At 75.3% G+C, this 51,183-nt stretch carries 26 protein-coding genes and 2 pseudogenes; 14 read left to right on the top strand and 14 right to left on the bottom strand.

The window, feature by feature from the left end:
* The 3 genes and pseudogenes from ADL34_RS25125 to ADL34_RS25115 all read right to left on the bottom strand — a co-directional run.
* Positions 1-297, bottom strand: a pseudogene (locus ADL34_RS25125) (hypothetical protein); the annotation flags it as partial.
* Positions 298-381: 84 nt separating this feature from the next.
* Complete coding sequence (locus ADL34_RS37065; RefSeq protein ID WP_062671797.1) at positions 382-13,905, bottom strand: type I polyketide synthase; 13,524 nt, start codon at positions 13,903-13,905, stop codon at positions 382-384.
* A gap of 121 nt (positions 13,906-14,026) precedes the next feature.
* Positions 14,027-15,754: a fatty acyl-AMP ligase gene (locus tag ADL34_RS25115; RefSeq protein WP_062671796.1), complete on the bottom strand. Its 1,728-nt coding sequence runs from the start codon at positions 15,752-15,754 to the stop codon at positions 14,027-14,029.
* A gap of 510 nt (positions 15,755-16,264) precedes the next feature.
* On the opposite strand from ADL34_RS25115, the pseudogene ADL34_RS25110 reads away from it, so the two are divergent.
* Positions 16,265-16,435: pseudogene (locus tag ADL34_RS25110) on the top strand (cytochrome P450); the annotation flags it as partial.
* Positions 16,436-16,581: 146 nt separating this feature from the next.
* Here the strand turns inward: ADL34_RS25110 and ADL34_RS25105 are convergent.
* Positions 16,582-18,093 carry a helix-turn-helix domain-containing protein gene (locus ADL34_RS25105; RefSeq protein WP_062671802.1) on the bottom strand — a complete coding sequence of 504 codons (1,512 nt, stop codon included), beginning with the start codon at positions 18,091-18,093 and terminating at the stop codon, positions 16,582-16,584.
* Positions 18,094-18,219: 126 nt separating this feature from the next.
* Here ADL34_RS25105 and ADL34_RS25100 point away from each other — a divergent pair, with 126 nt between their 5' ends.
* The 4 genes from ADL34_RS25100 (at position 18,220) to ADL34_RS25085 (ending at position 22,432) form a co-directional block, all read left to right on the top strand.
* Positions 18,220-18,840, top strand: coding sequence for an L-threonylcarbamoyladenylate synthase (locus tag ADL34_RS25100; protein ID WP_062671794.1), 621 nt, complete (start codon positions 18,220-18,222; stop codon positions 18,838-18,840).
* A 125-nt stretch (positions 18,841-18,965) separates the two neighbouring features.
* Complete coding sequence (locus tag ADL34_RS25095; RefSeq protein WP_062671793.1) at positions 18,966-19,721, top strand: dienelactone hydrolase family protein; 756 nt, start codon at positions 18,966-18,968, stop codon at positions 19,719-19,721.
* A gap of 65 nt (positions 19,722-19,786) precedes the next feature.
* Positions 19,787-21,298 (top strand): metallophosphoesterase family protein, encoded by a 1,512-nt coding sequence (locus ADL34_RS25090; protein ID WP_062671792.1) that lies wholly within the window; start codon positions 19,787-19,789, stop codon positions 21,296-21,298.
* Positions 21,299-21,403: 105 nt separating this feature from the next.
* Complete coding sequence (locus ADL34_RS25085; protein WP_062671791.1) at positions 21,404-22,432, top strand: LLM class flavin-dependent oxidoreductase; 1,029 nt, start codon at positions 21,404-21,406, stop codon at positions 22,430-22,432.
* Here the strand turns inward: ADL34_RS25085 and ADL34_RS25080 are convergent.
* Entirely contained in the window at positions 22,380-34,151 is an 11,772-nt protein-coding gene (locus ADL34_RS25080) for a hybrid non-ribosomal peptide synthetase/type I polyketide synthase (protein ID WP_063892363.1), read from the bottom strand. The genes ADL34_RS25085 and ADL34_RS25080 overlap by 53 nt on opposite strands.
* 111 nt (positions 34,152-34,262) lie before the next feature.
* Complete coding sequence (locus tag ADL34_RS25075; RefSeq protein WP_062671790.1) at positions 34,263-36,236, bottom strand: AfsR/SARP family transcriptional regulator; 1,974 nt, start codon at positions 36,234-36,236, stop codon at positions 34,263-34,265.
* Positions 36,237-36,421: 185 nt separating this feature from the next.
* Here ADL34_RS25075 and ADL34_RS25070 point away from each other — a divergent pair, with 185 nt between their 5' ends.
* On the top strand, positions 36,422-37,300 hold the full coding sequence (locus tag ADL34_RS25070) for an alpha/beta fold hydrolase (RefSeq protein WP_062671801.1): 879 nt from the start codon (positions 36,422-36,424) through the stop codon (positions 37,298-37,300).
* A gap of 4 nt (positions 37,301-37,304) precedes the next feature.
* On the opposite strand, the gene ADL34_RS25065 is transcribed toward ADL34_RS25070, so the two are convergent.
* On the bottom strand, positions 37,305-38,276 hold the full coding sequence (locus ADL34_RS25065) for a TauD/TfdA dioxygenase family protein (RefSeq protein WP_062671788.1): 972 nt from the start codon (positions 38,274-38,276) through the stop codon (positions 37,305-37,307).
* 156 nt (positions 38,277-38,432) lie between these two features.
* On the opposite strand from ADL34_RS25065, the gene ADL34_RS25060 reads away from it, so the two are divergent.
* Positions 38,433-39,038: a DNA polymerase ligase N-terminal domain-containing protein gene (locus ADL34_RS25060; protein ID WP_062671787.1), complete on the top strand. Its 606-nt coding sequence runs from the start codon at positions 38,433-38,435 to the stop codon at positions 39,036-39,038.
* 45 nt (positions 39,039-39,083) lie between these two features.
* Here the strand turns inward: ADL34_RS25060 and ADL34_RS25055 are convergent, their stop codons facing one another.
* The 3 genes from ADL34_RS25055 to ADL34_RS25045 form a co-directional block, all read right to left on the bottom strand.
* Positions 39,084-39,545 carry a peroxiredoxin gene (locus ADL34_RS25055; protein ID WP_062671785.1) on the bottom strand — a complete coding sequence of 154 codons (462 nt, stop codon included), beginning with the start codon at positions 39,543-39,545 and terminating at the stop codon, positions 39,084-39,086.
* A 111-nt stretch (positions 39,546-39,656) separates the two neighbouring features.
* Complete coding sequence (locus tag ADL34_RS25050) at positions 39,657-40,190, bottom strand: MarR family winged helix-turn-helix transcriptional regulator (RefSeq protein WP_062671783.1); 534 nt, start codon at positions 40,188-40,190, stop codon at positions 39,657-39,659.
* Positions 40,191-40,220: 30 nt separating this feature from the next.
* Positions 40,221-40,895 carry a TetR/AcrR family transcriptional regulator gene (locus tag ADL34_RS25045; RefSeq protein WP_062671800.1) on the bottom strand — a complete coding sequence of 225 codons (675 nt, stop codon included), beginning with the start codon at positions 40,893-40,895 and terminating at the stop codon, positions 40,221-40,223.
* Positions 40,896-41,175: 280 nt separating this feature from the next.
* On the opposite strand from ADL34_RS25045, the gene ligD reads away from it, so the two are divergent.
* The 3 genes from ligD (at position 41,176) to hemC (ending at position 44,067) form a co-directional block, all read left to right on the top strand.
* The gene (ligD, locus tag ADL34_RS25040; RefSeq protein ID WP_062671781.1) at positions 41,176-42,156 is read left to right on the top strand and encodes a non-homologous end-joining DNA ligase; all 981 of its coding nucleotides are present in this window, start codon (positions 41,176-41,178) and stop codon (positions 42,154-42,156) included.
* 135 nt (positions 42,157-42,291) lie between these two features.
* A complete protein-coding gene (locus ADL34_RS25035) occupies positions 42,292-43,068 on the top strand; it encodes an NPP1 family protein (RefSeq protein ID WP_062671778.1) in 777 nt (258 codons plus the stop codon).
* Positions 43,069-43,131: 63 nt separating this feature from the next.
* Entirely contained in the window at positions 43,132-44,067 is a 936-nt protein-coding gene (hemC, locus tag ADL34_RS25030; RefSeq protein ID WP_062671776.1) for a hydroxymethylbilane synthase, read from the top strand.
* Between the two features lie 21 nt (positions 44,068-44,088).
* Here the strand turns inward: hemC and ADL34_RS25025 are convergent, their stop codons facing one another.
* Positions 44,089-44,607: a hypothetical protein gene (locus tag ADL34_RS25025; RefSeq protein WP_062671774.1), complete on the bottom strand. Its 519-nt coding sequence runs from the start codon at positions 44,605-44,607 to the stop codon at positions 44,089-44,091.
* Positions 44,608-45,024: 417 nt separating this feature from the next.
* Here ADL34_RS25025 and ADL34_RS25020 point away from each other — a divergent pair, with 417 nt between their 5' ends.
* Positions 45,025-45,834 carry a SigB/SigF/SigG family RNA polymerase sigma factor gene (locus ADL34_RS25020; protein WP_062671772.1) on the top strand — a complete coding sequence of 270 codons (810 nt, stop codon included), beginning with the start codon at positions 45,025-45,027 and terminating at the stop codon, positions 45,832-45,834.
* A 1-nt stretch (position 45,835) separates the two neighbouring features.
* On the opposite strand, the gene ADL34_RS25015 is transcribed toward ADL34_RS25020, so the two are convergent.
* On the bottom strand, positions 45,836-46,168 hold the full coding sequence (locus ADL34_RS25015; protein WP_062671770.1) for an ANTAR domain-containing protein: 333 nt from the start codon (positions 46,166-46,168) through the stop codon (positions 45,836-45,838).
* Positions 46,169-46,336: 168 nt separating this feature from the next.
* Between ADL34_RS25015 and ADL34_RS25010 the strand changes: the two genes are divergently transcribed.
* The gene (locus tag ADL34_RS25010; protein ID WP_062671768.1) at positions 46,337-47,137 is read left to right on the top strand and encodes a VOC family protein; all 801 of its coding nucleotides are present in this window, start codon (positions 46,337-46,339) and stop codon (positions 47,135-47,137) included.
* A 31-nt stretch (positions 47,138-47,168) separates the two neighbouring features.
* Here the strand turns inward: ADL34_RS25010 and glgX are convergent, their stop codons facing one another.
* Positions 47,169-49,343, bottom strand: a complete 2,175-nt coding sequence (glgX, locus tag ADL34_RS25005) for a glycogen debranching protein GlgX (protein ID WP_199835631.1) — start codon at positions 49,341-49,343, stop codon at positions 47,169-47,171.
* Positions 49,340-49,852, bottom strand: coding sequence for a hypothetical protein (locus ADL34_RS25000; protein WP_062671766.1), 513 nt, complete (start codon positions 49,850-49,852; stop codon positions 49,340-49,342). Before ADL34_RS25000 ends, glgX begins: the two co-directional genes overlap by 4 nt.
* Positions 49,853-50,162: 310 nt before the next feature.
* Between ADL34_RS25000 and ADL34_RS24995 the strand changes: the two genes are divergently transcribed.
* Both ADL34_RS24995 and ADL34_RS24990 read left to right on the top strand, forming a co-directional pair.
* On the top strand, positions 50,163-50,465 hold the full coding sequence (locus tag ADL34_RS24995) for a DUF5133 domain-containing protein (RefSeq protein WP_062671798.1): 303 nt from the start codon (positions 50,163-50,165) through the stop codon (positions 50,463-50,465).
* 70 nt (positions 50,466-50,535) lie between these two features.
* Positions 50,536-51,183: maltotransferase domain-containing protein (locus ADL34_RS24990; RefSeq protein WP_159038975.1), on the top strand; the 648-nt coding region annotated here is incomplete at its 3' end.

Raw genomic sequence — 51,183 nt, 5'->3', positions numbered from 1 at the left:
GGGCGCGGGGGCGGGCTCGGGGTGGGGCACGGTCGCAGGCTCGGGGTGGGCGGACGCGAGCGGATGCGAGGGCTGCGCCGCGTCAGGCGCCACCGGATGCGCGGGTTCCGCCTCGTCACGTGCCACCGGCTGCGACAGCTCCGCCTCGTCACGTGCCACCGGTTGCGCGCCCTCGGCGCCCGGCGCGACCCTGGCCAGCAGGTCGGTCACCGAGAGGCCGATGCCGCCGCGCTCGATCGCCTCGGCGGTCGCCCGCTGGTCGGCGGGTGCCGGCCCGGTCTCGTTCACCTCAGGCACCGCAGATCACCTCACGCATGGAAGCCCTTCTCAAGTCGCCTTGTCCGTTTGTCGATCGCGCCGCAACAGTGGCGCCCGCCGCGGTCACGCCCGCCGCCAGGAGCGGAACTCCCGGAGCCGGTCCGGGGTGACGACGGCCTCCAGGAGGTCGTCGTCCAGGCCGCCCCCGCCCAGCGCCGCGAGCAGCCGGCGCGCCGGTGTGTTGCGGGGAGTGCGCTCCGCCGTCAGCCGGACCTCGGCGCACCCCAGTTCCTCGGCGCGCCCGGCCAGCCAGGCCAGGAGGCGTTCCTCGACGCCCCGCCCGAGGGCGCGGCAGCTCAGCAGCCAGCCCGTGACGTCGAGCCGGCCGTCCCCGGCGCGCAGGGCGAGGAGGCCGATCTGGCCGTAGTCGCCGAAGCGGTCGCGGGCGGACGCCGTCCACACCTCGCCCCGCTCGCGCCAGCGGCGGACGTCGCCGCCGTCGGCGGAGCGGGCGCGCAGGGTGAACTGGTTCGTGCGGCGGACGAGTTGCTCGGCGCGGCCGACGTCGGCGTCCGTCAGGGCCCGGACGTCGACCTCCAGCCGCAGTCGCTCCAGGAACTCCTCGAACCCGGTCTCCTCGCGCACGGCGTCCCGTTGCCGTTCCTGGGCGTAGAAGCGTGCGCGCAGCGCGTCCTCGGCCGTGGCCGCCACCGGGACCACCGGCCACAACCGGTCCAGGAACGCGGGCAGTTCACCGACGTGCGGGCAGGTCACGGAGAGTACCTGGGGTGCGGCGGCGCGCATCCGGGCGATCTCCGCCGGGTTGTCGTCGAGGAACAGGAAGCCGTCCAGCCCCAGACCGAGGATGCGGGCCGCGTCGGCCAGCCGGTCCGGCTTCGGTTCCCAGGCGGCCGAGATCACGCTGAAGTGCTCCGCCTTCAGCAGGCTGTCGGGGCGGTCCAGCACCGCGCGGACGGTGTCCTCGTCGTTGTTGCTGACGAGGGCGAGCAGCGCGCCCGCCGCCCGCCACTGGAGGAGCCGGCGGGCCAACAGGGCCCGTGAGCCGCCCAGTTCGACGCCTTCGGGACCGGCCTCACCGGCCACACCGCCCCACAGGGTCTCGTCGCCGTCGACCGCGATCACCTTGGGTGCCGGGCGGTGCGCGGCCCGGACGGCCTCGGCCAGGCGCAGCGCCACCGCCGCCTGGAACCGGGCGGTGAACGGCAGATGGGCCAGCTGCTCGGTGCGTTCGTCGAACGGCTGGTCCACGCCGTGGTCCCGGGTCCACGCGTCGGGCCCGAGGACGGCGACGCCGGGAACCTCGGTCAGGTCGGCGGCGACCTCCCGCTCCCACCGGGCGAGGCGTTCACCGGCGTGGGCGGAGGGCAGGACGCCGACGACGAGCGGCCCGCGCCGGCGTTCGACGGCGGCGCGCACGGCCGCCGTACAGGCCGTGCGCAGCTCGGCGAGCCCGTCGTCGTCGACCGGGCCGAAGCGCTCCAGGTCGCCGGCCCGCAGGAGGACGGCGCCCGTGGTCGTGTCCGGGTCGGCGAAGACGCCCGACGGGTCCCGCAGGGCGGCCGCGACCTGGTGGTACGGGGCTTCGGCGACGGTGACCGGGGCGCCGGGGGCGGCGGCGCCGAGGGCGGCCTCGCACATCCGCGGCAGGTCGCCCAGGGCGAACGTGGCGGCGAGGGCGAGCCGGTGACCGGGCCGCGCGGCCGGTGCCGGGGCGCGGACCGGGCCGGACGGGTCGTCCGCCGTGTCCGCGAGGAGCAGCAGCAGCTCCTCGCCGAGCCCGGTCGCGGCGCCGGCGTCCAGGATGTCGAGGTTGTGGTCGAGCCGGATCCGGCCGGCGTCCGGCGTCATGGTGACCATCAGGTCGAGGTCGGAGTAGCCGGTCCCCGCCGGCAGCACCTCCAGGGCCTTCAGGCCGCCGCCGGAGCGGACGTAGTTGAAGTACACCTCGACCAGCGGCGCGTCGGCCCGGTACAGGCCCTCCTCGGCCAGCACCGGAAGCACGTCGGAGAACATCGCGCCCTTCGTCAGCACCTTCTCCAGGCGTCCGTCGGTGCGGCGCAGCACCTCCTCGATCCGCTCCCCGGCCCGCGCCTCGGCGGGGAAGGGCACCGGCACCCCGAAGAACCCGACCGCGTCGTAGGCGTCGGCGTGGATGCGGGTGTCGACGGGCACGGCGAGGACGAAACGCTCCCGCTCGCGCCTGCGGCCCAGCAGGACGGTGAGGACGCCCAGGCAGAACGCGGCCGGGGTGACGGCGAGTGTGCTCGCGGCGGCCGCGATCCGTTCGGCCAGCCCGTCGGGGATCGGCAGGGTGACGCTCCCGGCCCGGTAGGTGCGGGTCTGCGGGCGGGGCCGGCTCAGGGTGAGGTCGAGGCGCGCGCTGCCCCGGAAGGTCTCGTGCCACCCGTCCGTCCCGCCGGACCCGTCGGCGCGCTGCGCCTCGATCAGCTGGTGCGCCTCGCGGTTGGTGACGGTGTCGCCGAGCGGTCCCGAGGTCAGCTCGGCGTCGATCTCGCCCGCCACGAGCAGCAGCGACTGCAGGTCGCTGACGGCGTGGTGGGCGCCGTAGACGAGGATCTGGCCGCGCTCGCCGCCGTCCAGCAGCTCGAAGCGCCACAGGGGTGCCGTGGCCAGGTCGAAGGGCGGTTCGAGGAGGGCGCGCAGCCGGGCGGCGGCGTCCGGTTCCGTGTCGTCGGGGACGACCGTCCAGCGCAGCGGTGTCGCCGTGAGGTCCCGGCGGACGCGCAGGACGCGTCCGCCGCCGTCCGCGTCCGTCACGGCGGTGCGCAGCGCGGCGTGCCGTGCGACGAGACGGTCGAGGACGCCGGTCAGGGTGGCCCGGGTGACGGGTGTGGTGAGGCGTACGGCGAGACCGACGGCGTGGGCGGCGTCGGGCATGCCGGGCCGGGCGCTGCGCAGCAGCCGCACGACGTCGCGGGTCGCCGGGAGGCGTTCCTCGTCGGGGATCTGGGCCGTGCCGGCCGGCTCGTCGGGTGCCGTGGCCGTCCGCCCGGGCAGGGCGGCGCGCAGCTCCTCGGCGAGGCCGCGCAGGTCGGCGGCGGAGAAGACGGTGGCGGCGGGCAGTTCGACGCCGAGGTCGCGGGCGAAGGCGTTGCGCAGCCGCACCAGCATGAGGGAGTCGAGGCCGAGTTCCTTCAGGGCGGTCGTCGCCGGGACCTGGGCGGTGCCGCCGGAGACCTCGGCGATCCGGGCGCGGACGTACGCCTCCAGCCGGACGGCCCGTTCGGCGTCGTCGGCCGCCGCGAGCACCTTCTCGACGAGTTCGTCGGTGCCCGTGGCCGGGGCGGGCTGGGTCACCAGCTCGGCGAGGATCGGGCGGGTGCGGACGGCGTCGGGGTCGAGGGACAGCAGCTCCCAGTCCAGGGCGAGGGGCGCGAGCTGCCGGCGGGACGTGGTCAGCACCCGTTCGAACAACTCGCCGCCGTCCCCGGTGGAGAGGGCGAGAAGTCCGGACCGGGCGGTCTGCGCGGCGCGGGCGTCGGAGCCCTCGACCATGCCCACCCCGGCCCAGGCGCCCCAGTCGAGGCTGAGGGCCCGGCGTCCGCGCAGGGCGAGGTGGTGGGCCCACGCGTCGAGGAAGGCGTTCGCGGCGGAGTACGCGCTCTGCCCGGCGGAGCCGAGCAGCCCGGCCGCGGACGCGAACAGCACGAACTCCTCCGCCTCCGGTACGAGTTCGGTCAGCAGGGCGGTGCCGAGGACCTTGGGGGCGAGGACGGCCTCGACGCGGTCGGCACCGAGGTGGGCGAGGGTGGCGTCGTCGAGGACACCGGCCGCGTGCACCACCCCGGTGATCGGGCCGAGCGCCTCGCGCACGCCGTCCAGTGCGGCCGCGAGGGCGGGGCGGTCGCTGACGTCGGCGCGGGCCACGTGCACGGTGACCCCGCGTTCGCGGAGTCCGTCGATCCAGGTGAGGGCGGACTCCGCGGGGGCGCTGCGGGCCAGCAGGGCCAGCCGGCGGGCGCCCCGCGCGGCCAGCCGTTCGGCGACGACCCGGCCGAGGCCGCCCAGGCCGCCGGTGATCAGGTGGGTGCCGGACGGGGTGGGGCGTCCGGAGTCGTCGGGGCGGGTCCGGGCGAGCCGGGGGACGCGGCGTCCGTCGGGGCGCAGGGCGACGAGGCGTTCGTCGTCGGCGTGGCGCACTTGGGTCCACAGGTCGTCGGCGCCGCCGGTGGGCGGCAGGTCGACCAGGGTGGTCCGCAGCTCGGGGTGCTCCTGGGCGACGGCGAGGCCGAAGCCCCAGGCGAGCGCCTGCTCGGGGTGGGTGACGTGGGTGCTGTCGCCGGCGGCCTGGCTGCCGCGTACGACGATGTGGAGCCGGGGCGCCCAGGCCCGGTCCGCGAGGGCACGCACCAGGTGCAGGGTGCTCAGGCAGCCCAGCCGGGCCGCCTCACCGGCCGTGGGGGCGTCCTCGATCGCGGGGGCGTCGAGCGCGGTCAACTGGACGACGTGCCGCGGGGGGGCGTGCGGGAACGCCTCGTCGAGCAGCCGGGCCAGCTGGTCCGGGTCGGCGAGGTCGAGCACGTACCGCCCCGGCTCCTCCTCGGCGAACTCCCCGCCGTCGCGGGCGATGACGTGGGGCGCGGAGCCGTCCAGGCGCCGGGCCAGGTCGGCGGCGACGCCGGCCGTGTCGGCGAGGAGGAGCCAGGTGCCCGGTGCCGGGGGTTCCGCGGCGGCCGGGCGGGGCCGCCAGCGCGTCTCGAACAGGGCCCCGTCGAGCGGGGACAGGGCGGCGAGCCGGAACTCACGCGCCTCCAGCAGGAGTCGGTCCTCCTCGTCGTACAGGCGCAGGTCCAGGGTGGCGGTGTCGCCGGAGACGGACCGCAGGACGCTGGTCGCCCAGGCGGGCGTGGTGCGCAGCCCGGTGTGGCGGAGGTCGCCGACGCCGGACGGCACGAACGCGCGGCCCTGCGAGGCGTCGGCGGGCAGGGCGGCGGTGTGGAAGGCGGCGTCGAGGACGGCCGGGTGGAGCAGGTGCCCGGCGGCGGGCCGGTCGGTGAGGCGGGCGACGGCGGCGGTGGAGGAGCGGCGGCCCGACTCCAGGCCCTGGAAGGCGGGGCCGTACTCGATGCCGAGGGTGGCCAGGGTGGCGTGCAGGGCCGTGACGTCGGCGGGTTCGTCGCAGCGGGCGCGCAGGGCGGCCGGGTCGTCCTCGCCGGGGGCGGCGGATGCGGTGGTGACGCGGCCGGTCACATGCCGTTCCCAGCGGGCGTCCGGGCCACCGGCCGGGGCGGCGAGGACGGTGAAGTCCCGGACGCCGTCGACGGCGGGCCGCAGCACGAGTTGCAGCCGGACCGGCCGGGACGCGTCCAGGCGCAGCGGCTGGAGGAACGTGACGTCGGTGAGCCGTACGTCGCCACCGTCCTGGACGGTGCGGGCGGCCTCCAGTGCCATGGTCAGGAAGGCCGCGCCGGGCAGCCACACCTCGCCGGTCACGCGGTGGTCGGTGAGGTAGGCGAAGCGGCTGTCGTGCAGGTCCACTTCGGTCTGGAAGAGGTGCCGGCCGGGTTCGTCGCCGGCCTCGACGTGCGTGCCCAGCAGCGGTGAGGCGCCCGGCGCGGTCGCCGGGGCCGGGGCGAGCCAGTGGCGTTCGCGGGCGAAGGCGTAGGTCGGCAGGTCGGCGCGGCGGTCTCCTGGGAACAGCGCGGTCCAGTCGGGGGCGTGGCCGGCCGTGTGGAGCGCGCCGAGGGAGCGCAGCAGCGTGTCGCGCCGGCCCGCGCCGCGGCGCAGGGTGCCGACGGTGACCGCGTCGACGCCGGTCTCGGCCGCCACCGCTTCGACGGCCGCGCCGAGCGACGGGTGCGGGCTGAGTTCGACGAAGTAGCGGTGCCCGTCGTCGAGGAGGCGCCGGACGGTGTCGGCGAAGCGGACGGGTTCGCTGAGGTTGGCGTACCAGTACGCCGCGTCCAGGTTCTCGCCGGGCACGGGCTCCGCCAGGACCGTCGAGTACAGCGGGGTCGCGGCAGGCGTGCCCCGGACCCTGGTGAGCCGGGCGAGCAGGTCGTCGCGGACCGGGGCCATCAGCGGGGTGTGCGAGGCGAACGGCGTCGACAGCGGCCTCGCCCGGACGCCCTGCGCGTCCAGGCTCCGGCGCAGGTCGGCGAGGGCGCCGGCGTCGCCGGACACCGCCGTGGCGTGCGGGCCGTTGACGGCGGCGACGAACAGCAGCCCGGCGTAGGGGGCGAGCAGCTCCTCGGCTCGCTCGCGCGGCACGTCCAGGGAGAGCATGCCGCCGTGTCCGGCGAGGGGGACGACGGCCCGGGCGCGGCCGGTGACGACCGCCACGGCGTCGTCCAGGGAGAGGGCGCCCGCGCTGTGGGCGGCGGCGATCTCGCCGAGGCTGTGCCCGGCCACGGCGTCCGGGGTGACGCCGACCGAGCGCCAGGCGGCGGTGAGCGCGGCGTTGACGGCGAAGAGCACCGGCTGGAGGTACTCGGTGCGCTCCAGCGGGGAGAACTCCTCGGGCGCCCGCAGCGCGGTGAGCACGGACCAGCCGGCGTGCCGCTGAACGGCCCCGTCGATCCGGGTCAGTTCGGCGGCGAACTCCTCCGAGTCGGTCATCAGGTCCAGGGCCATGCCGGGCCACTGGCCGCCGTGCCCGGCGTAGAGGAAGGCGACCTTGCCGGTGGTGTCCTCACGGCGGCGGGGCGGGGTGAGCCGGCCGGCCGCGAGGTCGGTCAGGGCGGTCCTCAGCTCGTCGCGGCCGTCGGCGACGAGGACGGCGCGGTGCTCGAAGTGGCTGCGGTGGCGGGCCAGGGTGTGGGCGACGTCGTGCAGGTCGGTGCCGGTGTCGGCCAGGTGCCGGGCGAGGGCGGCGGCCTGCCCGCGCAGCGCGTCCTCGCCCCGGCCGGACAACACGAACAGCCGTGGGCCCGTGGAGGGTTCCGGCGTGGGGGCGAGGGCGGGCGGCGCCTCCTCCACGATGACGTGAGCGTTGGTGCCGCTGATCCCGAAGGCGCTGACGCCCGCGCGCCGCACCCGGTCCGCCGAGGCGGGCCAGGCTGTCTCCTCGTGCAGGAGGCGCAGCCCGCTGTCCGCCCAGTCGACGTGCCGGCTGGGCTGATCGGCGTGCAGGGTGCGCGGCAGGGTGCCGTGGCGCAGGGACTGCACGACCTTGATCAGGCCGAGGACGCCCGAGGCGGCCTGGGTGTGCCCGACGTTGGACTTCAGCGAACCGACGTACAGCGGACGCCCTTCGGGGCGGGAGGCGCCGAACACCTCGGCGAGCGCGCCCGCCTCGATGGGGTCGCCGAGGGTGGTGCCGGTGCCGTGCGCCTCGACGTGGTCGACGTCGGCGGGGCGCAGCCCGGACTGCGCCAGGGCCCGGCGGATCACCCGTTCCTGGGCGGGGCCGTTGGGCGCGGACAGGCCCTGGCTGCGGCCGTCCTGGTTGACGGCGGTGCCGCGCAGCACGGCCAGCACCCGGTCGCCGTCGCGTCGCGCGTCGCCGAGGCGTTTGAGGACGAGCATGCCGGCGCCCTCCGCCCAGACGGCGCCGTCGGCGGCGTCGGAGAACGAGCGGCAGCGGCCCGTCGGCGACAGCCCGCGCAGCCGGCTGAACTCGACGAAGGTCCCGGGGGTGACCATCAGGGTGACGCCGCCGGCGAGCGCGAGGTCGCACTCGCCGGACCGCAGGGCCTGGGCCGCCAGGTGGACGGCCACCAGGGAGGACGAGCACGCGGTGTCGACGGTGAGGGCGGGGCCGTTCAGCCCGAGCGTGTACGCGAGCCGCCCGGAGGCCACGCTGAGGGCGGAGCCGGTGCCGACGTAGCCGTCGAGCTGGTCGAGCCGGGTGCCGGAGAGGTAGTCGCTGCCGAACATGCCGACGTAGACGCCGGTGCTGCTGCCGGCGAGGTCGGCGGGGACGATGCCGGCGCGTTCCAGCGACTCCCAGGCGGTCTCCAGGAGCAGGCGCTGCTGCGGGTCCATGGCCGCGGCCTCCTTCGGGGTGATGCCGAAGAACGCGGCGTCGAAGGAGTCGATGTCGTCGAGGAACCCGCCCTCGCGGGCGTAGGACTTGCCGGGCGCGTCAGGGTCCGGGTCGTACAGCGCCTCGACGTCCCACCGGGCGTCCGGGAACGGCCCGACGGCGTCGCGGCCCTCGGCGAGAAGCCGCCACAGGCCCTCGGGGTCGCGGGCGCCGCCGGGCAGCCGGCAGGCCATGGCGACGAGGGCCACCGGCTCCTGCGCGGAGGGAGCGTGCACGGGCCGGGCGGCCGTCGCCGGGCGCGGGCGGCCGAGGACGGTGGTCAGCAGGTGGTCGGTGAGCCGGGCCGGGGTGGGGTGGTCGAAGAGGAGGGTGGCCGGCAGCCGGGCCCCGATGCGGGTGCCGACGCGGTTGCGCAGGTCGACGGCGGTCACCGAGTCCATGCCGAGGTCGCGCAGCGGCTGGTCGGGGCCGACCGCCTCGGCCGAGCGCAGACCGAGGGTCTGGGCGGCCTCCTCCCGGACCAGGGCGAGGACCCGGGCGGCGCGTTCGGTCTCGGGCAGCCGGGACAGCCGGTCGGCGAGCGTGGGTCCGCCCGCCGGGGCGGCAGGCCGGGCGGGCAGCAGGGACCGCCACAGGGCTCCGGCGGGCGCGGCGGCACGCAGCCGGGGCAGGTCGAGGGACCAGGCGACCAGGTGCGCGCTGTCGTGCCGCAGGGCGAGTGCGGTCAGGGCGGCGCCCTGTTCGGGGGTGAGGGCGCGGTGACCGAGGCGGGCCATGCGCTCCAGGTCGGCGTGCTCGGCGGCCAGCCCTTCCCCCGCCCAGGCGCCGTAGGAGAGGGAGAGGGCGGGCAGGCCGCAGGCGCGCCGGTGGTGGGCGAGCTGGTCGAGGAAGGTGTTGGCGGCCGCGTAGTTGGCCTGCCCCGGGGTTCCGACGACGCCCGCGGCGGAGGAGACGAGGAGGAACAGGCCGAGGTCGAGGTTCGCGGTGAGGCGGTGCAGATGGGCGGCGCCGTCGGCCTTCGGGCGCAGTACCTCGGCCAGCCGCTCCGGGGTCGTCTCGGCGAGGACGCCGTCGGCCAGGACGCCGGCGCAGTGCACGACCCCGCGCAGGGGTGCCTCGTCGCCGACGCGGGCGAGGACTGCGGCGAGGGCGGCTTCGTCGGCGACGTCGCAGGCGGCGATGTCCACCCGGGCGCCGAGCGCGGTCAGTTCGTCCGTCACCTCTCCGGAACGCGGGTTTCCGGGCCCTTGACCTGACGTCAGCAGAAGGCGGGGCACGCCGTGTTCGGCGAGGAGGCGGGCGATCCGGCGGCCCACGGCACCCAGGCCGCCGGTGATCAGCACGGTGCCGTCGGTGGGGATCGCGGGTCCGGCGCCGGGAGGGGCGGGACGGGCCCGGACGAGCCGGGGTGCGAGGAACCGGTCGCCGCGCAGGGCGACTTCGGGTTCGCCGGTGTCCACGACGGCGGAGAGCGGCAGCTCCCGGGCGTCCGTGTCGACGTCGACCAGGGTCAGTCCCAGGTCGGGGTGTTCGGCGCGCGCGGCGCGGGCGAGGCCCCACAGAACGGACCGCGCGTATCCGGCGGCGGTGTCCGTGGCCGTGGCCGCGACGGCTCCCGTGGTGACCCAGACGGTACGGGCGGGGGCCTCGTCCGGCGGCAGGGCGATCAGTGCCCTCAGCTCGTCCAGCGCGGCCGCCGCCGTCGCGTGGGCCGTGGCGGCCGGGTCGGCGCCGGGTTCCGGCGCGGGCCAGCGACGCACCACGGTGCCGGCGGGCGTCTCCGCCGGTTCGGGTCCGGCGGTGCCCACCGGGGTCCAGGCGACCTCGTACAGGTGGCGGCCGTGCTCCGGGCCGGCGGTCGGCTCGGCCCGGTGCGCGGCCCGCAGGCGCACACCCTCCAGCCGGCCGGCCGGGAAGCCGTCGGTGTCCCACAGGGTGACGTCGAGGACGACGTCCTCGCCGGGCTCCGGCGTCCGGCGGACGACGGCGAGCAGGTCCGTCGCCCCGCCGGGCGACAGGACGCAGCGGGCCATCGCGACCGGCAGCAGCACCCGCCCGCCGGTGAGCGGTTCGAGGACGGCGGCCACCTGCAAGGCGGCGTCGAGCAGGGCGGGGTGGACCGGGTACGGGTCGGCGCTGTCCCGGGCCGCCGCCGGGAGGGAGAGCCGGGCCAGGACGGTCCCGGCGCCGGTCGTGGTGGCCTCCCGCACGCCCTGGAAGGCGGGCCCGTAGCCGAGGCCGAGGGCGGCCAGGCGGGCGTAGGTGTCCTCGTCCCAGGCCGGTGCGGACTCCTCGGGCCAGGTGGGAGGTTCACCGGCGGGCGGTTCGGACGGCTCGGCGGCGGACGCCGTGGCGTGCGGCGTCCAGTCGGTGGATTCCGGGCCGCGCGGCCGGCTGTGGACGGTCACCTCGGCCGTGGGCCCGGCCGTGCTCACCTCGACGGACACCTCGGTGGTGCCGTGCGCGGGCAGCGTGAGCGGGGTGAGGAGCAGCAGCCCGGCGACGTCGGCGGGGCGGTCCGGGCGGGCCACCGCGAGGGCGGCACGGCACAGTTCGAGCAGGGTGGTGCCGGAGACGACGGTGCGGCCGTGGACGGTGTGGTCGGCGAGCCAGTCGGCGGTCGCCGCCGACCACTCGTTGCGGAAGGTCCAGCGGGTCTCGTCGGCCGACCGGAGCTGGATGCCGAGCAGCGGGTGCGCGGCCCGGTCGAACAGGCCCGGCGCGTCCGCGCGGGAGGCGGCCTCGATCCAGTGGCGCTGCTCGTCCCAGGCGTAGGTGGGCAGGTCGACGGGGGCGGTGGGCGGCACGAGCCGGCGCCAGTCGACGTCGTGGCCGTGGACGTGGAGCCTGGCGGCGGCGCGGTCGAGGCAGGCGGGGCCGTCCTCGTCGCGGCGCAGCGAGCCGACCGTCACCAGGTCCTCGTCGATGGTGTTCAGGGCTGTCAGCAGGGAGGGGTGCGGGGCGAGTTCGAGGAAGCAGCGGTGGCCGTCCGCGATCATGCGTTCGACGGTGGGCGCGAAGCGGACGGGCTCGCGCAGGTTGCGGTACCAGTGATCGGCTTCGAGCTCGTCGGTGACGGGCGCTGCGGTGACCGTGGAGTACCAGGTGACGGCGGTGGGCTGGGTGAGCACGCCGTCGAGTTCGTCGAGGACGGTGTCGCGCACCGGCTCGACGCGATCGCTGTGGGAGGCGTAGTCGACGTCGAGGACGCGGGCGAAGACCTGCTCCCGCTCAAGGCCCTCGACCAGGGCGCGTACGGCGTCCACGGCTCCCGACACCACGGTGGAACGGCCGCTGTTGACGGCCGCGACGGTGATCGCGCCGTCGCCGGTCCGGCGCTCCACCTCGGTGTGCGGCAGTGCGACGACGGCCATGGTGCCGGTGCCGGACAGGGTGGTCAGGGCGCGGCTGCGCAGGGCGACGACGGCGGCGGCGTCGTTGAGGCTGAGGGCACCGGCGACGCAGGCCGCGGCGACCTCGCCCTGGCTGTGCCCGACGACGGCGTCCGGGCGGACCCCGCGGGCCCGCCACACGGCGGCCAGCGACACCATCACGGCGAACAGGACGGGCTGGACGACGTCCACACGGTCCGGACCGGGGGCGGCGGGGTCGCCGCGCAGGACGGAGGTCACCGACCAGCCGGTGAAGGGGCGCAGGGCGGCGTCGCAGCGGTCGAGTTCGTCGGCGAACACCGGGTCGTGGTCGAGGAGGTCGCGTGCCATGCCGGGCCACTGGGAGCCCTGGCCGGGGAAGACGAACGCCACCTTGCCGGTACGGGCCGTCCGGGGCGGGCCGGTGACGAGGTCGTCGTCGGCCGCGCCCTCGGCGAGCGCGTGCAGGGCGCGCAGCAGGCCGTCCCGGTCGGCCGCCCGGACGACGGCCCGGTGCTCGAAGTGGGTGCGGTGGTGGGCGAGGGTGGCGGCGACGGCGGGCAGGGGCAGTTCGGGCCGGGCGTCGAGGTGGCCGAGCAACCGGGCCGCCTGGGCGCCGAGCGCCGGGAGGCTGCGCGCGGAGAGCGGGAGGAGGACGGGGCCGGGCGAGGCGGCGGGCGGGGGCGCCGGCACCTCGGGGGCCTCCTCCAGCACGACGTGGGCGTTGGTGCCGCTGATGCCGAACGCGCTCACTCCGGCGCGCCGGACCCGTCCGGCCTCCCGCGGCCAGGGGCGCGCCTCGTCGAGGACGCGCAGTCCGCCGTTCTCCCAGTCGATGTGCCGGGTCGGCGTCCCGGCGTGCGGGGACGCCGGTATCCGTTCGTGGTGAAGGGCCAGGACGGTCTTGATGACGCCGGCGATGCCCGCGGCGGCCTGCGTGTGCCCGATGTTGGACTTCAGGGACCCGATGCCGAGGGGCCGCCCGGCGGGGCGGTCCGGGCCGAACACGGCGGCGAGGGCGCGGCCCTCGATGGGGTCGCCGAGCGGGGTGCCGGTGCCGTGCGCCTCGACGTGGTCGATGTCGTGGGGCCGCAGCCCTGCCGTGTCGAGCGCGGCCCGCACCACGCGTTCCTGGGCGGGTCCGCTGGGGGCGCTCAGGCCCTGGCTGCGGCCGTCCTGGTTGAGGGCGGAGCCCTTGACGACGGCGAGGACCCGGTCGCCGTCACGGCGGGCGTCCGCGAGCCTCTTGAGGAGGACGACGCCGCAGCCCTCCGCCCAGACGACCCCGTCGGCGTCCGCGGAGAAGGGGCTGCACCGCCCGGACGGCGACAGCCCGCGCAGCCGGCTGAACTCGACGTGCCCGCGCGGGGTGAGCAGCAGCGTGGCGCCGCCGGCCAGCGCGAGGTCGCACTCGCCGCCCGCCAGCGCCCGGGCCGCCAGGTGCAGGGCGACCAGGGAGGAGGAGCAGGCGGTGTCGACGGTGACCGCGGGTCCGCGCAGGCCGAGGCTGTAGGCGATGCGGCCGGAGGCGACGCTGGGCGCGGTGCCGGTGCCGACGTGCCCGTCGAGCTCGCCGAGGCCGGCCGAGGCCAGGTAGCCGCTGTCGTACAGGCCGACGTAGACGCCGGTGGAGCTGCCGTTCAGGGTGGCGGGGACGATGCCGGCGCGTTCGACGGCCTCCCAGGCGGTCCGCAGCAGGAGCCGCTGCTGGGGGTCCATGGCCGCCGCCTCGCGGGGGGAGATCCCGAAGAACGCGGCGTCGAAGCGGTCGATGTCGCGGAGGTAGCCGCCCCGCAGGGAGTACGCCCTGCCCGTCGCCTCCGGGTCGGGGTCGTACAGGTCCTGGGTGTCCCAGCGGCCCGCGGGCACGTCGCCGACGGCTTCCCGGCCTTCGTCGAGGAGCCGCCACAGCGCGTCGGGGTCCTCGGCGCCGGGCAGCCGGCAGGCCATGGAGACGATGGCGATGTCGTCGTCGTGGCGGTGCGGGGCCGTGCCGTCGGGTTCCCGGGGTGTGGCGGGGGCGGCGGGCCGGTCGTCGAGGACCGCTTCGGCGAGCGCCGCGATCGTCGGGTGGTCGAAGACCAGGGACGGGTCGAGGGTCCGGCCGGTGAGGTCCGCCAGTTCGGCGGCGAGGGTCACCAACTGGCGTGAACCCAGGCCGAGTTCGGCGAGCGGCCGGTCGGGGTCGACGGTGTCCGGGTCGAGTCCCGTCGCCCGGGCGACGGCCGACTCCAGCCAGGCCCGGACGTCCCGCGGGGTGCGCGGGGGCGGATCGGGGAACTGCTTCGGGGACGCGTGCGCAGGCATGGAGACAGATGTCCTCGTGGGTCGCGGAGAGGAGGTCGCGGCGTACGGGGGCGTGGGTCCGCGTACGCCGCGGTGTGCGTCGTACGGCGCGTGCCGCGGCGTACGACGGGACGGGGCGGCGTCAGCCGAGGGCGGGTTCCTCGATCCGGGCGAGGGTGCCGCCCAGGTGGGCAGTCCTGCAGGCGTGGCGCTGGATCTTGCCGCTGGAGGTCTTGGGGATGGTGCCGGGCCGGACGAGGACCACCTCGCGCACCGCGATGCCGTGGGTCTCCGCGACGGCGCTGCGGACCACGTCGGTGATCTTCTCCGTCTCGCCCGCCATGTCGGGGGCGATCTCGGCGACGAGGACGGCCTGTTCGGTGCCCGTGGGGCCGGCGCCGGTGGCCGTGCCGTCCACTCCGAAGGCGGCGGTGCAGCCGGGACGCAGGGCCGGGTGGGCGGCCTCCGCGGTCAGTTCCAGGTCCTGCGGGTGGTGGTTGCGGCCGTCGACGACGATGAGGTCCTTGAGGCGTCCGGTGACGAACAGCTCGCCGTCGCGCAGGAATCCGAGGTCGCCGGTGCGCAGGAAGCGGCCCTCGTGCCCGGCGAGGCGGGCCCGGAAGGTCTCGCGGGTGGCGAGGGCGTTGCGCCAGTAGCCCTTGGCGACGCTCGCGCCGGACACCCAGATCTCGCCGGCCTCGCCGTCGGGGAGTTCCTCGCCGCGCTCGGGGTCGGCGACGACGACGGTGAGCCCGGTGCCGGGGCGGCCGGAGCCGACGGGGGCGGTGTCGGGCCGCCCGTCCGGGGGCGGGAGCAGGGTGGGCGCGGTGCCCGGGGTGCTGCCGCTGACCATCAGGGTGGCTTCGGCCAGGCCGTAGCAGGGGTACAGGGCGTCGCGGCGGAAGCCGGCCGGGGCGAAGGTGTCGGCGAAGCGCCGCAGGGTGGCGGCCCGCACCGGTTCGGCGCCGTTGAAGGCGACCTTCCACGCGCTCAGGTCGAGGCCGTCGAGGAGTTCGGGCGTGGCGTGCCTCAGGCTGAGCTCGTACGCGAAGTTGGGGCCGCCGCTGGTGTGCGGACGGTAGCGGCTGACGGCGGTGAGCCAGCGCTGCGGCTGCTGCAGGAAGTGCAGTGGGGAGAACAGGGTGGCGGTGACGCCGAGATAGACGGTGTTGAGGACGGGTCCTATGAGACCCATGTCGTGGTAGACGGGCAGCCAACTGACGAACATCTCGTGTCCGTGCTCGGTGACCGCGTCCGGGGTGTGCCCCATGCGCTCGGTGATGATCCGCTCGTTGTCGAGCAGATTGCCGTGGGTGACCATCACGCCGCGGGGCGCGGAGGTGGAGCCCGACGTGTACTGGAGGAAGGCCACCGAGTCGGCGGTCAGGGCGGGTTCGCGCCAGGCGCCGGCCGCGTCGTCCGGGATGTCCTCGGTGGCCACGCACGTCAGGTCGGCGAGTTCGGGCAGGTGCTCGGTCAGGCCGGTCAGCGCCTCGATCACCTCGCGGCCGCCGAGGATCACCTGGGCGTCGGCGTCGGCGATCAGCCGCCGCATCCGGGTCAGGGCGCGGTGGTTCTGCGCGCGGCCGCGCGGGGGGACGCCGGGGACGGCGACGACACCGGCGGCGAGGCAGCCGAGGTAGCCGCAGACGAACTCGAGGCCGGGCGGGTACAGGAGCATGGCCCGGCTGCCCGCCAGGCCCCGCTCCTGGAGCCAGGCGGCGATCGCACGGGAGCGCCGGGCAAGGCGGCCGTAGGAGATCTCCTGGATCTCGCCGTCACAGTCGCCGGTGACGAGGTATCGGTAGGCGGTGCGCTCGGGGTGGCGCACCGAGTGCTCGGTCAGAAGGTCGACCAGGGATCGCACCATGTCGCGAGTCTCACCTGTCTGGATCGGTGGGCGAAGAAGGGAGTTCGAGGGTCACGTGCCGGACACGTGCAGACGCCTCGGTCGCCCGGGCCCCCTTGCCCGGCCGTCCGTCTCGACGACCCGCCGAGGGGTCACGGCGCTGGTCCGCCGTCCCCTCGTGTCCCCCCGCATCAATTGGCTACCGGTGAGTAGCACCGTAGCAAGCCGGTCCGGTCCGATGGGCCGAACACAGGTAAACCCTACGTGTCGAACGGATGTTGGCGAGGCGGGGGCCTGTTCGACGCGTCCCGGATCGCCCCCGGGCGCTCCCTGCGGACCGCAACCGCGACAGTCCGCGACAGATGCGAGCAGACTCTCAGCACATTCGAACCCAAGTATTCGCCGACCGTGCGAGATCGATCGATGACGGTGTGTACTGTGCTCCGAGCGCCGCGCCTCAAGGTCTCGTGCGGAGGCCTGCCAGATTGCCCCCAATCGACCTTCTGGGAAACCGACTCGATGATCGAATCACACCGGTGCATCGGCGCCCCGCCGGCCCGGCTGGAGGCCCTGACCGCGCTGCCCGCGCTCTTCGACCGCTTCCCAGGGCTGCGGCTGGCGGCGGACGAGAAGGAGCTGCGCCAGGTGCCGTCGTTCATCGCGTTCGGCTGGCGGGAGATATCCGTGCGGCTGCGCGGCTGACGGAACACCCGCGCAGGGACGCGACCGGTCCCCCGTTCCGGTCGTGTCCCCGCGGTGCGTAGACCGTACGGCTCCGGCGCCGGCCATGTGTATCGCGTCGGTGCCCGCTGAGCGGCCGCCAGGACTCACCTGTGCACAGCCGCGTCCTAAACGCCCGCTTTCGTCGCGTGCAGGGCGGGGGGTTCCAGGTCACCGAGCGCGAGATGGGCCAGGACGACCTCGTAGAGATCGCTGCCGCCGGCCAGGAGGCGGCGCTCCAGGACGGGCTCGGCGCTGCGGACGTGCTCGCGCACGGTCTGGGCGTGGACGCCGAGGCGCTGCGCGGCCCGTTCGGCGTTGCCGCCTTCGGCGATCCAGGCGCGCAGGGTGCGGCGCAGGTCCCGGGTGTCCTGGTCGAGACGGGACAGCAGGTCCTGGGCCCAGGTGACCATCGCGGGCCCGGACAGCAGGTCGCGCAGCGAGACGGGGTCGTCGTGCGCGGGGATCTGGTCGGCGGGCGCTCCGGCCAGGCCCTCCTGGGTGTTGAGGGCGACGTGGACGACCGCCCGGGCGGTGAGGTCGGAGAATCGGGTGCTCAGCAGTGCCTCGACCCGCTCCATGCGGGCGCGCACGGTGTTGCGGCTGACGCCGAGCACCTTGGCGGCGTTCACCGCGGTGAACTCCAGGCCGAGCCGGGTGGTGGCGAGCAGTTCGGCGCGGGTGTGGTGCGGCAGGGCGTCGAGCGGGCCCAGCACCCGGGCCGTCCAGCAGCGCAGGGCCGCCGGGTCGACGAGGCGTTCGGGGTGGGTGCGCTCGGCGTAGACGGCGGCCTTGTCGGGCCGGAAGTGGGCGACGGCGAGCGCGCTCACGGCCTGCCCGTAGGCGGTCGCGGTGCGCACCAGGGACTGCCGGGCGCTGCCGCCGAGGAAGGTGCGCGGGCGCGGGCCGATCAGCGACCGCAGCTCGCGGGCCTCCGCCTCACCGGGGGTCACGACGATGACGTGCTCGTCGACGGCCGGGCACAGCACGACCAGCGCCCGCTCACCGGTCGCGTCGATGCACTCCTCGGCGAGCCGGTCGCGTTCCTCGGCGCTGCCCTCGACGACGTAGACGCACGCGCTGTCGGTGTCCAGCAGCCCGGGCCACAGGCCGGCCGCGACCCTGCGTGCGGACACGGTGTCCTCCACCATGAGCAGCTGGAGGATCGCCAGGCGCAGATCGGAGGTCGCCCGTTCCAGGCGGTGTCCCGCGGCGGTGGTCTCGCCGGCCTTCAGCAGGAGCTCCAGGACGTGGGCGGTGTGGCCGACGATGTCGGCGGCCCGCCGGTCGAAGGGCTCCGGGCGGGACACGGCGAGGACGCCCGCCGCCGCCGGGTTCGGGCCGGCGACCCGCACCAGCCGCAGATGACGGCCCCGGCCCTCCCAGGCGGCCGACGCGATCCGGCCGGCGGCGACGGCGCCGGCCAGCTGCTCGTCCAGGGGCGGCCGGGTGCCGGCGACGAGGGCGCCGGAGGCGTCCAGGAGGCAGGCGGTGCCCCGCAGGGCGTCCGCGAGCCAGGCCACGACCCGGCCGACGTCCCTGCCGTGCGGCCGCAGGTGCTCCAGCAGCTCCTGCGCCCACGCCGAGGGCCCGGCCTCGCTCACCCCTGCCTGCCCGGTTCCGTCCTCTCCGCCAGCCATGTCGGCCTTCACCTCGTCTTGCGGTCTTGCGCCTCGTTCACGTACCGGTCGGGGACGTTACCTCACGCCCGCGCGGCGAGCCGGTGCCGACGGGGTGCCGGCCCGCCCCGGCGATAGGCTCGGCCAATGGCGAAGTACTACGACGTGCACCCCGACAATCCGCAGCCGCGCACCATCGCGCAGATCGCCGAGAGCGTCCGTTCCGGTGCGCTCATCGCGTACCCGACGGACTCCTGCTACGCGCTGGGCTGCCGGCTGGGCAGCCGTGACGGCATCGACCGCATCCGGTCCATCCGCCGCCTGGACGACCGGCACCACTTCACCCTCGTCTGCCAGGACTTCGCGCAGCTCGGCCAGTTCGTACGGATCGACAACGACGTGTTCCGCACGATCAAGGCGTCGACGCCCGGCAGTTACACGTTCATCCTCCCGGCGACCCGGGAGGTGCCCCGCATGCTCCAGCACCCGAAGAAGAAGACCGTCGGCGTGCGCATCCCCGACCACGTCGTCACCCAGGCGCTGCTCGCCGAGCTGGGGGAGCCGCTGCTGTCCAGCACGCTGCTGCTGCCGGACGAGGAGGAGCCGATGACCCAGGGCTGGGAGATCAAGGACCGTCTCGACCACGTGCTGGACGGGGTCGTGGACTCCGGTGAGTGCGGCACCGAGCCGACGACGGTGATCGACTTCTCGTCCGGCGAGCTGGAGATCGTGCGCCACGGCGCGGGGGACACGTCCCGGTTCGAGTAAAGGCGTCCCCAAACGGCCGGGGGTGCCCGAGAGCGCCGGGCCGTGCGGTGAAAGCATGAACGCGGTCCGGCCCGCCGGGGCCGGTGACCTGTTCCGCCGTGCGATCGCAGAGAGGGCCCCCCGCAATGACCTCCGTCCAGGGCAACGTTGTCGACATCCCCACCGAGGACGGCGTCGCCGACGCCTACCTGGTCCATCCCGCCGAGGGCGGGCCCCGGCCCGCGGTCCTGCTCTACATGGACGCGTTCGGGCTGCGGCCCCGGCTGGAGGCGATGGCCGACCGGCTCGCCGCCGCCGGGTACACGGTGCTGGTGCCGAACCTGTTCTACCGCGCCCGCCGGGCCCCGGTGCTCGACCTGCCCGAGTTCATCGACACGGCGGCCCGGCCGGACATCTTCGAGGCCCTCGGGCCGATCATGGCGCAGCTGACCCCCGAGGCGGCGATGCGGGACGCCGGCGCCTATCTGCGGTGGCTTCAGGCGTGCCCGGCCGTGGCGGACGGTCCCGTCGCGCTGACCGGCTACTGCATGGGGGCGCGGCTGTCGCTGCTGACGGCCGGCACCTACCCGGACCGGGTCGCCGCCGCGGCCGGTTTCCACGGCGGCCGGCTCGCCACCGAGGCGCCGGACAGCCCGCACCTGGTGGCCGGACGCGTCACGGCGGAGCTGTACTTCGGGCACGCGGACGGCGACCCGTCGCTGCCGCCCGAGCAGATCGATCGCCTCGAGAAGGCCCTCACGGAGGCGGGTGTCCGGCACCGCTGCGAGGTGTACCCGGGCGCCGGCCACGGATTCACCCAGTCCGACACCGCCGCGTACGACCGCGCGGGGGACGAGCGGCACTGGGAGGCGCTGCTCGACCTGCTCGACCGCACGTTCTGAGCGGTGTGTTCGGGTGACGGGGGCGGGCCGCTCCCCCGTCTCCCGATCATTGTTACGGTGCACCGGTGTCTGTCTCCTCACGTGATACCGCGGAAGGCGCCGGCTGGGGCGCGGCCGAACCCGGCACCTACAAAGGGCTGATGCCGCCCGAGGTCCGGAAGATCTCCTGGCTCGACCCCCGGATGCTGTGGGCGGCCCGCAACGGCGTCCTGGCCTCCCTGTTCGGGGATCCCACGGGCCGTACCCGAAGCCGGTGGGTGGCCCAGCGGGAGGCCGCCGGCGCACCGGCCGACAAGGTGATCCGGCGCGACGATCCCGACCGGTTCTCCTTCCTCGTCATCGGGGACACCGGCGAGGGCGACGACCCCCAGTACGCGGTCGTGCCCGGGTTTCTGAAGGAGGGTCAGGACACCCGGTTCGCCGTCCTCACCAGCGATGTGATCTACCCGGTGGGCGGCGCCGACGACTACGGCCCCAAGTTCTTCCGGCCGTACCGGGACTACAAGGCGCCCATCTACGCGATACCCGGCAACCACGACTGGTACGAGGACCTGGCCGCGTTCATGCGGGTGTTCTGCGACGACGCCCCGCCGCTCCCGCCGGAGCCCGCGCCGCGCCCGCTCAGCCGGGCCCGGCTGCGGTCACTCCTGTGGCACCGCCCGCGCGAGGGGGACGGACAACAGCTGGACGAGGCGAGGAAGTTGCGGTCGGACCCGGCCCAACTGGCCGCCCAGCCCGGCCCGTACTGGGCGATCGACGCCGGGCCGATCCGGATCGTCGGCATCGACACGGGGCTGCTCGGGACGATCGACGCCGAACAGGGCGCCTGGCTGCGGGAGGTGTCGAAGGACCCCCGCCCGAAGATCCTCGTCACGGGTTCGCCGCTGTACGTGGACGGCGAGCACCACCCGTGCGCCATCGAGGGCGGCGGCACCGTGGACGAGATCGTCCGGGATCCGGCCCACCGCTATGTGGCGGCGATCGGCGGCGACATCCACAACTACCAGCGCTACCCGGTGCGGGTGGGCGACCGCACGATCCAGTACGTGGTCGCGGGCGGCGGCGGTGCCTTCATGCACGCCACGCACACCATCCCGAAGGTCGACGTGGCGGGCGTCGGCGAGGACGACTTCCGCTGCTATCCGCTGCGCGGCGACTCCCTGGCGTTCTACAGCACGCTGTACGGCCGGCGGCTGCGGCTGCGCCGCTTCTTCACCCTGACCGAGGCGGAGGCCGCGGTCGTCGTCGCGGAGCGTCTGGGCATGCGGCTGACCCGTGCCCAGCAGGCCACGGCCCGCGTGACCTGGCGGGTCCGGCTGGTGGCGGCCCTGCTCGGCGCGGGCCGCCGGCCCGACCGCAACGCCCGGCTACGGCTGCCGGTGCGCAAGCTCTACACCCAGCTGTTCTCGCCGAGTTCGGCGACGTACAGCCCGCCGTTCTTCAAGTGCTTCCTTCGGCTGGACGTCGGCCCGGAGGCGATCCGGCTGCGCTGCCACGCCGCGACCGGGAACCTCGCCCAGGAACTCGACCCGCCGGTGGAGGACGAGGTGACGATCCCGCTGGTCCGAGCGCGGTGACGATCCCGCTGGTCCGAGGCGCGGCGGCGGGAACATCGCCGCCCGGGAGCGCGTTGCCCGAGCCGTACGGATGCGATCACCCGGTCATCGGACGACGGAGGGCCTGTGGCACCCATCTCCCGCCCCTTGCGCAAGCTGGGCTTCCTCACCATCGGGCTGTTCGACGGGGCGGACCCGGCCCGCGGCCACGAGTCCACTCTGGAGCTCATCGAGCTGGGCGAGCGCCTCGGCTTCGACAGCGCGTGGGTCCGCCACCGGCACCTGCAGTACGGCATCTCCTCCCCCGTCGCCGTCCTGGCCGCCGCCTCGCAGCGCACCCGCCGCATCGAGCTGGGCACGGCCGTGATCCCGCTCGGCTGGGAGAATCCGCTGCGACTCGCCGAGGACCTCGCCACCGTCGACCTGCTGTCCGGCGGCCGGCTCAACCCCGGCGTGAGCGTGGGCCCGCCGATGCACTACGACCGGGTCAAGGAGGCCCTGTACCCGGACACCGCCGACGCCGAGGACTTCGGGTACGGGCGGGTGCGGCGGCTGCTGGACTTCGTGCGCGGCGAGCGGGTCACGGACTTCAGCGGCACGGAGGGCTTCGAGGTGTTCTCCGACCGGGTGCAGCCGCATGCCCCGGGGCTGGGCGGCCGCCTGTGGTACGGCGGCGGCAGTCTGCGGTCGGCGCGCTGGGCGGGCGAGCACGGGATGAACCTGCTGACCAGCAGCGTCGTCAAGGTGGAGGACGAGCGGGAGGGCGCACCCGACTTCGCGCGCATCCAGCTGTCCCACATCCGCGCCTTCCGGGAGCGCCACCCCGAGGGGGAGCGTGCCCGCGTCTCCCAGGGCCTCGTCGTCATCCCGACCGACTCGGCGACACCCGGCCAGCGGGCCCGGTACGAGAAGTACGTCGCCGGGCGCACGTCCCGCACCGCCTCCCCGCAGGGCCCGGCACGACTGCTGTTCGCGCCGGACCTCCTCGGCACCTCCGAGGAGATCGCCGAACGCCTCCACGCCCACGCCGCGTTCCGCGAGGTGGACGAGGTGGCGTTCGCGCTGCCGTTCACGTTCGGGCACGACGACTACGTGCAGATCCTCACGGACATCGCGACCCGGCTCGGTCCGGCGCTGGGGCGTCCGGCGCCCTGAGCGGGGCGGCCGGGACCTCGTGGTCGAGCAGGTGCAGCGGGGCGGCCGACACCCCGGCCGCCTCGACGGCGTCCCAGTGGGCGAGGGCGCCGGGCAGGCCGACCAGGCCGTGCGTCAGCGGCAGGCGGCCGGAGGCCCGGCCCGGTCGCGTCGTGCGGTGCGCGTGCAGCAGCGACTCCAGCCGGCAGGAGGCCAGGGTGCCCGGGACGCCGGAACGCCCGGCGAAGCCGGCGGTCGCGACCTCCGGAAGGTCCTCGGCGAGCCGGGGCCTGGCGGCGCCGGCGTCCAGCAGCCCACCGCCGACGACCAGCACGTCCCCGCGCTCGCGCATGCGCTCCAGCGCCCGCGCGGTGTCGAAGCAGTGCGGGAAGGAGTCGTCGACCAGGACCGTGCCGGGGCGCAGCCGGGCGACGTCCACGAGCGCCGACGCGTCACTGACGGCGGTCACGATCACCTCGCTCGCGTACACCTCCTCGGGCAGCCCGGGGCCCGACTCCACGATCCGCACGGGCAGGCCGGGGTGCCGGCCCGTCAGTTCCGCCGCGAGCCGTTCGAGCCGTGGCCCGCTGCCGGGCAGGTCGCAGAGCACGAGGTGGGCCGGCGGGCGGGGTGACCGGGCGAGCAGCAGCCGCAGGGCCGAGGTGCCGATCGAACCGCAGCCGACGACGGCGAGGGACAGCCGGTCGAGCCGGCCCCCTGTGGCGTCGAGGGCGGCGTGCACGGTCTTCACCACGGCGACGGTCGTCGTGGCGTGCCCGGTGGTGATCGCCGCGTCCGTCCGGGCCTCCCGCAGCACGTCGAAGCCGTAGCCCGTGAGGGACGGGATCGTCCCGGCGAGGGAGACGCAGCGGGCGCCGAGCCCGGCCGCGTGCTCGACGGCCCGCGCGGTACGGGCCGCGAGGTCGCCGGCGGCGGCGAGTTCGTCGGCGAACAGCGGCAGGGCGACGAAGCCGGACAGGCCCAGCGGGGTGCCGGTCCGCTCCAGCAGCCGGGCGCGCCCGTCCGGGAACAGCAGCTCGCGGATCTCCTCACGGCCGGGGCGCGGCGTGCCGGGCGGCAGTCCGGCGAGGGCGGCGAGGTGTCCGGGGGCGGGCAGACAGCCGACGAGCGCCGCGTCCAGCGCTGGGGCCCGGCGGGGGTGGTCCGTGCCGGTCCGCAGCTCCTGGTGGATCCGCTCGGCCAGCTCGGCGGCCCGGCCGGCCGTGAGCGCCGCCGCTGAGGCGCGGACGGTGACCCGCAGCCGCTGCCCGCCGGACAGCGGCCGTACGGCGAGGAACACGTCGGTGCCGGGCGGGGGCGGGGCGAGGAGGGTGTCGGACGCGTCGGCGCTCAGCGACAGCGTGCCGCCGGGCGGCGCGCCCAGCGAGGTGAAGTCGAGGAAGGTGAAGAAGAACTGGGCGTGCCGGGGCAGCCCGGTGCCGGTGTCGGTGGGGCCCTCGGCGCGCGCGAGTTCCGTCTCGGCGGCGATCCGGCGCAGGTCGTCGGTGAAGGGGGGCCGCCGGCCGGGGCCGGCCGGCGGCTCCGGGCGCACCGCGACGGCCTGCGCGAACGGCCCGAACACCCGGCGCGCGTCCGCCGGCGAGTCCTCGCGTCCGGTGACGGCGAGGCCGATCACCAGGTCGGACTGTCCGGTGAGGGCGGTGAGGGCCCGGTGGTAGGCGGTGAGCAGCGGGGCGTGGAGGGTGCTGCGCGCCGCACCGGCCAGCCGGCGCAGCCGGCGCGTGGTGGCGGCGTCGACGGTGAACGCGGCGGTGTGGAACTCTCCGGCGCTCTCGCCGTCGGAGGGACGCAACACGGGTGCGGTGTAGGGGGCCTTCAGCCGGGCCCGGTACGCCTCGGCCCGGGCGCCGGACGGGCGGGGCCGCTCGGCGGACCGGACGGCATGGTCGCGGAAGGTGCTCTCCAGCGGGGGCAGGCCGGGGGGCAGACCCCGGTCGAGACGGTCGTACACGGTGAGGAGTTCCCCGGCGAGCAGGGCGGCGCTGTAGCCGTCGCCGATGAGGTGGTGGGCGTGCACGAGGAGGACGTGCTCGTCGGGTGCCGTGGTGAACAGGGTGGCCCGCAGCAACGGCCAGGCCCAGGGCTCCGGTCGGCGCCGCCCTTCTTCGGCGATCCGTTCCTCCAGCAGGTCGGGGTGGACGGTCTCCCGCGGCACGGGAAGCCGCAGGGAGTCCGGCAGTTCCTGCTGCACGGGCGGGCGAGCACCGGCCGGGAACACCGTGCGCAGCATGGGGTGCCGGGCCACCAGCACGTCGACGGCCCGTTGGAACACGTCCGGGCGAAGGCGGCCGGTGAGCCGGAACCGGGCGAGCCAGGCGGACCCGGCGGCGGGGTCGAGGGTGTCGGCGAGGAGGAAGCCCCGCTGGGACGGTGTGAGGGGGTACGGGCCGGTCCCGGCGGCGGGCGGGGCGGCCTCCGGGGCCGGTTCGGCGGCGTCGACGGCCTTCGCGAGCGCGCGCAGGGTGCGGTGGGTGTAGAGGACCGTCGGCCGTGGTACGGCGGGGAGTTCGGCCCGCATCCTGGCGAACAGCTCCAGCACCATGATCGAGTCGCCGCCCAGCTCGAAGAAGTCGTCGTCGGCCGTGACGTCCGGGGCGTCCAGCAGGGCCGCCCAGATCCGGGCGAGGGTGCGCTCGGTCGGGGTGGCGGGCGCCGGTGCGGTGGGCGTCGAGGTTCGCGGCGCTGGCAGGACGGCCGTGGACGAGGCGCCCGCCTCGCGGGCCAGCCGCTCGCGGTCGATCTTGCCGGTGCCGGTGAGGGGCATCGCGGAGACACCGTGCACCCGCCCGGGCAGCATGTACGGGGGCAGGGTGCGGGACAGGAACGCGCGCACGGCCCGGGTGTCCGGGACGGGAGCGCCGGGCCGGGGTTCCAGGTGGGCCACCAGGCGTCCCTCCGCGGGCAGGACGGCGGCGCGGGCGATGTCCGGGTGGGACAGCAGGACGGCCTCGATCTCGCCGGGCTCGACCCGGTGCCCGTGCACCTTGACCTGGTCGTCCAGCCGGCCGAGGAACGCGAGGACGCCGTCCGGGGTGCGCCGGACCCGGTCACCGCTGCGGTACCAGCGCCGTCCGTCCCGCTCGACGAACGCCGCCGCCGTGAGCCCGGGTTCGCCCAGGTACCCGGGCGTCAGTCCCGCTCCTGCGATGAGGAGTTCGCCCGCCTCACCCGGTGCGCAGGGGCGCAGGTCGGGCGTGACGACGTCCACGAGGGTGCCGGCGACGGGGCGGCCGATGGGCACGTGACGCAGATCGTCGGCCGGCCGGGCGTCGAGGATGTGGCAGGTGGCGTTGATGGTGGCCTCGGTGGGCCCGTACAGGTTGGCGACCCGGTGCCCCGGTGCGCCGCCGCACGCGTCGAGCAGGTCGAACCAGCGGCGGACCTGCGCGGCGGGCAGGGCCTCGCCGCCGACGTGCACCCAGCGCAGCGCCGACAGGACGGGCGGTGTCCGGTCCCGCTCGGCGCGGGCCTCGGCGGTGCTGAGGAGCCGTTCCCACAGGGTCGGCACCGAACTCCACACCGTGATGCGGTCGTTCACGACGCGGTCCAGGAGGGCGTCGGGGTCGCGGAGCACGTCACGGGAGAGCGTATGGACGCTGGCCCCGGCCAGCAGCGGTGCCAGCACCTGCCGCACGGAGGCGTCGAAGCAGACGGACGCCGTCTGCAACAGACGGTCCCCTGGCTCGTAGCCGAAGGTGGCCAGCGCCCAGTCGAGGTAGGTGAGCATCGACCGGTGGGTGATCGGGACGGCTTTGGGGCGGCCGGTGGAGCCCGAGGTGAGGATCACGTAGGCGACGGCGTCGGGGCCGGCGTGCCGGTCCGGGCCGGGGTCGGGCGGGGCGGCGTCGAAGCCGGGGCGGTCGGCGGACACCGCCTGCACGCCGTCGAGTCCGGCGGCCGCCTCGCGGGTCGCGGCGTGGCAGACCACGGTGGTGACGCCGGTCCGCAGCAGGTGCTCGCGTCGGCGTGCCGGCGGGTGCTCGGGGTCCAACGGCACCCAGCCCGCGCCCGTGCGGAGGATGCCCACGATGCCGGTCACGACGTCCGGGCCCTGCTCGACGAGGAGGCCGACCAGGTCGCCGGGGCCCACGCCCCCCGCGCGCAGCCGGGCCGCGAGGGCGGCGGAGGCCGCGTCGAGGGCCGCGTAGGTGAGCGTGGTCCGGCCGGTGTCGATCGCCACGGCGTCCGGCGTCGCGCGGAACCGGGCGAGCAGCCGGGCGGTGATGCCCTCGGCGACAGGAGTGTGGGGGTGACCGGCGGCGGCCCGCAGTTCCGCCAGGTGGTCCTCCGCCAGACGTGCGGTGGTCTCGCTCCGGAACAGGTGGGCGGGGTGGTTCCAGGAGAAGTGCAGCGTCGCGTCCGCCTCCCAGCACAGCAGGCCGAGCCGGGTCGCGGCGGAGGCGGTGGCCGCCGCCGTCGGCGTCACGGTCACGGACCGGCCGTGATCCTGGCGCACGGAGAAGCGCGCGAAACTGAAACCGGCGGGCGCCACCGTGCGGGGAACGGGCCCGCCGGCGGGCAGGGACGCGACGAGGTCGGGGCTGCCCGGGGTGCCGTGCGCCTCCGCCTCACGCCAGATGTGCCGCAGCCGTACGGCCAGTTCGGGCACGCTCTCGGCGGGGTCGACCCGCACGAACACGGGGAGGGTGTCGGCGAGCGGGCCCACCAGGCGCTCGATGCCGGGCAGGGCCGCCTCCCGGCGGGACCGTGCCACGTTGACCGCGACCTCCGGCCGCCCGCTCCAGCGGGCCAGACAGCGGACGTGGACGGCGAGGAGCAGATGGAAGAGGGAGACCTCGTGCCGGGCGGCCAGCGCGCGCAGGGCGGAGCTGAGCGCCGCGTCGGCGGTCGCCCGGTGGTGCACGGACGGCGGTGCCGGCGCGGCCAGCGGATCACCGTCGTACGGCAGGACCGTGGTGGGGTCCGCGGAGACGTGTGCGGCGATCTGCTCCCGCCAGTGGCGCAGGTCGCGGTCGAAGGCGGGCGTGTCGCGGCCGGCGGCGAGGAGGGCGGCGTAGTCACCGAACGCGGCCTGAGTGAAGGGCGGTTCGGTAGTGGAACTGTCCTCGACGAGGGTGGTGTAGAGATCCCACAGGTCCTCGCACAGGACCTTGAGGCTGTAGCCGTCGGCGGCGGCGTGATGCACGACGAGCAGTAGATGCGCGAGCCGGTTGTCCCGGCGGTCGCGGACGAGGAGGGCACGCACCGGGTCCTCGGCGGTCAGGTCGAACGGCCGGTTGCACAGGTCGAGTTCGAGGTCCGGCAGCACGCGGTCGGTGTCGTCGGTGTCGCGCACCTCGTACCAGCGGGGCGGGAGGTCGGCGGGTTCGGCGGGCCTCGTGTACTGCAGCGGGGGCACGGCTGTGGTGACGCGCAGGCGCAGCATGGGGTGCCGGGCGGCGAGGTGGGACAGGGCCCTGCCGAGCGCGTCGGTGTCGAGGGGGCCGCGCACGGTCTGCCGTACGTAGCCGTAGGCGGTGACGCCTTCGAACAGGGCCTCGGTGGTCAGGAAGGCGCGTTGCAGCGGGGTCAGCGGGATCGGGCCGTCGTCACCGGGGTGCCGCCGGGCGGGGCCGGGTGCGGGCGGGTGCTCCTCCGGGGGCACGGTCCGCAGGTGGGCGGTCAGTTCGCCGAGGGTCCGGTGCTCGAAGAGCAGGGTGGCGGGCAGCGGCCGGCCGAGTTCGCCCTCCAGCCGGCGCGCGAGGTCCACGGCGGTGAGCGAGTCCAGCCCGAGGCCGAGGAAGGGGTCGTCGTCGCCGATGTCGCGCGGGTCGCGGTGCAGGGCTTCGGCGAGGAGACGGCGGACCAGGTCCGTGGTGTCGTCCGCGTGCGGGGCGGGGTGCGGCGCCGGGACGAAGGGGGTGGCGGCCGCCGGTTCGACCCGTTCGGACGCCACCAGCAGATGCGGGGCGCCGGTCCCGACGGCGGTCCGGAGCGCGGTGATCGCCTCCCGCGCGGTCATCGGCGTCAGCCCCAGCTCCCGCAGCCGCGTCACGGACGCGGTCCCGGCCGCCGTACCCGCGTCGCCCACGGGTCCGAAGCCGACGGCCTGCCAGGGGCGTCCCGCCGCGTGTTCGGCTGCGGCGAACGCGTCGAGGAAGGCGTTGGCGGCCGCGTAGTCGCCGAGCGCACCGGCGAGGCCCGGCAGCACCGAGGCGACCGAGGAGAACACGACCCGCACGGCGGGGTCCTGGCCGTGGCGGCGCAGTGCGTCGGCGAGCAGGACCGTGCCGCGCACCTTGGCGGCGAGCGCCTGCCGGATCTCGCCGTCCGGCTTGGAGCGCAGGGTGCCGGGACGGACCGTACCGGCGGCGTGGAACACCCCGTCCAGCCTCGGCAGCGCGGCGACGAGGGCGTCCACGGAGGCACGGTCGCCGACGTCGGTGACGTGATGGACGGCCCGGGCGCCCAGGGCCCGCAGTTCCGTCAGCAGCGCCTCGGGGGCCGTCACCGAGCGTCCGGCGAGGACCAGTTCGCGGGCGCCGCCGGCCGCCAGGTCGCGGGCCAGCGCGGAGCCGAGTCCGCCCGCTCCCCCGGTGATCAGGTAGGTGCCGCCGGGCGGCAGGGCCCGGACGGGCGCCTGGGTGTCCGGAAGGGCGGTCCGCGTACGGCCGAGGCGGCGTCCCGAGCGCCATGCGACCGTCGGCTCGGCGCCCGGTCCGTGGGCGGCGCACAACTCCCGTTCCAGGGCGTCGAGCCGGGCGGGCAGGGGATCGGCGCCGGTCAGGTCCACGCCCCGTGCCGTCAGACCCGGGTGCTCTCCCGGGAGGGCCAGTGCGAGCCCGTGCGCGAGCGCCCGTGCCGGGGCCGCGGCCTCGTCGGAGGTCCCCGTGGCGTAGGCGTCCTCGGTGACGACGAGCAGGCGTGTCGGGCCGGTGGACAGCAGGTCGAGGACGCGGCGCAGCGACGCCAGGGTGGCGTCGACGGCCGTGTCCGTGTCCCGCGCGGCGTCCGTCAGCCACACCACGGTGTCCGGTGCCGGGCCGTCGTCCGCCACGGCCACCCCGGTGGCCGAGAGCCGCTCGGCGAGGGCCCGGCCCAGCGCACGGTCCGCCCCGACGAGCCGGACGGCCCGCGGCGGCTCCCCCGGGACGAGCGGGGCGCCGGCCCAGTCCAGGCGCCGGACCACGGCGTCGGCGCCGGGCTCGCCCGGCCAGTGGCGACGGCGCCGGTACGGGTACGTCGGCACCTGCACCCGGGCGCGCCCGGTCGCGCGGTGCGAGAGCGGGCGGCGCAGGGTGCCTCCGCGTGCCCACAGCCGGCCGACGGCCTCCAGCAGCGCCCGGGCGTCGCCCTGAGCGGGTGTCAGCACGGCGGCGTCGTGGGCGTTCCGGGCGGCGGTGGCGCGGACGGCACCACTCAGCGTGTCGGCGGGCCCGAGTTCGAGGAAGGTGTCGTAGCCGTCCCGCAGCAGCCGTTCCACGGCCGCCCCGAACCGTACGGGGGCGACGGCGTGCCGCTGCCAGTACGCGGGCGTGAGATCGGGCCCCCAGTCGGCGGTGACGGTGCTCAGCATCGGCACCCGCCCTGGCTCCGCCGTCAACCGGCCCGCGGCGTCCCGGAGCGGGGCGAGGACCGGCTCCAGCAGCGGGGAGTGGAAGGCGTGCGAGACGCGGAGCCGGCGGGTGCCGACCCCTCGTGAGGTCAGCTCCGCCAGGGCCTGGTCGACGGCGGCGGCGCTTCCGGAGATCACCACCTGCCCGGGCCCGTTGACGGCGGCGACGGCCAGGGAGCCGCCGGACGCGGCGACGAGCGCGGCGACGGTCTCCTCGTCGCCCCGGACGGCCGCCATGACGCCGGGGCGGGCCTTCTCCGCGACGAGCCGGCCACGTTCGGCGGCGAAGCCGACGGCCTCGGCGAGGGTGAGGGAACCGGCGGCACAGGCGGCGGCTATCTCTCCCACGCTGTGCCCGGCGACCGCGTCCGGCCGCACCCCCCACCGCTCCATCTGCCGGGCCAGGCCCACCCCGTACGCGACGAGCAACGGCTGGGCGACCTCCGTCGCGGCCAGGTCGCCGGGGTCCGCGTCCGGGTCCAGGCACCAGTCGGCGAGCGAGCGGCCCCGCACCGGTCCGACGAGCGTGGACGCCTCGTCGAGGACCTCGCGGAACGCGGGTGCCGCCTCGTACAGGGCGCGACCGGAGCCGGGGCGCTGGGCGCCCTGGCCGGGCAGCAGGAAGACGGTCCTGGGGCGGGTGGGCCGGACGTGACCGAAGTCCTGGGCGCGGGCGGCCTCCAGCCGGTCCGCGAGGTCGCCGTCGGCGGCCAGGGCGAGACGGTGGGGGCCGTCGTCCCGGGCGGTCCCGACGGCCGCGCAGACGTCGGCCTCGGACAGCTCGGGGTGGGCGCGGAGATGGGCGGCGAGATCCCGGGCGGCGGCCCGCAGGGCGTCGGTGCTTCGGGCCGACAGCGTGAGCAGGTGCGGGCCCTGGCCGGCCGGCGGTGTCCCGGGCGTTCGGGCGGGCGCCTCCTCCAGGACGGCGTGGGCGTTGGTGCCGCCGAACCCGAAGGCGTTGACGCCCGCGACCAGCGGTCCGGGGGCCCGCCAGGGCCGTACGGCGTCGACGAGCCGGAATCCGGGGGCCAGGCGCTCCAGGGAGGGCGCCGGGGGTGTGCAGTTCGGTGAGGGCGGGAGGCTGCGGTGCCGGAGCACCAGGACCGTCTTCACCAGGCCCGGCATTCCGGCGGCGTTGAGGAGGTGCCCGACGGTCGCCTTCGCCGAGCCGAGCAGGCGCGGGAGCCCGTCGGCGCGCGGCGGGAAGGCGTGCCCGAGCGACTGGGCCTCGACCGGGTCGCCGATCGGGGTGCCGGTGCCGTGGGCCTCGACGTACGACACGGTGGCGGGGTCGACGCCGCACTCGGCGTAGGCGCGGGTGACGACCTCGCGCTGGGTGCGCGGGTTGGGCGCGAGCAGGCTCAGGGACCGGCCGTCGTTGTTGACGGCGGTCCCGCGCACCAGGGCGAGGACGGGATCGCCGTCGCGTACGGCGTCGTCGTGCCGGGCGAGCACGAGGGCCGCGCCGCCCTCGCCGGGCACGAGGCCGTCGGCGGCGGCGCCGAAGGGCCGGCTGACACCCGTCGGGGACAGCGCGCCCGCGTCGGCGAGCAGCCGGTGGCCGGTGGCGGTGAGGGCGAGGTGCACTCCGCCGACCACGGCGATGTCGCACTCACCGGCGAGCAGGCTGCGGCGGGCAAGGTGGAGCGCCACCAGCGCCGAGGAGCAGGCGGTGTCCACGGCCAGGGCGGGCCCGTCGAGGTCGAGGGCCTGGGAGAGACGGGCGGCCACCAGGTTGGGAAGGTTGCCGGTGAGCGCGCCGGGGTGCCCGGCGAGGTCGCCGCCGGACGCCTCGGCCAGCACGTCGCGGTAGCCGCTGTCGCCGACGGCCGCGAACACGCCGACTTTACGGCCCTCGCGGCGCGGTCCCGCGTATCCGGCGCGTTCCAGGGCCTCGTGGGCGAGTTCCAGGAAGACGCGGGCCTGCGGGTCGGTGGCGCGGGCCTCGGCGTCGTCCATGCCGAAGAAGTCCGCGTCGAAGTCCGCCGGACCGGGCAGGAAGGAGCCGAACCGGCCGCCGGCCGGCGTCGGTCCGCCCCAGCGGCCGGCCGGTACGGCGGTCACGGTGTCCCGGCCGGAGACGAGCAGCTCCCAGAACTCCTCGGGCGTCTCGGCTCCGGGGAACCGGCAGGCCATGCCGAGCACCGCGACCGGCCCGCCGCCCGGCGCCGGGGACGGGTCCTCGGGGCGGTCGGGCACCGCACCGCCCGTCAGGGAGAGCACGTGCCCGGCCAGCGCGGCGACCGTGTCGTGGTCGCGCACGACCCGTGGTTCCAGCGGCACGCGGAACGCCTCCTCGAGCGCCGCGAGCACCTCCATCGCCTTCACCGAGGAACCGCCGAGGGCGAAGAACCCGTCCTGTGGGCCGATGTGTCCGGGCGTGAGGTCGAGCACCCGCGCCCAGATCCGCCGGACCGTCTCCTCGGCCTCCCGCCGCGACGGAGGCACCGCTCGCGGCCGTCCGCCCCGCGCCTCGAAGGGCCCGCGCGGGTTTCCGGCGCGCGCGGCCGCGTACCGCTCCTGGACCTTCGCGTACCGGCCGGCCTCGAACCGTTCTCGCATCAGGGAGCGCCGCAGCTTGCCGCTGGTCGTCCGGGGGAACGCCCTGGGCGGCAGCGGCAGGACCCGGACGTCGTCGTGGCCGAGCGCCCGGCGCACGCGGGCGGCCACCGCGTCCAGCACCGGCAGGGCGGTGGCCGGCACGGCCCGCGCCCACTGCACGAACACGACGACCCGGTCGTGCCCGGCGCCGGGGTCGGTGGAGCCGACGACGGCGACGGTGCCCTCCGGCAGCCCCGGCGTGGCGGCGGCCGTCTCCTCCAGGTCGGTGGCGTGGAACGTCCGCCCGCCGGCGAAGACGACGTCCTTGTGCCGCCCGGTGACGCACAGCCGCCCCTCGTGGAGGAAGCCGAGGTCGCCGGTGCGCAGCCAGCCGCCGGTGAACGCGGCCGCGCTCGCCTCGGGGTCGCGGTGGTAGCCGCGTGCCACCTGGGGGCCGCGTACCTCGATGTGTCCGATCCGCCCGGCGCCGAGCGCCTCGCCGGTGCCGTCGGTGATGCGGACCTCGCAGCCGGGGACGGGTGCGCCCACGTCCATCAGTTCGACGGCGTCGTCCTCGCCGGGGACGGCGCGTCCGGCGCTCAGCGCCCGCCGGTCCAGCCGCAGCGGTACGGCGGTCTCGCCGAGCGGGGGCGCGGTCACGGCGAGGGTGGCCTCGGCCAGTCCGTACACGGGCAGCGGGGCCGTGGCGTCCAGGCCCGCGCGGCCGGCCCGTTCGGCGAACTCCCGCCATACGCGCGGCGCGATGGGCTCGGCGCCCACGAGCATGAGCCGTACGTGGCGGAGGTCCAGCGCGGCCCAGGCGGTGTCGGGGACGCGGCGCAGGCACAGGGCGAGCGCGAAGTTCGCGGCGGACAGCAGGGTCGCCCGGTGCCGGGCGGCCGTCTCCAGCCAGCGCACCGGGTGTTTGGCGAAGGCGAGGGGTTCCAGCCGCACCTGCTTCAGGCCGGCCGCCAGGGGGACGAGGTGGGTGCCGATCAGGCCCATGTCGTGGAAGTACGGCATCCAGGTGGCCAGCACGTCGTCCGGGGTGATGGCCAGGGAGGTGCGGATCTGCCGCAGGTTGGCCAGGACGGCCTCGTGGGTGAGCTCGACTCCCTTGGGGGCGCCGGTGCTTCCGGAGGAGAACTGGAGGAACGCGAGGTCCCCGGGGGCGCGGTGGACGGGTTCCCGGAGCGGGTCGCCCGCGCGCAGCTCCGCGAGCCGCAAGGGGCGTACGGGACCGGGCAGTTCGGCGAGAAGCCCTTCGGTGCCGTCGTCCACCAGTACGTCGGGCCCGCCCAGGAGTTCCCGCACCGGGCCCACCCTGCGTGCCTCGGGGGCGAGGGGCACGGGGACGAGCCCTGCGGCGAGCGCGCCCCAGAACAGGGGCTGGAAGCCGGCGCCGGTGTCCGCCAGGAGCGGCACCGGTGTGCCGGGCGCCGGTCCGGCCGCGCGCAGGCTCCCGGCGACGCGCAGGGCATCGTCACGCAGGGCGGCGTAGGTGACGACGTGTTCGGACCCGTCGCCCCGGACGTGGACGATCTCCTGCCCCGGGGCGTCCTCGGCCGCGTGCAGCAGCACGTCGAGGAGCGTGTCGGGGGTACGGCGTCCGGCAGCCGGCATGTGCGTCCTTCCTGGTCCCCGGGGCGCCCGGGGAGCGCACTGCCGGTCGCGCGTACCCGCAGCGGCGTCGTCGATCACTGCCCTGTACGACGGCCCGTGGCGTCGAACGGTTCATCGGCCGGGCGGGTGCGGTCGGTCGAGACCGAGGTGGTCGCGGACGGGGCCCAGGGTGAGCAGGCCGCTGCCCGCTCCGGCGAGTTCGTCCGCGGCCGGGGCGAGGGCCGTGCGGGCCCGGGTCAGCGCCGGTCCGTCGCCGAGGACCTCGGCCGCGCGGGCGGTGAGGCACCACAGGGCCTCCTGGAGGAGGTCGGGCGGCGGTTCGGGGGTGGCGTGGAGGGCGTCGAGCGCGTCGGCGCGGCGGCCCCGGTCGAGGAGGAGCAGAGGCCGCGCCCAAGGGGCGTAGGGACCCCAGTCGGGGTCGTCGCCGGTGTCCAGGGGCAGGCCGTGCCGCAGCCGCAGGCACAGCAGCGCGAGCGCGGGCAGGCCGTGGGCGAGGCCCGGCATGCCGGCGCCGTCGAGGAGGGCCGCCGCGTCGCGGTAGGCGGCCTCGGCCTCGGCGGGCGGGGCGTGTTCCGCGGCGTCGAGGCGCAGGGCGGCGTACCAGCCGGTGAACACGGCGACGAGCGGGCGTTCGTGCCGGGCGGCCAGGGCTTCGGCGGCGGCCGCGTGCCGGTCGGCGGCGGTGAAGTCGCCGAGGGCGCAGCGGGCCTGGAGGCGGACGAGGTGGCCGAGGATCGCGAAGGAGGACAGGTGGTGCCGCGCGGACAGGGTGACGAGTTCCGCGCCGATGGCGTCCCGGCGGGGTGCCAGCCCGGTCCGGCCGAAGCTCTGCATGAAGACGGCGTTGAGGGCGAAGGCGAGGACGGCGGGGTCGTCCAGCCGGCGGGCGAGCTCCTCGGCCCTGCGGGCGGCCTCGGGTCCGCGCGGGTCGCGGGTGCCGCGGGACTCGAGGGCGACGGTGGCGAGCAGCCGGGCGCGGTCGGCGTCGTGGCCGTTCTCGGGGAGCGCGGCCAGTGTGCGTTCGGCGGCCGCGACGATGTGCCGGGCGCGGTCCGGGTCGTCGAGGCGGGTCCAGATCGCGGGGACGTCGTAGGCGCCGATGATCCGGGCGGTCAGCTCGGGGTCGCCCAGTTCCTCGGCGGCCGTGAGGGCGTCGAGGCGCAGGGCGCGGGCGGCGGGCAGGCCGGTGCCGCCGGTCAGCGCGAGGGTGCGCAGCAGGCCGGCGGTGGAGTCGAGGCGGGCCCGGGCGTCGGGGGCGACGGCGCGGTCGTAGGCGGCGGCGACCTGTTCCCAGACGCGGGCGGCGGGGGTGCCGGAGCGGCTCAGGTGCGGGGACTGGCGGAGGATGTCGGCCTCAAGGGAGCGCAGTGCGGGCCCGGCGTCGACGCCGAGTTCGTCGGCGAGGAGGGTCCGGGCCCTACGCAGCACGTCGAGCGCGTCGGCCTGCCGGCCGGTGCGGTACAGGGCCAGTGCGAGCAGCCGCCAGGCGTTCTCCCGCCAGGGGTGCCCGGCGGTGTGCGCGCGCAGGTCGGCCGCCGCCCGGTCGGCCTGGCCGAGGGCCAGCAGGGACTCGGCGCGCAGTTCGAGGGCGTGCCCGCGCAGTTCGGTGAGCCGGTCGGCCTCGGCGCGGGCCCACGGTTCGTCGGCGAACCCGGCGTAGGCGGGGCCGCGCCACCGGCCCAGCGCCTCGTCCAGGCGCAGGACCGCCTCCTGGGCGGGCAGCGCGGCGGCGTCGGTGACGTCCTGTTCGAAGCGCCGGGCGTCGACGGAGTCCGCGGGGACCCGCAGGGCGTAGCCGGGGCCGTCGGTGACGAGGAGGCGGGCCGGGGCGCGGGGCGGGCGGCCGGGTTCGAGCGCGCGGCGCAGGGCGGCGACGAAGGTGCGCAGGGCGCCGACGGCGTCGTCCGGCGGGTCCGCCCAGAGGTCGTCGACGAGACGGGAGACGGGGACGACGCGGCCGCGGGCGACGATGAGGCGGGCCAGCACGGAGCGGTGCCGGGGGCCTTTCAGCGCGATCGTGTTCCCGTCCGCGTCCCAGGCCGTCACCGGCCCGAGCACCCCGAAGCGGGGGCCCACGTCCGTCATCGCCCTCCTCCGTCGCGGGTCGCGGGCCGGCGGAAACGGCTGGTCCGCGGCGCTTTCCCACGATAGTGCGCGGCCGGCCGGGGGTGGGGCGGGCGCTGCTCATCGCCTGCTCATCGGCGGCCCCGAGGATCGGTGCGTCCCCCCGTTCTCCCGACGCTCCTGGAAGGAGCGAAGCCATGACCGCCATGACTCCCGCCATCCCCGGCTTCGGCCGGCACCGTGTCCCCGTCGCCGACGGGGTGGCGCTGCACGCCGCCGTGGGCGGTTCCGGCCCGGCCGTCGTGCTGCTGCACGGCTTTCCGCAGACGCATCTGATGTGGCGGCACGTGGCCGCCGATCTGGCGGCCGACCACACGGTGATCTGCCCGGACCTGCGGGGCTACGGCGCCAGCGACAAGCCGGCGGAGACCGACGGCTCCGTGTACGCCAAGCGGACCATGGGCGCGGACGTGGTCGAGCTGGCCCGCCGGCTCGGGCACGACCGGTTCGCGCTGGCCGGGCACGACCGGGGGGCTCTGGTGGCGTTCCGTGCCGCGCTGGACCACCCGGAGGCGGTGACGCACCTGGCGTGCCTGGACGTGCTGCCGACCCTGGACATGTGGGACGTGATGCGCGGCGTCGGCGCCGCCGTCGGTTTCCATCTGTATCTGATGGCGCAGCCGCCCGGTCTCCCGGAGCGGATGATCGGCGCGGACCCGGACGCGTTCTTCGGCCACTTCCTCGACCTGTGGACCGCCGGCGCGGAGGCGATCCCGGACGACGTGCGGGCCGCCTACCTGGCGGCCTGCCGGGCCGCCGTGCCGTCGATCGTGGCGGACTACCGCGCCTCGGCGGGCATCGACGTCACGCACGACCGGGCCGACCGGGACGCGGGCCGCACCCTGCGGATGCCGGTCGGCGTGCTGCAGCAGGACTGGGGCGCGGCCCTGGGCCACGACGCTGCCGCACTGTGGCGGTCCTGGGCCCCGGACCTGCGCCACACGACCGTGACCTGCGGTCACTTCATGGCCGAGGAGGCGCCCGGGGAGGTCGTGAAGGCCCTGCGGGACCTGCTCGGGCGCTGAGCGGTCACCAGCGGCCCGGTGACGTGCCGGTGAGAGCCCGCGAGGGTGTGCCGTCCACGCCCACCGGCACGTCACCGGCGAGCATCACCCGGTGCATGACGCGGGGCGCGTCGAGGTGGGCGGTGTCGCCGGGTGCGAGGTGGATGGTGGCCCGGTTGTCCCAGAAGGCGACGCTGCCGGGCTCCCACCGGAAGCGGACGGTGTACTCGGGCCGTACGGCCTGCTCGAGCAGCATCTCCAGGACGGCGCCGCTCTCGGCGCGCGAGAGGCCGTCGATCTGCTCCACGTAGTAGCCGTTGACGTACAGGACCCGCTCCCCCGTCTCCGGGTGCACGCGCACCAGCGGGTGCAGGGAGGCGACCTGGTGGTCCAGGAGGTGCCGGACGTAGGCGTCGTCGCCGGGGCGGGGCTGGTAGCCGACGCCGAGCCGGTGCTCGGCCCGCAGGCCGTCCACGAACCGCCGGACCGGCTCGGACAGTCCCGCGTAGGCGGCGGCCAGGTTGGCCCAGGTGGTGTCGCCGCCGTACGGGGGCACGGTCTCGGCGCGCAGGATCGTCGCGGCGGGCGGGTCGACGCGGGCCCCGTGGTCGCAGTGCCAGCCGCGCAGCAGATGGTGCCGGCGCCGCCGCAGCCATTCGTCGTGCTCCATGCCGAACCGGCCGCCGAGTTCCAGCCGGTCGGCGGTCGTCTCGACCTCGGGGAACCCCTCGGGTGAGGCGCTGCCGCGCCGCCGCAGGACGACGGGCTCGCCGAAGCGGCGTGCGAGCGCGACGTGGGCGGCGTGGTCGAGTCGCTGGTCCCGGAAGAAGACGACCTTCCAGCGCAGCATCGCGGCGCGGATCGCGGACACCTGGCCGTCGTCCAGCTCACCGGCGAGGTCGACGCCGGTGATGTCCGCCCCGATGTGTCCGGCGACCGGCTTCACCTCGATCCCCGTGGCGCGCGTCCCGTCGTCGATGGCCTGCTCCCTGGTCATCAGCACACTCCGTCGGTCGTCCGTCGTCCCGGCCGGGTCCGGTGGCGGCCGGCCGTCGGGATGATCGTGGCAGCGTCCGGCGTCCCTGGCGACAGGGCCTCCGGGAGTCGGCGGCGCAGGGGCGGGGTACCCGGCCGGTTCGGGAAGGAGGCCGGCGTGGCCGAGAGGGACCGGTTGCGGGAGTACCGCGGCAGACGCGACTTCGACCGGACACGGGAACCGCGCGGGCGCGGGGCGTCCGAGGGGCGGGCACCGCGCTTCGTGGTGCAGATCCACGACGCCCGTTCGCTGCACTTCGACTTCCGGCTGCAGGTGGGGGACGTGCTGCGGTCGTGGTCGGTGCCGAAGGGACCGTCGGGGGACCCCAGGGACAAGCGGCTCGCCCTGCCGACGGAGGACCACCCGCTGGAGTACGAGGACTTCGAGGGCGTGATCCCGAAGGGCGAGTACGGGGGCGGCACGGTGATCGTCTGGGACAGCGGGACGTACGAACCACTCAGCCACGACCGCGCGGGGCGGCCCGTCGACTTCGCCGAGTCGCTGGAGCGCGGTCACGCCCGGTTCCGGCTGCGCGGGTCCAAGCTGCACGGCGAGTTCGCCCTCACCCGGCTCCGCCGCGGGCAGGACGACCGGGAGGCGTGGCTGCTGGTCAGGGCGGGGCGGGGCGGGCACGGGCACGGCACACCGGACCCGTACCGGGCGCGGTCGGTCCGTAGCGGCCGCACCCTGGCCCAGGTCGCCGCGGACGGCGGCACGGACTGACGTCGGCGGGTCCGTCTTCCCGGCGTGCCCGCCGGGGGCGCCGTGTCAGGCGCGGCGCAGTGCGGCGAGGGCCCGGTCGGCGTGGGTGTTCATCCGGAGTTCGCTGCGGACGACCTCCAGGACCGTGCGGTCCTGCCCGATGACGAAGGTGACCCGCTTGGTCGGGGCGAGCGAGAAGCCGCGGGTGACGCCGAACCGCTCGCGGATCGCGCCGTCGGCGTCGGACAGCAGCGGCATGCCCAGGGTGTGGCGGGTGGCGAACTCCTGCTGCCGTTCGACGGCGTCGCCGCTGACGCCGACGGGCCAGGCTCCGACGGCGGCGAACTCGGTGGCGAGGTCACGGAAGTGGCAGGCTTCGGCGGTGCAGCCGGCGGTGAGGGCGGCGGGGTAGAAGAACAGCACGACCGGGCCCTCGGCGAGCAGGTCGGTGAGGTGCCGTACGGTGCCGGTCTCGTCCGGCAGCGCGAAGTCCTCGACCTTGTCCCCGACGTCGACGCGCGCGCTCATACGGTTCCTCCCTCGGCCGGCCTGCCGCCGGATGCTACCGGACGGTAGTGCGGGCGGTCGGGGCGCCTCCGCCCTCACGGCACGGGGAGGTCGGGCGGGTGCCGGTGTCCGTCAGCCTTCGCGGCCGCCGGGGACCGCCGGGGCGGCCTCGGTGTCCTCGTCGGCGGAGTGGGCGAGGAAGTCGTCGACCATGCGGTGGAAGAGCGTGGCCAGCCGGCTCAGTTCGGCCGGGGTCCAGTCGGCCAGGGCGACCTGCATGCCGCGCGCGCCGGCCTCCCGGACGCGGGCGACGGCCTGCCGTCCTGCGTCGGTGAGCTCGATCCGCTGGGCCCTGCGGTCCTTGGGGTCGGGGACGCGGGTGACGTGCCCGGACCGCTCCAGCTGCTGTGCGGTGCGGGTGACGTGGGAGGCCTCGACGCCGAGCCGGTGGGCCAGCTCCCCGGGGCGCAGCGGCTCCGTCTCGGCGATCTGCCGCAGCAGCGCCACGGCGGCCCGGTCGAGCGGGACTCCGGCGAGCGCCATGAGCCGCTCGTGCTGCCGGGCCCGCGTGCTCAGGTAGGTGATGCGCGACAGCGCCCGCTCGATCTCGATCACCTCCGGGCTCGCGGGTGCGGCGGAGGGTCGAGGGAGCGGCGGCGTCGACATGGGGAACACTTTACCATCTCATTGCCTAACTCAAGCTTTTCGTGTTCCCCGGGCGGCGGCCGTCGGGGTGACGGGCGCCCGCCACATGCCGACGACGGCGTCGGCGAGGCCCGTCGCGGCGTCGTCCCAGGTCGCCCGGGGTGTGGGGGCGTGCTCGGCGAGGGCGCGCTCGCGCTCCGCCGCCACCTGGACGATCAGGTGTCGGACCATCTGGTCGCGCTCGGCGCGCACCTCGGGCGGGATGCCCGGCAGGCACCGGTCGAGCCCTTCGATGATCGTCCGCAGCGACGGGGAGGTGAGCGCCTCGTCCACCAGGATCCGGTGCAGCGCGGGGTCGGCCAGGACCTGGGCGCAGAACCGCGCGTACCAGGTCGGCCCGCCGAGTGCGGCCAGGTGCTCCGGGACCGGCCGGACCAGGCAGTCCACCCAGCCGCGCAGATCGCCGGGGTCGGTGACGCCGGCGACCAGCCGGGCGCGGATCTCCTCGATGGGCCCGGCGTGACCGCGGACGATGGCGCGGACCAGGTCGGTCTTGGTGCCGAAGTGGTAGCCGACCGCGGTGTTGTTGCCCTGCCCCGCCGCCTCGCCGACCTGCCGGTTGGACACCGCGTGCACCCCGCGCTCGGCGAAGAGCCGCTCGGCCGCGGTCAGGAGCAGCTCCCGGGTCGCGCCGGCCTGTTCCTCGCGCAGCGTCCTGCCTGCCATGATCACCCATCGCACCGGGGCCCTCACGCCACCCGCCGGCGGCCGGCCCCTCGACGCCGCCACGGTTCGCTCTCCACCCTCAATCTAGGGGGTGTCTTGCCGATCGGGCCGGGTCAGCTCGCGGTGCCCGGCGCCGGGAGCCCGGCCTGATCGGCAAGACACCACCTAGGTCGTGGACACGGACGCCGGTGAACCCGGTGGCGGCGGCCACCGCCCTCCGATCAGGGGAAAAGGGCGGCGAGGGCGCGTGAGCGGGGGCCGCGCCGTCGAGTACTGACCCGTGAGCCTGCCCCTGATCCCGCCGATGCTCGCGACGCCCGGCAAGCTGCCGCCGGCCGCGCAGGACGCGCGCTGGGCGTACGAGACCAAGCAGGACGGCCAGCGGGCGGTGCTCTACGCGGAGGGCGACGGGGGCCTGCTGCTGCGCGCCCGCTCCGGCGACGACATCACGGCCGCCTACCCCGAGCTGCGGCCGCTGGGCGAGGCACTGGCCGGCAGGCCCGCCGTGCTCGACGGGGAGATCCTGGCGCTGGACGCCGAGGGGCGCGCCGACTTCCAGCTGCTGCAGTCCCGGATGGGGCTGGCGCACGCGCCGGCGAAGGCGGCCCGGATGGCCGCCCGCACACCCGTCCACCTCGTGCTGTTCGACGTGATGCACCTGGGCGGCCGCCCCCTGCTGGACCTGCCGTACTCCCGGCGGCGCGGGCGGCTGGAGGAGCTGGGGCTCGACGGGCCGTCCTGGTCGACGCCGGCCGCTCTCGTGGGTCACGGCGCCGAGGCGCTGGAGGCCACCCGCGAGCACGGCCTGGAGGGGCTGGTGTGCAAGCGGCTGGACTCGCCCTACGAGCCCGGCGTGCGCTCCCGCTCCTGGATCAAGATCCGCAACATGCTCAGCGAGGACGTGGTCGTCGGCGGCTGGCTGCCCGGCAAAGGGCGACTCACCGGCCTTCCCGGCGCCCTGCTGATGGGCCAGTACGGGCCCGGGCGGACGCTGCGCTACGTGGGCGGTGTGGGCACCGGCTGGAGCGAGGCCGAGCGCGCGGAGCTGGCGGGGCTGCTGCGGGCCGCCGCCACGGAGGACTGCCCGTTCACGCCGAAGCCGCGGGTGGCGGACGCCCGCTGGGTGGTGCCCCGGCTGGTCGGCGAGGTCCGGTACAGCGTCCGGACGAGGTCGGGGATGCTGCGCCAGCCGTCCTGGCTGCGGCTGCGGCCGGACCTGACGCCCGAGGAGTCGTCGGCGTACCTGCCGAACGCCCGCTGACGGCCGCGCCGTTCGTTCCACCACTCTTCACCGTCCGTGGCGTACGGGGCCCTTGGCGCGCGCGGGAAAACCGTGGATGCTGAACTGCCTTTCCCCCCACAGCCGTTGGGCTGCGCCGGACCATGAGGAGACGCAGTGTCGTCACAGACGTTCCGTACGCACCGCAGGAGATGGCTCACCGGTCTTGCCGGTGCCGCCGCGCTCGTCGTCGCCTTCCCCGCGGTGGCCTGGGCCGCCCCTCCCCCGGCGCTGCCCGGCAACGCGGAGGCGGCCGAGCGGGCGTACCAGCCCGCCTTCGACTACGACACCGACGGCTGCTACTCGTCCGCCGCGATCGGCCCGGACGGCACCGTCAACGGCGGCCTCAACCCGACGGGCGCGCTGAACGGCAACTGCCGGGACGCCTCGGACCTGGACAACACCAACGCCTACAGCCGCTACAAGTGCAACAACGGCTGGTGCGCCTATCTGTACGGCCTGTACTTCGAGAAGGACCAGGCGCTGCCCGGCGTCAGTCTCGGCGGGCACCGCCACGACTGGGAGCACGTCGTGGTGTGGGTGCAGGGCGACGCCGTGCGGTACGTCTCGACGTCCAACCACGGCTCGTTCACCGTCCACGCGGCGTCCTCCGTGCGCTTCGAGGGCACGCACGCGAAGGTCGTCTACCACAAGGACGGCGTCAGCACGCACTGCTTCCGGCTGGCGAGCGCGAACGACGAACCGCCGGAGAACCACAAGGGGACGTGGCAGTATCCACCGCTGGTCGGCTGGAACGGCTACCCGCCGGGCGTACGCGACAAGCTGGTCGCGCACGACTTCGGCAGCGCCCACTTCGGGCTGAAGGACGGGAGCTTCACGAGTCATCTGGCGACCGCGAAGCCGTCGGGCATCCCGTTCGACCCGAACGCCTGACGCGTCCGGCCGAACCGCGCCATCGCGTCCGGGCGGTGGCGCGGGAGGGTCTATGGTGGCGGCATGTCCGTGCCTGAACTGATCCGTGTCGTGTCCCGTGACTCACCCATGGCGCTCGCCCAAGTGGAGCGCGTCCGTGCCGAGTTGGCGGCACAGCACCCGGGTGTGCGCACCGAGGTCGTGCCCGTGCGGACGACCGGTGACAAATGGCTGGGCGACCTGTCCCAGGTGGAGGGCAAGGGCGCGTTCACGAAGGAGGTGGACGCGGCCCTGCTGGCCGGCGAGGCGGACCTCGCCGTGCACTGCCTGAAGGACATCCCGGCCGACCGGCCGCTGCCCGCGGGCACCACGTTCGCCGCGTTCCTCCAGCGGGACGACATCCGCGACGCGCTGATCCACCCCGGCGGGCTGACCCTGGACGAGCTGCCGGCCGGCACCCGGATCGGCACCTCGTCGGTGCGCCGCGTCGCCCAGCTGGCGGCCACGCACCCGCACCTGGAGTGCGTGCCGTTCCGCGGGAACGCCAACCGCCGGCTGGAGAAGCTGGCGGCCGGCGACGCGGACGCCCTGCTGCTGGCGGTGGCCGGCCTGGAGCGCATCGGCCGGACCGATGTGATCAGCGAGGTCCTCTCCCCCGAGACGATGATGCCGCCCATCGGCGCGGGCGTCCTCGCCCTCCAGTGCCGCGAAGGCGACAGCGATCTGATCGACGCCGTCAGTGGTCTCGGCGACCCGGACACGTACCGGGAGGCGACCGCGGAGCGCATGCTGCTGCACGTGCTGCAGGGCCACTGCAACAGCCCGATCGCGGGCTACGCGCGCGTGGATCGAGGCGGCGAGCTGTCCCTGCGCGCCTGTGTCTTCACCCCCGACGGCAAGATCCGGCTGAACGCGCACGAGTGGGCCGGGCGGCTGGACCCGGCGACGCTGGGCACCTCGGTGGCGGTGGCGCTGCTGCGGCAGGGCGCCCGCGAGATCATCGACGGCATCCCGCACTGACGCGGGTGGAGGGGCACCGCGTCAGGCGGTGCCCTCCTCGGCCTGCTCCCGCAGGAAGTCGCTGACCTGGAGCGCGAGGCCGTCCCGCAGGGTGCCGGCGTGCGGGCCGACGGGCTCCTGCAGGCCCAGGCCGCCGGTCCACAGGCGGCGGTCGGCCCACTCCTCCTCGACCCGCAGCTGGATCTGCACGTCGACCTGGCTCAGGCTGTCCTCGGTGCCCGCGGCGTACAGGACGGCGGTGACGCGGCGCAGCGGATAGACGTCGAAGCCCTCGATGAACTGCGAGTTCCTCCAGTCGATGAAGGCGGCCTCGCCGTCGCGGCCGATCCGCACGTCGATCTGGCCGTCCTCCAGGTGGATGCCGAAATGCCGCTCACCGCGGTTCTCGACGGTGACGCGCAGCCGGAAGTACGTCAGGCCCTCGGCGGCGTCGTCGCGTCCGCGCGGGGGCTCGGCGGGTTCCAGACCGTGGACGCGGACACGCAGACCGGCATGCTCGTCGTACTCGTGCCAGTCCCCGACCACGTGCGGCTCGTACACAATCCACCTCTCGTCCTGGGCCTGCTTCCTATCTTCGTGCTCAGTGCACTGTCAAATGAGCGGAATGCGCTGTGGCCAGCCCGTTCGCACCCTTGATCACCGATCAAGCCGTGGGCAGGAACAATCGGTCCAGGCCCCGGCCCGGCTCGTCGACCACCGTGCCGTACATCACGTTCCCAGCCAAGATCATCGGGTTTGTCGGCCGCACGGGACACACCGTCACCTGATACCGACATGTAGTGCTATTCACGAAATGCGTTTCACATGCCGTTCGAGCGGGAAGGAGGTGTTATGTGCTTCGGACAGGAGGCACGTCCGTGGGAGCCGGTCAGGCCCCTGGGTGTTTCTCCTCAGGTCCGAGTCCGCGCTCCCCACGGTGTCTGTCCCGTCAGCACCTTGCTGAGGAGGTGCGCTCGGATGAGTGCCCCCACCAGAACGAAGCAGCATCCCCACGACGACGCCCCGGACACCGCCCGCGCCTTCGAGCGCCTGGTGACCCTCCCCGACGGACCGGAGCGCAAGGCGCTCAAGGACGAGCTGATCCGGTCGTGGCTGCCCATGGCCGAGCGGATCGCGGTCCGGTTCAAGGGCCGCGGCGAGTCGCTGGAGGACCTGTACCAGGTGGCCGCCCTGGGCCTGGTCAAGGCCGTCGAGCACTACGACCCCGCCCGTGGGCACGCCTTCGAGGCGTACGCCGTACCCACCATCACCGGTGAGATCAAGCGGCACTTCCGCGACCACATGTGGACCCTGCACGTGCCCCGCCGGGTCCAGGACCTGCGCAACCGGGTCCGCAACGCCGGCAAGGAGCTCGCGCAGACCACGCCGGGCCGCGAGCCCACCCTCGCCGAGATCGCCGCCCACGCCCACCTCACCGAGCAGGAGGTGCGCACCGGTATGGAGGCCCTGGAGTGCTTCTCCGCGCTGTCGCTGGAGGCGGAGATGCCCGGCACGGACGGGTACGCGCTGGGGGACGCCATCGGCGGCCCCGACCCGGGCTTCGAGGTGGTCGTGGACCGTGTCTCCGTCGAGCCGTGTCTGCGGCGGCTGCCGGAGCGCGAGCGGACCATCCTGTACCTGCGCTTCTTCGGCGGCATGACCCAGAGCCGGATAGCGCAGCAGCTGGGCATCTCGCAGATGCACGTCTCGCGGCTGCTCAGCGGCTGCTTCGCGCAGCTGCGCGAGGAACTGCTGGCCGAGGAGCAGACGTCGGCGTCCGCTCAGTAGCTCAGTCCTGACCGGACTCCGGGATCTGCGTCGGGCCGTGGCGCTCCAGCGCCTCCTGCAGCTCGACGCGGATCCCGGCGGGCATCTCGCCCTCCCTGCCCCACCGGATGATCAGCTCCGCGACCTCGCGCAGCTTGATGTTGGTGTGCTGCGAGACGTCCTTCAGCACCGCCCACCCCTGGTCGGGCGCGACCCGGCCCAGCGCGACGACCATGCCGATGGCCTGGTCGACGACGGCGTGCGCGCCCACCGCGTGCCGGAGCTGGTCGACCTCCGCCTCCAGCTCGGCGATACGGGCGCTGTCGTCGGGGTCCTCGTTCGGGTGGGGCGTCACCGCTCCATCCTCTCCGTCGCGCCGGGCCCGCGCCAGTGAGTACCGGCGGTTCGCGGCACTCGTTTCGGCGCCACGCCGGGGGTACTCGACAGGCTGCGGAGCGGTTCCGGTTGGACACTGTGACGAGGACCGGTTCCCGTCGGCCGAGCGAGATCCAGGACGCGACACATGAACGAAGCGAGAACCCCCCGGAGCACGGCCGAGGTCGTGTCCACACACTCCGTGTTCGGCGCGCCCTGCTGGGTGAGCCTGACCAGTCGTGGTCTGGAGGCGGCGCAGGACTTCTACTCGGCGGTGCTCGGCTGGCGCTGGCGGCCGGCCACGCTCGGGGACCGCTTCCGGGTGGCGCTGGCCGACGACGTGCCGGTGGCGGGCATCGCCGCGGTCGCCTCGATGTGGCAGATGGCCGTCGCCTGGACGCCGTACTTCGCGGTCCGCAGCGCGGACCAGGCCGTGGCGCGGGTCGCGGAGCGCGGGGGCACGGCGGCCGTGGGGCCGCTCTCGCTGCCGCCGGGGCGCGCGGCCCTGCTCGCGGACCGGGACGGCGCCACCTTCGGCGTGTGGGAGGGCGAGCTGATCTCCAACTGGGAGACCTGGCGCCGCGCCGCGCCGACCTTCATCCGGCTGCACACCCGCGACGCCTTCGACGCCGCCATGTTCTACGGCGAGGTGCTCGACTGGGCGAACCAGCTGCCGGGCTGCTGCGAGGTCCACTACGAGGGCGGCGAGGTCGTGCTGCGCAGCGGCGGCGACGTGGTCGCCCGGATCGAGTCGGGGGCCCTGGAGGCCGCGCCCGACCCGACGATCCGGCCGCACTGGCAGGTGCACTTCGCGGTGTCCGACGCCCCGCGCTGCGCGCGGGCCGCCGAGCTGAACGGCGGCAGCGTGCTGTCGCTGGGCCCCGAGGAGGCGGTGCTGCGCGACCCCGACGGCGCCCAGTTCACCGTGACCTCGCGCCGCGGCCGGTAGGCCCGGCCGCGGCGTGAGGCGCTGCGGCCAGTCAGTCCTCGGCCGAGGTCGAGGTCGAGGTGCGGGACTGCCGGGAGAGCAGCACCAGGCTGCGGCGTTCGACCAGGAGGGCCGTGCCGGCCTTGTGCTCGGTCTCGTCCGGCGGGCCCTGCGACTCGGCCGTGTCGATCAGCGTCGTCCAGCGTTCGCCGTAGCCGGCGGACGGCAGCTGGAACTCGACGGGTTCCCAGTAGCTGTTGAGCAGCAGGAGGAAGGAGTCGTCGACGACGGGCCGGCCGCACCAGTCGGGTTCGGCGATCGCGTCGCCGTTGAGGAAGGCCGCCACGGCGCGGGCGTCGGGGCTCTGCCAGTCGTCGTCGTCCATCTCCCGGCCGTCCGGTGAGAACCACACCAGGTCGGGCAGCGGCTGGTCGGGACGGGTGGCCGTCTCCCCCTTGAAGAAGCGGCGCCGGCGCAGGACGGGGTGAGCAGCGCGCAGCCCGATGACGTATCGGGTGAAGTCGGCGAGCGCGCGCTGCTCGTCGGTGAGACGCCAGTCGATCCAGGAGATCTCGTTGTCCTGGCAGTAGGCGTTGTTGTTGCCCCGCTGGGTGCGGCCGAGTTCGTCGCCGTGGCAGAGCATGGGGATGCCCTGCGACAGCAGCAGTGTGGCGAGGAAGTTGCGCTGCTGCCGGGCCCGCAGCCGGAGCACGGCCGGGTCGTCGGTCTCGCCCTCGGCGCCGCAGTTCCAGGACCGGTTGTGGCTCTCGCCGTCCCCGTTGTCCTCGCCGTTGGCCTCGTTGTGCTTGTCGTTGTAGGAGACGAGGTCGCGCAGGGTGAACCCGTCGTGCGCGGTGACGAAGTTGACGCTGGCGCGCGGGCGGCGCCTGCTGTGCGCGTACAGGTCGGAGCTGCCGGTGAGCCGGGAGGCGAACTCGCCGAGCGTGCCGGGCTCGCCTCGCCAGAAGTCCCGTACGGCGTCCCGGTACTTGCCGTTCCACTCCGACCACAGCGGCGGGAAGTTGCCGACCTGGTAGCCGCCCTCGCCGACGTCCCACGGCTCGGCGATCAGCTTGACCCTGCTGATCACGGGGTCCTGCTGGATCAGGTCGAAGAACGCCGAGAGCCGGTCCACCTCGTGGAACTGCCGGGCCAGGGTGGCCGCGAGGTCGAAGCGGAAGCCGTCGACGTGCATCTCGGTGACCCAGTAGCGCAGCGAGTCCATGATGAGCTGCAGCACGTAGGGGTGGCGCATCAGCAGGCTGTTGCCGGTGCCGGTGGTGTCGTAGTAGTGGGCCCAGTCGCCGTCGACCAGGCGGTAGTACGAGGCGTTGTCGATGCCCCGGAACGACAGCGTGGGGCCGCGCTCGTTGCCCTCGGCGGTGTGGTTGTAGACCACGTCGAGGATGACTTCGAGGCCGGCCTCGTGCAGCGCCTTCACCATCGCCTTGAACTCGGTGACCTGTTCGCCGCGGGTGCCGCGGGCGGCGTAGGCGTTGTGCGGGGCGAAGAAGCCGATGGTGTTGTAGCCCCAGTAGTTGGACAGGCCGCGGTCGAGGAGCACGCCGTCCTGGACGTACTGGTGGACCGGCATCAGCTCGACGGCGGTGACCCCGAGGGACGTCAGGTGCTCGACGATCGCGGGGTGCGCCAGTCCGGCGTAGGTGCCGCGCAGTTCGGGCGGGACGCCGGGGTGGGTGCGGGTGAGCCCGCGGACGTGCGCCTCGTAGATCACGGTGTCGGCGTACGGCCGTCTGGGAGGCCGGTCCTCGCCCCAGTCGAAGTGTGGGTCGGTCACCACGCCGAGCATGGTGTGCCCGGCGCTGTCCGCCTCGGAGGGGCCGCCCGCGGTGCGTTCGAAGAGGGAGGCGTGGTTGTCCACCTGCCCGTCGACGGCCCGGCTGTACGGGTCGAGCAGCAGCTTGGACGCGTTGCAGCGGTGACCGAGGCCGGGGTCCCAGGGGCCGTGCACCCGGTAGCCGTAGCGCTGCCCCGGGCCGACGCCCGGCACGTAGCCGTGCCAGACGAAGCCGTCGACCTCGGTCAGCGGGACGACGGTGTGCCGGCCCTCGTCGTCGACGAGGACCAGTTCGACGCGTTCGGCGACCTCGCTGAACAGGGCGAAGTTGGTGCCCTGTCCGTCGTGGGAGGCGCCCAGCGGGTAGGGGTGCCCGCTCCAGGCGGACACCCCTGTGCTCAGGTCCTTGCGGCGCTTGCGTGCCGTCACCGGGCCTCCTCCAGGACGCCGTCCCGGACCCCCGCCGCATCGGCCAGGGCCGTGACGGGCGTCGCCCGCGGCACGCGCAGCGCCTCGCGCAGGCTGGGCGCGGGTGCGATCGGCACGAGCGGGGCGCGTTCGCCGGCGCGGGCCCGCTGGGAGAACCAGATGACCTTGCTGCCGGTCTCGGTGGCGCAGCAGCCCCAGCCGTCGCTCATCGCGGCGAGGTGGCGGAGGCAGGCGCGCAGTTCGTGATCCGGGCGCAGGGCCCGGTCGTTGTCACCGATGGCGGTGATGAGGTGCTGGCCGTTCCACCACATCTCGATCGAGGTGTTCTTGTCCTTCGCGTGCTCGTCGATGGCCCGCAGCAGCATCTCGGTGCCGTGGCGGACGGGTTCGACGAGCGTCTCCAGGTCCCAGTGCCTGAGGTGAGCGGCCAGAATTCGGCTGACCTGGCCGACCCGTTCAGGGCTGACTTCCACATCGAGGTGGTAGTAGCAGGGCACTGCGGTCTTCACCGTCGTTACCTCCTCACCGCGAAAGCTCCCGCTCTCCTCGTCCCCGCGGGACGGGCCCCGATCGCGGAGCGTGAGCGCTGATCGCCTCTGAGTCACTACAGCGTGTGGTCTGTACGCCATTCGTGCAACACGAGCGAACGGGTGAGGCAGTAGTTGAAGATCCAACAGGACGCTGCGTCGTCGGCCGTGCACCATGTGTGAAGACCTCGATGCCCGCAACGGAACCCGTGTGCGCCGCCCGCGCGCACGGGTTCCGCCCGACGGTCGGGAGACGCGCCATCGAGCCCGGAAGTGGAAGGTGAGCGGGGCCATGCTGCTACCGGCCAAAGCCGAAGTCGCCCGCCTGCTGCGGCGGTACCGGGCCTGGGAGCGCGCCATGCTGGCCGCCCCGGCCGACCGGACGGTGCGTGCCACCTTCGAGGACACCGGTTACACCCTCTGCGTCCTGATGGGGAAGCGTTGCGCTCGCGAAGCCGCTGACGCGGCCGAGCAGTATCTGCGCGCCACCCCGTCGGCCTACGGGTCGGAGCAGGTTGAACGGCCGAAGACGGCCAGCGTCACAGCCGGGCAGGGCCGGCCGAGGACGCGTCGGCGTTTCCACGCGGGAAGGTAGCCGCCTTCCGGCAGAGTTCGGATCCCCGGCCGGGCCACGTGCCCGGCCTCGAGCACGGTGGAGGTGAACCATGGGCAGGACCAGGAGCAGGGCCGGTGCCGGCGCCGGGGCCGTGGGCCGCATCCCGGTACGGGACGTTCGGCCGGCCGTGGAGCGCGGCAGGCATCCGGCGAAGGCGGTCGTCGGGGAGACCTTCGAGATCACCGCCACCGTGTTCCGGGAGGGCCATGACGCCGTGGCCGCCAACGTCGTGCTGACCGATCCGAAGGGCCGCCCGGGTCCCTGGACGCCGATGCACGAACTCACGCCGGGCAGCGACCGCTGGGGCGCCAAGGTGACCCCCTCGGCGGAGGGGTCCTGGACGTTCCACGTGGAGGCCTGGAGCGACCCGGTGGCCACCTGGCGGCACACCGCCCGCATCAAGGTTCCGGCCGGCATCGACGTCGGGCTGGTGCTGGAGGAGGGCGGCGAGCTGTACGAGCGCGCCGCCGCCGGGGTGCCCGACGCGTCGGAGCGGTCGGCGCTGCTCGCCGCCGCCGAGGCTCTGCGGGACGACTCGCTGCCGCCGGTGTCCCGGCTGTCGGCGGCCTTCGCGGCCAACGTGGACGCGGTGCTGGGGCGGTATCCGGTGCGGGATCTGGTGACGGCGTCGGAGCCGTTGCCGCTGCTGGTGGAGCGTGAACGGGCCCTGTACGGGGCCTGGTACGAGTTCTTCCCG

Source organism: Streptomyces sp. NRRL WC-3605 (assembly GCF_001509795.1).
GTDB lineage: Bacteria > Actinomycetota > Actinomycetes > Streptomycetales > Streptomycetaceae > Streptomyces > Streptomyces viridochromogenes.
The sequence above is the reverse complement of the archived record's forward strand: the minus strand, read 5'-3'. Positions and strand labels throughout refer to the sequence as shown.

Bases quoted from the DNA above. Each gene is read 5' to 3' on its own strand.
- ADL34_RS37065 (WP_062671797.1), bottom strand. From the start codon at position 13,905: ATGCCTGCGCACGCGTCCCCGAAGCAGTTCCCCGATCCGCCCCCGCGC.
- ADL34_RS25115 (WP_062671796.1), bottom strand. From the start codon at position 15,754: ATGGTGCGATCCCTGGTCGACCTTCTGACCGAGCACTCGGTGCGCCAC.
- ADL34_RS25105 (WP_062671802.1), bottom strand. From the start codon at position 18,093: ATGGCTGGCGGAGAGGACGGAACCGGGCAGGCAGGGGTGAGCGAGGCC.
- ADL34_RS25100 (WP_062671794.1), top strand. From the start codon at position 18,220: ATGGCGAAGTACTACGACGTGCACCCCGACAATCCGCAGCCGCGCACC.
- ADL34_RS25095 (WP_062671793.1), top strand. From the start codon at position 18,966: ATGACCTCCGTCCAGGGCAACGTTGTCGACATCCCCACCGAGGACGGC.
- ADL34_RS25080 (WP_063892363.1), bottom strand. From the start codon at position 34,151: ATGCCGGCTGCCGGACGCCGTACCCCCGACACGCTCCTCGACGTGCTG.
- ADL34_RS25075 (WP_062671790.1), bottom strand. From the start codon at position 36,236: ATGACGGACGTGGGCCCCCGCTTCGGGGTGCTCGGGCCGGTGACGGCC.
- ADL34_RS25070 (WP_062671801.1), top strand. From the start codon at position 36,422: ATGACTCCCGCCATCCCCGGCTTCGGCCGGCACCGTGTCCCCGTCGCC.
- ADL34_RS25065 (WP_062671788.1), bottom strand. From the start codon at position 38,276: ATGACCAGGGAGCAGGCCATCGACGACGGGACGCGCGCCACGGGGATC.
- ADL34_RS25055 (WP_062671785.1), bottom strand. From the start codon at position 39,545: ATGAGCGCGCGCGTCGACGTCGGGGACAAGGTCGAGGACTTCGCGCTG.
- ADL34_RS25050 (WP_062671783.1), bottom strand. From the start codon at position 40,190: ATGTCGACGCCGCCGCTCCCTCGACCCTCCGCCGCACCCGCGAGCCCG.
- ADL34_RS25045 (WP_062671800.1), bottom strand. From the start codon at position 40,895: ATGGCAGGCAGGACGCTGCGCGAGGAACAGGCCGGCGCGACCCGGGAG.
- hemC (WP_062671776.1), top strand. From the start codon at position 43,132: ATGTCCGTGCCTGAACTGATCCGTGTCGTGTCCCGTGACTCACCCATG.
- ADL34_RS25020 (WP_062671772.1), top strand. From the start codon at position 45,025: ATGAGTGCCCCCACCAGAACGAAGCAGCATCCCCACGACGACGCCCCG.
- ADL34_RS25010 (WP_062671768.1), top strand. From the start codon at position 46,337: ATGAACGAAGCGAGAACCCCCCGGAGCACGGCCGAGGTCGTGTCCACA.
- ADL34_RS24995 (WP_062671798.1), top strand. From the start codon at position 50,163: ATGCTGCTACCGGCCAAAGCCGAAGTCGCCCGCCTGCTGCGGCGGTAC.